We start from the raw sequence: 56,115 nt of genomic DNA, 5'->3' as shown, positions 1-56,115 counted from the left end.
GCGGCACCGGCCGCCCCAGGAGACGTTCGGCGAGCGGGACGACAGGCCGTTCACCGAGGCCCTGCGCCAGCTCGCGGCGTACTTCGCGGGCGGGACGACCCGTTTCGAGCTCCCGCTGCGACTGGACGGCACGCCGTTCCAGCGGCGCGTATGGGCGGGGCTCCTGGAGATCCCGTACGGCGAGACGCTCTCGTACGGCGAACTCGCCGAGCACATCGGCGCGCCCAACGCGTCCCGCGCGGTGGGCCTGGCGAACGGCAAGAACCCCATCGGCATCATCGTCCCCTGCCACCGGGTCGTGGGCTCGACGGGTGGACTCACGGGGTACGGCGGGGGACTGGAGCGCAAGCGGATGCTTCTTGCGCTGGAGCGGGGTTCCGCTACGGGGGCGGGTGATCCGGATCGGCTGTTCTAGGCCGAGGCCCGGTGGCCGGGTGCGGGCTGTCTCGTCCGCACCACCGCTGCGCGGCGGTGTCCGCGAGCTCCCTCCCCCGGGCTCCGGCCGGGGGTGCCCCCAGAGGTGCCCCTACGGGCTGAACCCGCCCACCCGCATCAACGATTCCGACCCTTCAACGGCCGCTTGTAATAAGCCCATGGAAAGGATCCCGCCCCCACCTGCACCCAGCCCTCCGCTTCCATCCGCCGGTGCCGGTTGCCCAGGGCGAACGGGACGCGGCGGTGCTCCCACGGGTGGTCCGACGCCTCCACCACGTGGAAGTACGGGCCGTAGTCGACGACATGCCAGCCCTCCAGACCCGCCTCCGCGAGTGCCGCCATCTCGTCGAAGGCGGTCAGCGGGGTGAGCACCCGCCGCTCCGGTACGCCCGGCCCTCCGGCCGTGGCGCCGGGCGCGGTCGCGGAGCCCTTCGCGGCGAACCGCTGTTGCGCCGCCTGCCGGCTCACCCCGAGGATGCGGCCGATGGTGTCCCAGCTGTGGCCCGCCGCCCGCGCGCCCTGCACCGCCTCGCGCAGCAGCCGGCTGGTCTCCTCGGCGCCGACCCGGGTGGCGGCGACCAGGCGGAGATAGCCCTCGGCGTCGTGTTCCAGCGACTCGGCCAGTCCGTCCGGGGCGCCGAGGACGGCGCCCGCGATCCCCTCACGGACGCGCCTGCTCTCCTCCGGGCCGATCAGCGGTTCGTCGCTCATCGGCCGTCCGCCGCGCGCAGCGGCTCCAGCGCGTCCAGAGTCGCGCGGTCACGCTCCCGCCGCGCGGCCCGGCCCGCCCCGGCGAGCATGCCGATGGCGCAGAGCACGACGAAGACGGCGGCGCCCCAGACGATGTACCGGGCGACATCGGCGCCGTCCGAGAGCCGTGTGCTCATGACGATCAGGGCGATCGCCATGGGGAACATGCCGAAGGCGGCGGCCCGGAGGGCTGAGCTGCGGGCCGTGCCCGGCCGTATGTCGGTGATCATGACGTCAAGATTTCCTTGACATCGATCGCTTGTCAACCCTTCCTTGACATGGTCCGCGCTCAGCCCGCGGCGATCCGTTCCAGCAGCTTCGGCAGCGACGTCCCGATCGGCTCGCGCAGCAGCTCCTGCGCCCGGTCGTCGTACGGCGTCGGCTCCGCGTTGACGATGACCAGCCGCGCGCCGTGATCGGCGGCCAGCCCCGCGAGTGCCGCGGCGGGGTGCACCTGGAGGCTCGTGCCCACGGCGATGAAGATGTCGCACGCCTTGGTCACGGCCACCGCCTCGCCCAGCACTGCCGGGTCCAGCCCCTCGCCGAACATCACCGTCGCCGACTTCAGAATGCCCCCGCACGCCTCGCATGCCGGGTCCGGATCGCCTGCGGCCACCCGCTCCAGCGCCTCCTCCATGCCCGACCGGGCCTTGCATCGCGTGCACCGCACCGACCGCGCGGAGCCGTGCAGTTCGAGGACCTTCCGCTCCGGCATCCCCGCCAACTGGTGCAGCCCGTCGACGTTCTGGGTGATCACGCGCACCGGCGTACCGGACCGCTCCAGCCGCACCACCGCCTCGTGCGCCACGTTCGGCCGCGCCCGCAGTGCGGGCCCCTCGCGCCGCATCCGCCACGCGCGCCGCCGGATCTCGGGATCCGCCATGGAGAACTCGTACGTGACGAGCTTCTCGGCCTCCGGATCGCGCCGCCACAGCCCGTTGGGCCCGCGGTAGTCGGGGATCCCGGAGTCCGTGGAGATCCCGGCCCCGCTCATGACCACCACCAGGGGCCGCCGCGCCCCGGACATCGCCTCGCCGCCGCTCATGGCGCGAGCGTACGCAGCGACACCTCGCGCGGGCGACGGCTTTGAGTGAACCGGTGGACACACCTTCATGGGCGCCATTCTGTGGATGTGTCGATATTCGACCGGCGACGAGAAGGGATCGCCCCCACTGGAGATTTGTCGATATTCAGGCCCATCACCCTTACGGGGTCGTGTTGTATGACATACCTTCCCTCCCTCGGGTGGTGCGGTGCCCGCATACGGGTCAAGGCGCGGGCTTGTCCCGGCGATCCGTTGCTGCGGCTGTGTTCCTGTGCGACTCCAGGTTTCTGAGGGTGATAGGAGCGATATGTCGCTAAAGAGGAGGCGGGTCGGCGCCTTTGTGGCGGGTGGCGGCGCCGTCACATTGGGGGTGATGTTCGCGCTCTGCACGTCGGCGGGCGGTGTGCTGTCCGCGGTCGCGCGAGGCCGTGACGACGGGGTTCCCGGAGAGGTGATCGCCGGGGCGGGGCAGCATGTGCGGAAGGGGCCGACGACCGCCATGCCGGTCGTCGCCACATACGGCCCCGGGGAGCGCGTCCGTATCGAGTGCAGGGCCGTCGGTGAGGACGTCCGGGGGGATCGCTCGTGGTACAGGCTCATCCGGGGCGGTGGCTGGATGAGCGCGCGCTACGTCCACGCGTACGGCTCGGTGCCGGTGTGCGGCGACGGCCGCCACGATTCCCGGCGTCCCGTTCGGGGCCCGAGGGGGCCCAAGGGTGACAAGGGGGACCGGGGACCGGTGGGCCCGGCAGGCCCGAAGGGCCCGAAGGGACCGAAAGGGCCGAAGGGGGATACCGGTCCGGTGGGGCCGAAGGGGCCCAAGGGGGATCCGGGGCGGGTCGGGCCGCAGGGCAGGCCGGGTGCGGCGGGGCCCGCGGGCCTGAAGGGTGGCACGGGTGCTGTCGGTCCGCAGGGTGCGACCGGTCCGGCCGGGGCCATCGGTCCGACGGGCCCCGCGGGCCCGAAGGGCCCCAAAGGCAGCAAGGGTGACAGGGGCGACAAGGGCGACAGGGGTGACGTGGGCGCGACCGGCCTCAGAGGCGACCTCGGCGCCGTAGGGCCGACCGGTCCCGCAGGGCCTTCCGGGCCCAAGGGTGACCCGGGGCGTGTGGGGCCCGCGGGACCGGCGGGAGCGAAGGGCCCCGCAGGCCCGGCCGGCCCCGCCGGGCCCAAGGGCGATGCGGGAGCTGACGGTGTCATCGGCCCCGCCGGGCCGAAAGGTGACAAGGGGGACCCCGGAGGTCCTGTCGGTCCCGCCGGGTCCAAGGGCGACAGGGGCGAGCCCGGCCCGGCCGGGCCCAAAGGCGACAGGGGAGACCCAGGGGGTCCTGTCGGTCCGGCCGGGCCCAAGGGTGACAGGGGCGAGCCCGGTGACACCGGACCCGCCGGGCCCACGGGTCCCAGCGGTCCCGTCGGCCCCGCCGGGTCGTCCGGCTCCACCGGGAGGCCGGGACCGGCCGGACCCGCTGGACCCGCGGGTCCCGCCGGAGCCGCGGGACCGGCCGGACCCGGCGGCCCTCCCGGCCCTCGGGGAGACCGGGGCGACACGGGTGCCACAGGCGGCACGGGCGCTACGGGAGCCACCGGCCCCACGGGCCCGGCAGGGCCGGCCGGGCCCACCGGACCCGCCGGTCCCTCGGGCCGCCAGGGGCCCGTCGGCCCGGCCGGTGCCGCGGGCCCATCGGGCCCGACCGGCCCGATGGGCCCGAAAGGCAACAAGGGGGACCCCGGAGCGAGGGGCCCCGCGGGACCTTCCGGGGCGGCCGGCCCCGCCGGCCCGCGAGGCGTCAGCGGACCCGCGGGCTCACAGGGCCCGGCCGGACCCGTGGGCCCACAGGGCCCCGTAGGTCCCGCCGGTCCCAGAGGCGGGCCCGGCGGCGGCGGTCCGCCGCGCATCGTCCAACAGGAGTTCACCGTCGCCTCCCTCGCCCGTGAGCAGGTGCTGAAGAGCCCGGTGTGCCCCTCCGGCACGCGGATCGTCGGCGGCGGGTACGCCCAGGTCGGCACCTGGGCGGGGGCGTTGGAGAAGGTCGCTGAATACCCCCTCGTGGCGGAGAACCGCTACCTGCTGGGAGTGAACAGCGTCAGCCCCAGCGACGTCACCCTCAGGGTCTTCGGGGTCTGCCAGCCCTCCTGACCGCCGGACACCCCGAGCGGCCCGTCGACCGTCGGCGGGCCGCTCACTCCTTCTCCTCTGTACCTACTGGTATGTACACTCGCCGCATGAGCACCTCGGAACGCCTGATCGAGAGCACCCGTGAGCTCCTTTGGGAGCGCGGATACGTCGGCACCAGCCCCAAGGCCATCCAGCAGCGGGCGGGCGCCGGGCAGGGGAGCATGTACCACCACTTCGCGGGCAAGCCGGATCTGGCGCTCGCCGCGATCCGGCGCACCGCGGAGGAGATGCGGGCCAAGGCGGAGGAACAGTTCTCCGCCCCGGGCACGGCGCTGGAGCGGATCACCGCGTATCTGCTGCGCGAGCGAGATGTCCTCAAGGGCTGCCCCGTCGGCCGGCTGACGCAGGATCCGGAGGTGATGGCCGACGGGACGCTGCGCGGTCCGGTCGACGAGACCTTCGACTGGCTGCGCGGCCGCCTCGCCGGGATCCTCGCCGAGGGCCGCGACCGTGGCGAACTGGACGCGGCGCTGGACCCCGCCGCCACCGCCTCCGCCGTCGTCGCCGTGCTCCAGGGCGGCTACATCCTGGCCCGCGCGGCCCATTCGGTGGAGCCGTTCCAGCAGGCCGTGGGCGGCGTGCTCGGCCTCCTGGCCGGTCACGCCGCCACCCGGTGAGAAACCCGGGCGCCATCGGCCCGGACGCCATCAGCCCCGACGCCGCCAGGAAGACACCGGTCCGCATGCACGCCCAGCAGTACGAGATCACCCTGCCCGCCGACTACGACATGCGCGTCATCCGCGAGCGCGTGGCCGACTTCGGCCACACCCTCGACGACCGGGCCGGGCTCGGCCTGAAGGCGTACGTCATTCGCGAGCGCGGCGTGAACGGCTCTCCCGTCAACCAGTACGCCCCCTTCTATCTCTGGAACGACACCGGCGCGATGAGCGCCTTCCTCGTCGGCGGGGGCGGTTTCCAGGGAATCATCCGCGACTTCGGCCGGCCGGCCGTCCAGCACTGGGCGGGCGTCGCCACGGAGGCGGGCCCGGCCCGTGCCACGACGCCGAAGGCCGCCTCCCGCCGCCTGACCCCTGTCCCCGCCGACGCCGACCCCATGGGCCTCACCGAACTCGTCCGCCGCGAGACCGGCGAACTGCGCGCGCTGGCACGGCGCGACGGCGTGCACACCGCCGCGCTGGCGGTCGACCCCCGGCACTGGCAGCTGATGCGCTTCGTCCTCTGGGAGCGCGGCGTACCCGAGGCCGAGGACGCCACCGAGCGGTACGAAGTGCTGCACCTGTCCGCCCCGCACCTGTCGGGACTCCCCGAGGGCCGCCACTGGTAGCGCCGGAATTTCTCACGACCCGTTCTTGACCCTCAGGTCAAGAACGGCTTAGTCTTCAACGCATGGGCAGACCGAAGCAGTTCGATCCGGACATGGCGATCGACCAGGCCATGGACGTCTTCTGGCGCAAGGGCTACGGGGCGACCACGCCGCAGGACCTCGTCGACGAGACCGGCATCGGCAAGGGCAGCCTCTACCACTCCTTCGGCAGCAAGCACGCCCTGTTCACCCGTGCGTTGGAGCGCTACCGCGACACACAGGCGGCCGCCCTCGTCGAACTGCTCGGCGGGCCCGGCTCCGTGCGGGACCGGCTGCGGGCCGGGCTCGAGGCCCTCATCGAGATCGACCTCGGCGACCCCGGCCGGCGCGGCTGCTTCGGCGTCAACACCGCCACCGAGCTCGGCGGCGTGGACCAGGAGGCCACCGAGCTCGTGCGCCGCATGTTCGAGCGCACCGAGGCGGCCTTCCGTGCGGCGCTCGAAGAGGGGCAGCGCTCCGGCGAGATCGACGGCCGCCTCGACGTCCGGGCCACCGCGAGCCTCCTGCTGGCGACCGTGATCGGTATGCGCGTCATCGCCCGTACCGCCGACGGCCCGGAGCGGCTGCGCCGGGTGATCGACGGAGTGCTCGGCCCCCTCTGAACCACCCCGCCCGGTTCGCCGGGCTCACCCCTGCCTTGTTTCTGTACCTCCAGGTAAAGAAAAGAGCTTCCCATGGACCTCCACCTCACCGGCAAGACCGCCCTCGTCACCGGCGCGAGCCGGGGCATCGGCCTCGCCACCGTCCGCCGGCTCGTCGCCGAGGGCGTGCGGACCGTCGGCGTGGCCCGTACGGTCACGGACGAGCTGGCCGCGAGCGGCGCGGCCGCCGTGACGGCCGACCTCGCCACCGCGGCGGGCGCGGCCCACGCGGTGGAAGCGGCGCGTGCCGAGCTGGGCGGCATCGACCTGCTGGTCAACGGGGTCGGCGGCGGTGACACCTACTCCGTCGAGGGCTTCCTCGCCACCGGCGACGAGGCGTGGGACGCCACCTTCGGCATCAACTTCTTCAGCGCCGTACGCGTCACCCGCGCCGCCCTGCCGGACCTGCTGGAGCGGGGCGGCGCCGTCGTCAACATCTCCTCCATGGGCGCCCGCGTGCCCTCCAGCGGACCGGTCGACTACACCACCGCCAAGGCCGCGCTGAACGCTCTGGGCAAGTCCCTGGCCGAGGAGTTCGGCCCGCGCGGAGTGCGCGTGAACACGGTCTCTCCCGGCCCGGTCCGCACCCCGCTGTGGGAGGCCGAGAACGGCTTCGGCGACCACCTCGCCAAGGCGGCGGGCACGGACCTGCCGGCCTTCCTGGAGCAGGTCCCGCAGATGATCGGCATGACGACGAACCGCATGACCGAACCCGAGGAGGTGGCGTCCCTGGTCGCCTTCCTGCTCTCCGACCATGCCCGCAGCATCATGGGCGCGGAGCTGATGATCGACGGGGGCGCGGTCAAGACGGTCTAGGTGCCCGGGGTTTCCACGGGCAGCAGCCGGTTCAGGTGGTAGTCCACCACCTCGCTCACCGACTCCGGCGTGCGGCGGGCGTGGACGATGTCCATGCCCAGGCCGGTGATGCCCGAGACCAGGAGGTCCGCCTCCCGCGAGGGGTCGATGTCCGGGGCCGCCCTGCCGGCCTCCCGCGCTCCGCGCAGGATCGCCGCGACGAGCTCCTCCAGGGGCTGTCCGCCGTGCAGGAAGACCGCGGCGAGCCCGGGGTCGGTGAGGCTGCGCGCGTAATAGGCGGCGAACACCCGCAAGGACATGCGGCGTTGCTCGTCCAGCGGCAGGAACTCGTCCAGGATCGCCCGCAGCAGCGCACGGGGGTCGTCCGGGCACCGCAGCGCCTCGACACGGGTCCGGGCGCTGCGCTCGTTCTCCTCGTGCAGCATCCGGAGCGCGGAGACGAGGAGGTCGTGCTTGCCGGCGAAGTGGTACTGCACGACCCGCGGTGACACGCCCGCCTCGGCGGCGATCTCCCGCGTGCTCGCCTCGTGGAGCCCGCGCCCGGCCGCGATCCGCCAGACGGCCTCGGCGATCTCGCGGCGCCTGCGGGCGCGCGCGCCGCCCGGCCCGGCGGGAGTCCGGGGCGCCGCCACCGGTGGCCTCTTCCGCTGCCGGTACGCCTTGGCCTGGCAGCCGCGCGAGCAGTACGCGGGCGGGCGGCCTCGGCTCGCCCGGGGCAGCGGGGCGCCGCACACCCGGCAGCCGACGGCCTTCTTTTCGTCACGCATGCATGGAGCGTACTCCTGCTGGAATGTGTGATGAAAAGGGATATTGCCTCATGAATGCATGGAATTCCCTCCCCGATGGTTGATACGGTCGTAACGTAGGTCCACGTGACGGAACGATGCGATCCGGAGGCGGCCATGAATGAGGCCTGGTACCGGCTGGGAATGCTCCTGGTGTTCATAGCGGGATTCTGGGAGGGGGCGGCCGCCCTCTTCTTCCGGCTGTTCACGGCCAAGGAGCCGTCGCTGATGATCGCGGTGAACTACCTGTCCGCCCCCTGGTGTTACGTCGGGGCCGTGGCGGTCGTGCTCGTGACGTTCGCCGTCGTCGCCGTGCTCGACGCCGGGCACAAGAAGGCGCTGGCGCGCGAGGAGAGGCAGCCGCGGGGCGCGGCCTAAGCGCCCCCGGCCCCGCCGCCCTTGTCGCCGTCCTCGCGGTCGCGGGCGCTCTCCGCGACGCGGCGCAGGCGGGGGTGGCGGACCGGTCCCTGTTCCGTGATCGCCTCGCCGATCATCGTGCGCATCGCGTCCCGCAGCCCGTGCAGCGGGTGGTGCCGGGCCGGGCCCGCGCCCGGGTCCTCGCGCAATTCCCGTACGAGGGACCAGCACAGCGCCAGCATCACCAGGACGAAGGGCAGGGCGACCAGGATCGTCGCCGACTGGAGCGACTTCAGGCCGCCCGCCACCAGCAGGACCGCCGCGACCGCGGCCATCAGCACGCCCCACGTCACCACCAGCCAGGTGCGGGGGTGCAGCGCGCCCCGGCTGGAGAGCGAACCCATCACCAGGGACGCGGAATCGGCGCTGGTGATGAAGTACGTCATCACCAGCGCCATCGCGATCCACGAGGTGAGCACGTCCAGCGGCAGGGTGTCCAGCAGCGCGAACAGCGACGCCTCCGCCCCCTCCTTGACCGTCCCGGCCATGTCCGCCGTGCCCGTCATGTCCAGGCGCAGCGCGCTCCCGCCCATCACGCAGAACCACACCACCGTCGCCCCGCTGGGCACCAGCAGGACCCCGATCAGGAACTCCCGGATGGTCCGGCCGTGCGAGATGCGGGCGATGAACGTCCCCACGAAGGGCGCCCAGGACAGCCACCACGCCCAGTAGAAGATCGTCCACGCGCCCAGCCACGCCGAGTCGGTGAACGCCCCCGTGCGCGTCGCGAGGTTCAGCAGGTCGTGCAGATAGCCGCCGGCGGCCGCCGGGATGGTGTTGAGGACGAAGACGGTCGGGCCGAGGACGAACACGAACAGCATCAGACACGCGGCGAGCACGATGTTGAGCGTGCTCAGCCACTTGACGCCCTTGTGCAGGCCGGAGAAGGCCGACAGTACGAAGGCCGCCGACAGCGCGCCGATGATGATCAGTTCGAGGGTGGTGGTGTCCTTGACGCCGGTGGTGATGTTGAGGCCCTTGGACACCTGGAGCGCGCCCAGCCCGAGGCTGGTCGCCGTGCCGAACACGGTCGCGAAGACCGCGAGCAGGTCGATCGCCCGACCGGGCCAGCCCGCCGCCCGCTCCTCGCCGAGCAGCGGGACGAAGGCCGAGCTCAGCCGGTTGCCACGGCCCTTGCGGAAGCCCGCGTAGGCGAGGGCGAGGCCGGACATGCCGTAGATCGCCCACGGGTGCAGGGTCCAGTGGAAGAAGGAGTACTCCAGCGCCGTACGGGCCGCGGCGGGCGAGTTGGCGGTGACGCCGCTGCCGGGGGGCGGGGAGACGAAGTGCAGCAGCGGTTCCCCCACGCCGTAGAACATGAGGCCGATGCCCATGCCCGCGCTGAACATCATGGCGATCCACGCGAGATTGCTGAACTCCGGCTGGTCGTCGTCCCGGCCCAGCCGGATCCGCCCGAAGCGGCTGAACGCGATCACCACGCACAGGGCGAGGAACACGTCGGCCGCGATGACGAACAGCCAGGCGAAATTGGACAGCACCCAGTTCAGCGCGGCCGACGTCACCCGGTCGAAGGAGTGCTTGGCCAGCGCCGCCCACGCCACCACCGCGAGGACGGCGGCGCCGCCGATCACGACGATGGTGCGGTCGGGGGAGTCGTCCGCCGGCGGACCGGAGGCGGCCGGGGAGGAGGGGGCCGGGTCGGGCGACTCGTATGCGTCGGTGCTCATGTCGCCCCACTATGGCCGGGATGCACTGAAATGGGCTGCCTGGCACGCCGTCCACAGGCATGGGCAACACGCAATCCCCCGGGTAGGGTCGCGGCGCGACGGCCCGTGCTCGTTGTGCGGCGCGGGCCCGGACCGGCGAGGGGACGGCGGGATGACAGACGCGACGGCCGCGGGGGCGACGGCGGGGGGCTCGGGCGCGTCCGGCCGCCGGGTGCTGATCGCCGCGGACAAGTTCAAGGGCTCGCTCACGGCGGTCGAGGTCGCCGAGCACGTGGCGGACGGGCTGCGGCGCGCGGTGCCCGGTGTGCGGACGGAGGCACTGCCCGTCGCGGACGGCGGCGACGGCACGGTGGCCGCCGCCGTGGCCGCGGGCTTCGAGCGCCGCACGGAGCGGGTCACCGGGCCCCTGGGGGAGCCCGTCACGGCCGCGTACGCGCTGCGCGGTGACACCGCCGTGGTCGAGATGGCCGAGGCATCGGGCCTGCGGCACCTGCCCGGCGGACGGTACGCCCCGCTCACGGCCGGGACGTACGGCACCGGGGAACTGCTGCGGGCGGCGCTCGACGCGGGCGCCGCCACGATCGTCCTCGGCGTCGGCGGCAGCGCCTCGACGGACGGCGGCGCGGGCATGCTGAGCGCCTTGGGCGCGCGCTTCACGGACGCGCACGGCACGCCGCTGACCTCCGGCGGCGGCCCGCTGGCCGGGCTCGCGCGGGCCGATCTCTCCGGCCTCGACCCACGGCTCGCGCGCACCCGGGTCACCCTGGCCGGCGATGTCGACAATCCCCTGACGGGCCCGAAGGGCGCCGCGGCGGTCTACGGGCCGCAGAAGGGCGCCTCCCCGGACGACGTGGCCGCGCTGGACGCGGCCCTCGCGCGCTACGCCCGCGTCCTGGCCGAGGCCATCGGCCCCCGGGCCGCCGAGTACGCGGAGGCTCCCGGCGCGGGCGCCGCGGGCGGTCTCGGCTACGGCGCGCTCGTCGGGCTGGGCGCCGCCTTCCGCCCCGGCATCGAGGTCATGCTCGACGTCCTGGGCTTCGCCGCGGCACTGGACCGGGCGGACCTCGTGATCACGGGGGAGGGCTCCCTGGACGCGCAGACGCTCCACGGCAAGGCACCGGTGGGGGTAGCGGCGGCGGCGCGACGGCGGGGAGTGCCGGTGGTGGCGGTCTGCGGGGTGCTTTCGCTCTCCGCGGGGGAACTGCTGGGGGCCGGGATCGAGCGGGCCTATCCTCTCGCGGCGCTGGAGCCGGACGCCGCGCGGTGCATGGCCCTGGCGGGGCCGCTGCTGGAGCGGGTGGCGGAGCGGGTCGCGAGGGACTTTCTCTGACCGGCTGTCTTTGGCTGCGCCCGTAGGGGGAGCTCTTGCGCTCCGCGCGGGGCCGCAGGTCGAGCTTCTCGCGCTCCTGCGCGGCTGGGGGCCGGGCTTCTTGCGCTCCGTGCGCGACTGCGGGCCGGGGTTCTTGCGCTCCGCGCCCGGCCGCGGGCCGGTGGGGGCCGGTCGCGCAGTTCCCCGCGCCCCTTTGCGGGGCCTGCGGCCCCTTGGGGCCTGGGGGCGGGAGCCCTTGTGTGGCCGCGGGCCGGTGGGGGCTTGTCGCGCGGTTCCCCGCCTCTTTGCGGGGCCGACAGGTACCCAAAAGCGTGGGGCCCGGGCGGATCGCCCGGGCCCCACAAGATATTCCGCTGCGTGAGCGCGGCGTTACGGCAGCTGCGCCGCCTCGGCCTCACGTGCCTCGCGGCGGTTGTCGCGGAACGTGTTCACGCGCCGCGCCGTCGCGAAGAGCGGGATGACCGCGCCCAGGACGACCTGGAGCGCGCAGCCGGTCTGGAGCAGCAGCTCACCGCCCGGCGCGTCGAAGGCCCAGGCCGCCAGCAGGCCCATGCTCAGCACGATCCAGCTCAGCATGGCGACCGCCAGCCGGCCCCGCGGCTTCGGGTACTCGACGCGGCTCACCATCAGCCACGCCACCCCCACGATCGCCAGCAGCGTCGGGACGAACGGCAGCTCCAGCAGCACGATCGACACGACGGTCAGCGCGCCGAAGGGGCTCGGCATCCCCTGGAAGATGCCGTCCCGCAGCTGGACGCACGAGAAGCGCGCGAGCCGCAGTACCACCGCGAGCAGCACCACGATCGCCGCCACCGCCGACACCCGCTGGTGGGCGTCCTGGGCGACGACGCCCCAGACGACCACGAAGTAGGCGGGCGCCAGCCCGAAGCTGATCAGGTCGGAGAGGTTGTCGAGCTCGGCGCCCATCGCCGAGCTGCGCAGCTTCCGCGCGACGAGCCCGTCGAAGAGGTCGAAGACCGATGCGAGGAGCATCAGTATCACGGCCGTGGCCGCGCTGTGGCGGGCCATGCCGCCGTCCTCGTTGCCCGTGAGGTGCGGCATGAGGACGCCGGTGGTGGTGAAGTACACCGCCATGAAGCCACAGATCGCGTTACCGAGAGTGAGCGTGTCCGCTATCGACAGCCGCGTGGACAGCGGCATGTCGACCTCGTCCTCCGGCTCGGCTTCCGGCACCCAGGCGGCCTGTGTGTCCGGATCAATCACGGTCAAGGCGTGTCACCCCTGCTGTGGTGGGCTGGCCGACCTCGACCCCGGCCTCGATCCCCTCGGGGAGATAGACGTCGACGCGGGAGCCGAACCGGATCAGACCGATCCGCTCGCCCTGCTCCACCTTCGTGTCCTGCGGTACATAAGGAACGATACGCCGTGCGACGGCACCGGCGATCTGCACCATCTCGATGTCACCGAGCTCGGTGTCGAAGTGCCAGACGACGCGCTCGTTGTTCTCGCTCTCCTTGTTGAAAGCGGGAACGAATCCACCGGGGATGTGCTCGACCGACGTCACGGTGCCGGCCAGCGGCGCCCGGTTGACGTGGACGTTCAGCGGGCTCATGAAGATCGCGACGCGGGTGCGCCCGTCCTTCCAGGGCATGACGCTCTGGACCACGCCGTCGGCCGGGGAGATGACCCGGCCCTCGGCGATCTCGCGATCGGGGTCGCGGAAGAACCACAGCATGCCCGCCGCGAGCGCGGTGCTGGGGACGGCCAGCGCCGCCCAGCGGCCGGAACGGCGGGCGCGGGTGAGGCTGACCGCAGCCGTGGCGACGGTCGGGAGGAGCCACGGCGATGCTCCGCGCGCGAGGCGTACACCGACAAGGCTGTCGCGTGGTGCAGAGGAAGAGCTGTGGGGCATGGGTGACCTTCGTAGCGGAGTGGTGCCGCGTAACGATTGGGGGACGGCGGCTTTCCGGGGATGCTATCGGGTACGGCAGGCAACTGGCTAAGCGCCAGGGCCAGTCGATGGCCGAACACCGATGACTCGGTGTGATCTTCTTCTCGGTGAAACCACTCCCAATCGGGACAATCATCCCTGGAGTCGGTACTCCTCGAGTAGCCGACGACCAATGATCATTTTCTGGATCTCGGCCGTACCCTCTCCGATGAGCAGCATCGGCGCCTCGCGGTAGAGGCGTTCGATCTCGTACTCCTTGGAGAAGCCGTAGCCGCCATGGATGCGGAACGCGTCCTCGACCACTTCCTTGCAGAACTCGGAAGCGAGGTACTTGGCCATTCCGGCCTCGAGGTCGTTGCGCTGCCCCGAGTCCTTCTTGCGTGCCGCATTCACCATCATCGCATGCGCCGCTTCGACCTTTGTCCCCATTTCGGCCAGTTTGAATTGAATGGCCTGATGTTGGGCGATGGGTTTTCCGAAGGTCTGCCGCTGCTGCGCGTAGGAGACGCCCAGTTCGAAGGCGCGCTGAGCGACGCCGCAACCACGCGCCGCGACATTCACGCGGCCGACCTCCACGCCGTCCATCATTTGGTAAAAACCCCGGCCGGTGACGCCGCCGAGCACCCGGTTGCCGGGAACGCGCAGCCCATCCATGATCAATTCGGTGGTGTCGACGCCCTTGTAGCCCATTTTGTCGATCTTGCCGGGGATCGTCAGCCCCGGCTTGACCTCGCCGAAGCCGGGCTCCTTCTCGATAAGGAAGGTGGTCATCGACTTGTGCGGCGCGGTGCCCTCGGGATGCCCCTCGTCGGTCCGGCAGAGCACCGCGACCAGCGTGGAGGAGCCGCCGTTGGTCAGCCACATCTTCTGGCCGTTGAGGACGTAGTCCGCGCCGTCCCGGACGCCCTTGGACGTGATGGCCGACACATCCGAGCCCAGCCCCGGCTCGGACATCGAGAACGCGCCCCGGACCTCGCCGGTCGCCATTCTCGGCAGGAAATGGTCCTTCTGTTCCTGGGTGCCGTGCTGCTTCAGCATGTAGGCGACGATGAAGTGTGTATTGACGATGCCCGAGACGCTCATCCAGCCGCGGGCTATCTCCTCGACGCACAGCGCGTATGTGAGAAGCGACTCACCGAGTCCGCCGTACTCCTCCGGGATCATCAGGCCGAACAGTCCGAGTTCCTTGAGGCCCTCGACGATGCGCGTCGGGTACTCGTCACGGTGCTCCAGCTCCGTGGCGACCGGGATGATCTCTTTGTCGACGAATTCACGGACGGTGGCGAGGATTTCCCGCTGGATGTCCGTCAGCCCGTCGGTCTGCGCGAGGCGTCCCATCTCACTTCTCCCGGGTGATCGGCTCGGGGCGGCCGGGCTGCTCTCCGCCGCGCTCCTCGGTGTATATGGCGGTGGGGACCATCACCTTGCGCCGGAAGACGCAGACGACGGTGCCGTCCTGTTTGTAGCCCTTGGTCTCGACATACACGATGCCGCGGTCGCTCCTGGACCTCGACGGCGTCTTGTCGAGCACGGTGGTCTCGCCGTAGATCGTGTCGCCGTGGAAGGTCGGCGCGATGTGCTTCAGCGACTCGACCTCCAGATTGGCGATCGCCTTGCCCGAGACGTCCGGCACCGACATGCCCAGCAGAAGTGAGTAGATGTAATTGCCGACCACGACGTTCTTGCCGAAATCGGTCGTCTTCTCCGCGTAGTTGCTGTCCATGTGCAAAGGGTGGTGATTCATGGTGAGCAGGCAGAAGAGGTGGTCGTCGTATTCGGTGACCGTCTTGCCGGGCCAGTGCTTGTAGACATCGCCGACGGTGAACTCTTCGAAGGTGCGGCCGAACTGCATCGTGCTCATGCCTCCGGGATCTCGAACTTGGAGGTACGGGTCATCCCGGCCGCGCGGCCCTTGCCGGCCACGACCAGCGCCATCTTCCGGCTGGCCTCGTCGATCATCTCGCCGCCGAGCATCGCCGAGCCTTTCATGCCGCCCGCCTCGGAGGTGCAGTAGTCGTAGGCGTCCAGGATCAGCTCGGCGTGGTCGTAGTCCTCCTGCGACGGCGAGAAGATCTCGTTGGCGAGCTCGACCTGATCGGGGTGGAGCACCCACTTGCCGTCGAAGCCCAGCGCCGCCGCCCGGCCCGCCACCTCGCGGTAGCCGTCGGGGTTGCGGATCTGGAGGTAGGGGCCGTCGATGGCCTGGAGGTCGTTCGCGCGGGCCGCCATCAGGATGCGCATCAGGATGTAGTGATAGGCGTCGGCGCCGTAACCGGGCGGCTGGTGGCCGACCACGAGCGACTTCATGTTGATCGAGGCCATGAAGTCCGCAGGGCCGAAGATGATGGTCTCCAGACGCGGCGACGCGGCGGCGATCGCGTCCACGTTGACCAGGCCCTTGGCGTTCTCGATCTGCGCCTCGATGCCGATGCGCCCCACCGCGAAGCCCATCGTCTTCTCGATCTGCGTCAGCAGCAGGTCCAGCGCCACGACCTGCTCGGCGTCCTGCACCTTCGGCAGCATGATGCAGTCGAGGTTGGGGCCCGCGCCCTCCACGACCGTGATGACATCGCGGTACGTCCAGTGCGTCGTCCAGTCGTTGACCCGCACGACCCTGGTCTTGCCCGTCCAGTCGCCGTTGTTGAGCGCGTCGACGACGGTGTGCCGGGCGCCCTCCTTCGCCAGCGGGGCGCAGGCGTCCTCCAGGTCGAGGAAGACCTGGTCGGCGGGGAGGCCCTGGGCCTTCTCCAGGAAGCGCGGGTTGCTGCCCGGGACGGCGAGGCAGGAGCGGCGCGGCCGCAGACGGTTGAGGGGCGTTGTCATGCGGGGACCTCCAGAGGGTCGAGGTGGTTCGCTTTCCGGATCTCGTCGACGATACGGCCGATGATCTCCGTGATGCCGAAATCCTTGGGGGTGAAGACTGCCGCGACACCCGCCGCCCGCAGGGCGGTGGCGTCCGCGGACGGGATGATGCCACCGACGATCACGGGGAGGTCGTCGGCCCCCGCGCTCCGCAGCCGGGTCAGCACGTCGGGCACCAGTTCGGCGTGCGAGCCGGAGAGGATCGACAGGCCGACGCAGTGCACGTCCTCGGCCACGGCCGCCGAGACGATCTGTTCCGGGGTCAGCCGGATGCCCTGGTAGACCACCTCGAAGCCCGCGTCGCGGGCCCGTACGGCGATCTGCTCGGCGCCGTTGGAGTGGCCGTCCAGGCCGGGCTTGCCGACCAGCAGGCGCAGCTTGCCGCTGCCCAGGTCGTCGGCGGTCCTGGCGACCTTCGCGCGCACCGCCGCGAGCGGGGTGCCCGCCTCGGCGGTCACCGCCACGGGGGCGCTGCTCACGCCCGTGGGGGCGCGGAACTCGCCGAACACGTCGCGCAGCGCCCAGGCCCACTCTCCGGTCGTGACGCCGGCGCGCACGCACTCCAGCGTGGCCGCCATCAGGTTGTCCGTGCCGGCGGCCGTCTTCTTCAGGGCCGAGAGGGACTCCTGGGCGCGGGCCTCGTCGCGGTTGTCGCGCCAGGCGTGCAGGGCCGCGACGACGCGGGCCTCGTTGGCCGGGTCGACCGTCATGATCGCGGTGTCGAGGTCGGAGGTGAGCGGGTTGGGCTCGGTGGACTCGAAGCAGTTGACGCCGACGATCTTCTCCTCGCCGGCCTCGATCCGGGCCCGCCGCTCGGCGTGCGAGGACACCAGCTCCGACTTGAGGTAGCCGGACTCGACGGCGGCCATCGCGCCGCCCATCTCCTCGATCCGGCCGATCTCCGTGAGGCACTCGGTGACCAGGGCGTCGACCTTGGCCTCGATGACGTGCGACCCGGCGAAGATGTCCTCGTACTCCAGCAGGTCGCTCTCGTGGGCCAGGACCTGCTGGATGCGCAGCGACCACTGCTGGTCCCAGGGCCGGGGCAGGCCCAGCGCCTCGTTCCAGGCGGGCAGCTGGACGGCGCGGGCGCGGGCGTCCTTGGAGAGGGTGACGGCCAGCATCTCCAGCACGATGCGCTGGACGTTGTTCTCCGGCTGCGCCTCCGTCAGGCCCAGGGAGTTGACCTGGACGCCGTAGCGGAAGCGGCGCTGCTTGGGGTCCTCGATGCCGTAGCGCTCGCGGGTGATCTTCTCCCAGATGCGGCCGAAGGCGCGCATCTTGCACATCTCCTCGATGAAGCGGACGCCCGCGTTCACGAAGAAGGAGATGCGGGCGACGACCTCGCCCTTGCGGTCCTCGGGGACCTGCCCGGAGGCGAACACCGCGTCGAGCACGGCGATCGCGGTGGACATCGCGTAGGAGATCTCCTGGACCGGAGTGGCCCCCGCCTCCTGCAGGTGGTAGCTGCAGATGTTGATCGGGTTCCACTTCGGGATGTTGTTGACCGTGTACGTGATCATGTCGGTGGTCAGCCGCAGGCTGGGCCCCGGCGGGAAGACGTGCGTCCCGCGCGAGAGGTACTCCTTGACGATGTCGTTCTGCGTCGTCCCGGACAGCCTGGTGATGTCGGCGCCCTGCTCCTCCGCGACCACCTGATACATCGCCAGCAGCCACATGGCGGTGGCGTTGATGGTCATGGAGGTGTTCATCCGGTCCAGCGGGATCTCGTGGAACAGCCGCCGCATGTCGCCGAGATGGGCGACCGGCACCCCGACCCGGCCGACCTCACCGCGCGCGAGGATGTGGTCGGAGTCGTAGCCGGTCTGCGTGGGCAGGTCGAAGGCGACCGACAGCCCGGTCTGGCCCTTGGCGAGGTTGCGCCGGTAGAGCTCGTTGGACGCCTCGGCCGTGGAGTGGCCGGCGTACGTCCGCATCAGCCAGGGGCGGTCCTTCTGACGTCCGGTCATCAGACGTTCCTGAAGCGGTTGATCGCGTCGATGTGCTGCTCGCGCAGCTCGTGGTCGCGCACGCCCATGCCCGCCTCGGGGGCCAGCGCGAGCACGCCGACCTTGCCCTGGTGGAGGTTGCGGTGCACGTCGTACGCCGCCTGCCCGGTCTCGGCCAGGGTGTAGGTCTTCGACAGCGTCGGGTGGATCTTGCCCTTGGCCACGAGGCGGTTGGCCTCCCACGCCTCGCGGTAGTTGGCGAAGTGCGAGCCCACGATCGACTTGAGCGACATCCACAGATAGCGGTTGTCGTACTCGTGGCGGTAGCCGGAGGTGGAGGCGCAGGTGACGATCGTGCCGCCCTTGCGGGTGACATAGACGCTGGCGCCGAAGGTCTCGCGGCCCGGGTGCTCGAAGACGATGTCGACGTCCTCGCCGCCGGTCAGCTCACGGATGCGCTTGCCCAGCCGCTTCCACTCGCGGGGGTCCTGGGTCTGCTCGTCCTTCCAGAACCGGTAGCCCTCCTCGGTGCGGTTGATGATCGCCTCGGCGCCCATCCGCCGGCAGATCTCGGCCTTCTGCTCGCTGGAGACCACACAGATCGGGGTGGCGCCGCCGGCCAGCGCGAACTGGGTGGCGTAGGAGCCGAGTCCGCCGCTCGCGCCCCAGATCAGGACGTTGTCGCCCTGCTTCATCCCGGCGCCGTTGCGGGAGACCAGCTGCCGGTAGGCGGTGGAGTTGACCAGGCCGGGGGCCGCGGCCTCCTCCCAGGTCAGGTGCTTCGCCTTGGGCATCAGCTGGTTGGACTTCACCAGCGCGATCTCGGCCAGGCCGCCGAAGTTGGTCTCGAAGCCCCAGATCCGCTGCTCGGGGTCGAGCATGGTGTCGTTGTGGCCGTCCGCGGACTCCAGCTCGACCGACAGGCAGTGCGCGACGACCTCGTCGCCCGGCCGCCAGGCGTTCACCCCGGGGCCGGTGCGCAGCACCACGCCCGCCAGGTCGGAGCCGATGACGTGGTACGGCAGGTCGTGCCGCTGGGCGAGCGGCGACAGCTTGCCGTAGCGCTCCAGGAAGGCGAAGGTCGAGACCGGCTCGAAGATCGAGGTCCAGACGGAGTTGTAGTTCACCGAGCTGGCCATCACGGCCACCAGGGCCTCGCCGGGGCCGAGTTCGGGCACCGGGACGTCCTCGACGTGCAGCGACTTGCGAGGGTCCTTCTCCCGGCTGCTGAGGCCGGCGAACATCTCCGCCTCGTCCTTGTGCACGGTCACCGCGCGGTAGGACTCGGGGAGGGGCAGCGCGGCGAAGTCCTCGGCCGAGCTGTCCGGAGCGAGTATCGCGTCCAAAATGTGGTTCATTTGTTGAGCCTCCGGCGAAGCGCGTCGTGGAACGGGCTTGAGGGAACGTCGGGGGTGGTGCGGAAGGCGGTGCCGTCGGTTCGGCGGGTGCTGCGGCGGCGCTGGTGGCGCGGGGGCCTGTGACGCAGGCGTCCGGGCGCACAGGAGTGCTTGTGGGGACAGCCGGCGCACGACGGTTCACGCCTGCGCGCCGGCCGCCCGGACACCCACAAGGTAGTGGCACCGCGTGCCAGGGGACAAGACACCGAGTGCCAACAATTTCTCTCAGATGTCATCCGGAAGGCACGTATGAGCAAGGAAGGGCGGCCACTCTGCCCGGGTGGCCGCCCTGAATGTCCTGAACTATCGGGTTATGGAGGGTCAGTTCTTCTTGAGCGCCTTCTCGATGGCGCGCATGACCTCGTCGAGCGGCGCGTCGGTGCGGGCCACCGTGACCAGCACCTCGCCCTCGGTCCGCGCCGTGGCGGCCGGGGCGCTCTGAGCGGAGCGGCCCGCTCCGATGCCGGTGCCGAAGGTCTCCCGCACGATGGCGAAGGCGTGGTCGAGCTGGGTCTCCACATCGCCCTCGCCGCCGCCGCGCAGCCAGCGCCGCAGCACGTGGTTGTGCGCGGTGACCACCGCCGAGGCGGCGACCTCGGCGAGCAACGGGTCGTCGTCGCCCACGTGGTGGGCGCTCTCGTCGAAGTGGCCCAGGAGATAGCGGGTGAACAGCCGCTCGTAGCGGGCCACCGAGGCGATCTCGCGCTCCCGCAGGGCCGGCACCTCGCGGGTGAGGCGGTAGCGCTCCACGGAGACCGCGGGGGAGGCCGCGTACATCCGCATGACCTCCTTGATCCCCCGGCAGACGGTGTCCAGCGGGTTCTCGTGGGAGGGGGCGGCGTCGAGCACGCCCGCCGCCCGCACGAGCGTGTCGTCGTGGTCGGGGAAGATCGCCTCTTCCTTGGAGCGGAAGTGGCGGAAGAAGGTCCGCCGCGCCACCCCGGCCGCGGCGGCGATCTCGTCGACGGTCGTCGCCTCGTAACCCTTGGTCGCGAACAACTCCATCGCGGCGGCGGCGAGTTTGCGGCGCATGGTGAGCCGCTGGGCCGCCGCGCGGCGGCTGCCCGCGCTCTCGGCGGCGGTACGCGGCTCTCGGGGTGCGTCGGCGGACGGACGCGGGGTGCGGACGGCCTTGGCGGGCTGGGGCATGTGGGGAACGTAACACGCGTCCGTATGGGCGTGCCGGGGCGGACCGGCAGCCGGTTCGAGCAGTCCGCCCCACCCCACGCCGTCGCACCGCACCGGGCGGTCAGCGCCGGGCGTACTCACGGAAGCCGCGCCCTGTCTTGCGGCCCAGGCACCCCGCCGCGACCAGGTGCTCCAGCAGCGGTGCCGGCGCGAGCCCCGGATCGCGGAACTCGCGGTGCAGGACCTTCTCGATGGCCAGCGACACATCGAGGCCGACCACGTCCAGGAGCTCGAAGGGGCCCATCGGATAGCCGCCGCCCAGCTTCATCGCGGCGTCGATGTCGTCGAGCGTCGCGTAGTGCTCCTGCACCATCTTGATCGCGTTGTTGAGATACGGGAAGAGCAGCGCGTTGACGATGAAGCCCGCACGGTCCCCGCAGTCCACCGGGTGCTTGCGGACGCGGGCGCACACGGCCCGGACGGTGGCGTGCACGTCGTCCCCGGTGAGGACCGTACGCACCACCTCCACCAGCTTCATCGCGGGCGCCGGGTTGAAGAAGTGCATCCCGACGACCTCCCGCGGGCGGCCGGTGGCGCGGGCGCAGGCGATCACGGGCAGCGACGAGGTGGTGGTGGCCAGGATCGCGCCCGGTTTGCAGACCTTGTCCAGTGCCGCGAAAAGCTGCTGCTTGACGGCCAGCTCCTCCGCCACCGCCTCCACGGCCAGGTCCACCTCCGCGAAGGCGTCCAGCGAGCCCGCCGGGGTGATCGCGGCCAGCGCGGTGTCCCGTTCCGCCGGCGTCAGTCTGCCCTTCTCCACCGACCGGGCCAGGGAGCCCGCGATCCGCGCCTTCGCCGCCTCGGCCTTCTCCGCCGTCCGGGCCGCGAGGACCACGGCGTAACCCGCCTTCGCGAAGACCTCCGCGATGCCGCTCGCCATCGTGCCCGAGCCCGCGACGCCCACGGCACGCACCTCGCGCACCTCGGCGCCGCCTTGCGCGACACCGCCCGGCGTCCGTTCGTCCGGCACGACGACCGCAGAGTCCGGCGCCTCGTACGTATAGAACCCGCGGCCGGACTTGCGGCCGGTCAGCCCCGCCTCGGCGAGCTGGCCGAGGATCGGCGCGGGCGCGTGCAGCCGGTCGCGGGAGGCGGCGTACATCGCCTCCAGGACCGTGCGGGCGGTGTCGATGCCGATCAGGTCGAGCAGCGCGAGCGGGCCCATCGGCAGGCCGCAGCCCAGCCGCATCGCGGCGTCGATGTCCTCGCGGGTGGCGTAGCGCGACTCGTACATCGCGGCCGCCTGGTTGAGATAGCCGAACAGCAGCCCGTCGGCCACGAATCCGGGCCGGTCGCCGACCGCGACCGGCTCCTTGCCCAGCTCGCGGGCGAGCTCGGTGACGGCCGTGACGGCCGCGGGCGCGGTGAGCACCGAGGAGACGACCTCCACCAGCTTCATCGCCGGCGCCGGGTTGAAGAAGTGCAGGCCGAGAACCCGCTCGGGGCGGGCCGAGTCGGCGGCGAGCCGGGTCACGGACAGCGCGTTGGTGCCCGTCGCCAGGATGGTGCCGGGGCGCACGATCGCGTCGAGGGCGGTGAAGACCTCGTGCTTGAGGGCGTAGTCCTCCGGCACGACCTCGATCACCAGGTCGGCGCCGGCGGCGGACGCGAGGTCCTGGGAGGTGCGGAAGCGGGCCAGCGCGGCCCGCCGCTCCTCCTCGGTGATCCGCTCGCGCCGCACGGCGCGCGCGGTCGCGGCCTCCAGAGCGCGGACGGCGCGCGCGGCGGCCGCCTCGGAGACGTCGATGCCGACGACCTCGCGGCCGGCCTGGGCCAGCACTTCGGCGATGCCGGTGCCCATGGTGCCGAGACCGATCACGGCGACGGTGCGGAGGGCGGGGCCGGAGTGACCCGGCTGGGAGGGGACAGGCTCAGGGGTGGACATACGGTCCATCGCGAGACTCCAGAAGGTGTTCCCCGTGCGCGGGGATGCGTCGGTTGAGTGCCGGTCGGGTGCGCGGACCGTGGCGGCCCGCGACGGCCGTGGGAATTCCGGGTACGGGTAAGGAGCGCCCACGGAAGGGGAGTTGAGCTCACGGCCGGCCCTGTCCCGGGGCCGGGCCGTACCGATGTGTGCCGAACCGACGAACCGACATCACCTGCGCGGCGGCTGCGTCACCAGGCCGCCCGAGCAGGGGTGCTGCTCTTGCCGGGAGATTAACTCAACGGTAACCAAGAGCACCAGGGGAAGGGCGCGCGACTTACGATGTGGTTCAGGCCACTCGGGGAGGAGAGCGGGCAATGGAAGAGGAATTTCGCGCCCTGCTGAAGCGGGTACGCGCCGAACTGGTCAGCCCCGCCGAGTTCGCGGCCTTCGAGCGCCTCCTCGCGCTCGTCCGCACCTCCCGCGACGGGCGCCGCGATGAACTCGCCGCCATCCTGGTGGCCCCCGAACGCCCGCTGTGGGCACGCGAGATCGCCGCCTTCGCGCTGGGTGCCGAGGGCGACCGGCGGGCCTTCGAGACCCTGGTGCTCCTCCTCAACTACCGCGAGCCCGTGCGGTGCGCCACCGCCGCCTTCGTCCTCGCCCGGCTCGGCGACCCCCGCACGGCCCGCGCGGCCGCCGCCCTCGCGACCAATCCCTTACGCACCGCCTACGCCCTGCACCCCGTCCGTCTGCTCACCGAGCTCCGCGCCCCGGAGTCCGTGCCCGCCCTGCTCGCCACCCTGGAGCGGCTGCTCGCCGCCCGGGACCACTGCTGGCCCATCGCCCGCGCCTGCGTCGAGGGCCTCGGTGTCCTGGGCGACCGCCGCGCGGAGGACGCCCTGGTGGCCGCCCAGGCCCACGACCGCCTCCGCGCGGCCGCGGGGGAGGCGCTCGGGCGCCTGGGGTGAGCGCCGCGCTCCGGCGCCGTGGGCCGCGCCCGGCCGCGAGGATTTGGGCGCCCGTCGCGTTGGTGGTTGGCTGACCTCCGCAGGGACAACGCACGACGTCCGGGAGGACAGCCATGGGCCAGGTCGAGGCCACCACGGAGCGGATCATCGCGGCGGACCCGGAGGAGGTGTTCGACGCGCTCGCCGACTACAGCGGCACCCGCGCCAAGCTGCTGCCCGAGCACTTCAGCGAGTACGAGGTGCGCAAGGGCGGCGACGGCGAGGGCACCCAGGTGCACTGGAAGCTCCAGGCCACCAGCAAGCGCGTGCGCGACTGCCTGCTGGAGGTCACCGAGCCGACCACCGGGCAGCTGGTCGAGAAGGACCTCAACTCCTCGATGGTCACCACCTGGACCGTCACCCCCGCCGGCGAGGGCAAGGCCAGGGCCGTCGTCTCCACCGTGTGGAACGGCGCCGGCGGCATCGGCGGCTTCTTCGAGCGCACCTTCGCCCCCAAGGGTCTCGGCCGCATCTACGACGCCGTGCTCGCCAAGCTGGCCGCCGAGGTGGAGAAGTAGCCGCGGCGCAGCCGTGGCAGCAGGGGCCGCCGATCCCGAACCGGCCCTGGAACAAAGCGAGAACAGTCGGTGGAAGCCCGGACCGTGGGTGGTCCGGGCTTCACCGTTTCGGGTGGTTTCCCCAACCCTCCCACCGTGCCTCGTATGCCTCCGACCGGCGCGAAAGCCGCACAGAGGGCACTCTCCGGTCAATCACCGCGCTTGCTAGCCGTTATTGCCAAATGCGAGAAAAGGGCGGCGATGCAGGCGCGATGAGGGGAGTCGTACGTGGGCGGGACCACATTCGGGACCACCTTGGTGCAGAGCGAGGGACCACCGTCCCCGGCCCTGCGGGACCAGGGCGGGGTCCTCGCGCACGGCGACGGTCCACCGTCCGCCCTCCCCGCGGCCGGCCCGGCCCCCGCGCACCACGTGGCCCGCCTCGGCCCGGCCCGCGTCCGCGTCGTCTTCGTCGGCCTGATGCTCGCGCTCCTCCTCGCCGCGCTCGACCAGACCATCGTCGCCACCGCCCTCCCCAAGATCGTGGGGGAGCTGCACGGCCTGGACCGGATGTCCTGGGCCGTCACCGCTTATCTGCTGAGCTCCACGGCGGTCCTGCCGGTCTACGGCAAGCTCGGCGACCTCTGCGGGCGCAAGGGGGTCTTCCTCTTCGCGATCGTCGTCTTCGTCGCGGGCTCCGCGCTCGCCGGGCACGCCGCCACCATGAACCAGCTCATCGCCTTCCGCGTCCTGCAGGGCGTCGGCGGCGGCGGGCTGCTGATCGGCGTCCAGGCGATCATCGCCGATATCGTCCCGCCCCGGGAGCGCGGCCGTTTCATGGGCGTCATCGGCGCCGCCTTCGGCCTCGCCTCCGTCGCCGGGCCCCTGCTCGGCGGCTTCTTCACCGACCGCGCCTCCTGGCGCTGGTGCTTCTACGTCAACATCCCCTTCGGCCTCCTCACCTTCCTCGTCGTCGCCGTGGGCCTCAAACTCCCGGTGCGCTTCCGCAGGGGCCGCTTCGACGTCCTCGGCGCGCTGCTGCTCATGGCCTTCTCGACCTGCCTGGTGCTGCTGACGACCTGGGGCGGCACGGAATACGAGTGGCGCTCGCGCGTCATCCTCGGGCTCGCGGCGGGCGCCCTCGGCACCGCCCTGCTCTTCGTCGTGGTCGAGCACATCGTCACGGAACCGATCATTCCGCCGCACCTTTTCCGCGACCGGGTCTTCAATGTCTGCGGCATCGTCGGCGCGGCCATGGGCGTCGGCCTCTTCGGCGCCGCGAGCTATCTGCCGACCTTCCTCCAGATGGTCGACGAGGCGGACGCCACCGAGTCCGGGCTGCTGATGCTCCCGATGATGGGCGGGGTGGTGCTGTCCTCCCTCGTCACCGGCCAGCTCATCAGCCGCACCGGCCGCTGCAAGCCCTTCCCCGTCATCGGCGGCGCCGTCTCCGCGGTGGGCATGTACTACCTCTCCCACCTCGACACCCACACCCCGCGGGCGGTCTACAGCCTCTGGATGGGCATCCTCGGCGTCGGCGTCGGGCTCGCCCTGCCCGTGCTCGTCCTCGCCGTGCAGAACTCCGTTCACCCCGCCGACCTCGGCACCGCCACCAGCGCCAACAACTACTTCCGGCAGATCGGCGGTTCGGTCGGCGCCGCCGTCTTCGGCACGCTCTTCGCCCGCCGCCTCGCCGACCGGCTGCACGCGGAACTGCCCCACCGCGCCGGGCTGCCCGCACCCGACTCGATCACCCCGCAGCTGGTGCGCGCCCTGCCCGAGGCGGTCCGCGACGGCTATGTGCGGGCCTACGCCGACGCCATGCCGCGGATCTTCCTCTATCTCGTACCGGTGCTCGTCCTCGGTTTCCTGCTCGCCTTCCTGCTGAAAGAGAAACCCCTGGTGTCCCACAACGCCCCCGAAGCCCCCGTCATCCCCTCCGCGCGCGCCGAACCGTCGGACGGCCCGGCGCACTTCGTCGCGGGCCTCCCCGTCACCGGCACCGTCCAGCACCCCGACGGCACCACGGTGCCGCGCGCCGCGCTCACGCTCATCGACGTCCGCGGCCAGCAGATCGGGCGCGGCGCGAGCGGGGAGGACGGGCGGTACGCGCTGAGCACGCCCGGCACCGGCTCGTACGTCCTCATCGCCGCCGCGGGCGGGCACCAGCCGCAGGCGGTCACCGTCACCATCGGCGAGCGGCCCATCGAGCTGGACGTGGTCCTGGGCGGCGCCGGCCGCCTCGCGGGCACCGTGCTCACCCCCGACGGCAACCCCGTGCGCGACGCGCTGGTGACCCTCACCAATGTGCACGGCGAGGTCGTCTCCACCACCCGCACCGGGCGCGAAGGCGGCTATGTCATCTCGGAGTTGGTCGCGGGGGAGTACACCCTCGCCGCCAGCGCCCCCGCCTTCCGGCCCGCGGCGCTGCCGGTGACGGTCCAGTCCTGCCGCGAGACCCGCCAGGACATCGAGCTGGCCGGCGGCGCGGTGCTGCGCGGCGTCGTCAGGGCGGGCGGCGGCCGGGCCGTGGAGGACGCGCGGGTGACGCTGCTGGACGCCGCGGGCAATGTGGTCGACTCGGCCGCCACCGGAGCGGACGGGGCGTTCCGCTTCGTGGACCTGTCCGCCGGCGAGTACACGGTCATCGCGGCGGGCTATCCCCCGGTGGCCACGGTCCTCCAGGTCGCGGGCGGCGGCCGCACGGAGCGGGACCTCCAGCTGGGCCACGCGGACTGAAGGCAGGGCCGGGGCGCGTTCGATCGCCGGGCGGGCGTGCCCCGCCCGCCCGGCGATCCGACGCGTCGGTTCCGCCGATTCCGCCCACGGGCCGTGTCCGGGCCCCTACGGTAGTAACGGTGGCGCAAACCATAAGGAGCATCCGCCCATGCACCATGGCACGCCCGTCCCCGGACGGATCCCGCTCGCGGTGGTCGTCGTGGGGTCCGCCGGCCTGGTGACCCACTGGAGCACGGGCGCCCGCAGACTGTTCGGCTACGACCGCGACGAGGCCGTCGGCGCCCCGGCCGCCGACCTCATGCCCATCGGCGGCGCCCTGTACGAGGAGCCCGACGACGGCCACCGCGGCACCGGCCTCGACGCCTGGCTCGGCCGCGCGCCGGCCGACGGCGCCGCCGGTTACCCCAGCGCCGGACGGGCCCGCTCACACTCCCCCGAGCGCGGGTCCGTCGAGGTGCTGTGGTGGGCCTATCCGCTCGCCGGGCCCGAGGAGCGGCTGCTGGTCCTCGCCGCCGACGCCGAGCCGCTCGGCTCCACCGCGCAGGACCAGGTGTTCCCCGGCTTCGCCCCGCACACCACGCTGCCCGACGGCGAGGGCCTCGCCGACCGGCTCCCCGACATCCTGCCCGCCATGGGCCCGGCCCTCAGCGGCCGCATCGTCTCCCAGGTCCTCGAACTGGGCTATCCCGTGCTGGAGTTCAGCCACCACCAGCGGATCCCGGTCACCCCCGACTGGGGCACCCCGAAATACGCGGAGCGCGCGGCCCGGCAGGCCGGCCGCGCCGCCACCGCCGCGCCGGCCGCGCATGCCCCGGGCGCCCCGCCGGACCCCGCGGACGCGCCGGACCTCGAATACGCGGCCGTACGGGAGCGGCTGGAGTTCCTCAACGAGGTCAGCGGCGCCATCGGCACCTCGCTCGACCTGGCCCGCACCATCCGCGAGGTCACCAGCGCCGCCGTGCCCCGCTTCACGGACTTCGCGGGCACGCACCTGCGCGCCGCCGTCCTCGCGGGCGAGGGCTTCCCCGACGGCCCGCCCGACGTCACCACCGTCTGGCACCGCGTCTGGGTCGAGCACAACGACGAGCCGGGCCGCTGGGACGACACCGTGCCCGTCGGCGAGGCCATCGCCTTCCCCGAGCACACCCCGTTCTTCCAGTGCATGGTCACCGGCGAGCCCGTGCTCATCCCGCGGATCGGCGAGGAGCTCGCCAACCGCATCTCCGGCCAGTTCGAGAAGCGGGACCTGCGGCCGCTCATCACCGGCAGGTCGATGCTGGTCGTGCCCCTCAAGGCGCGCAACGTGGTGCTCGGCTTCATGGTGCTGATGCGGCGCGACGGCCGCACCCCCTTCGACGACATGGACCGCACGACCGGCGCCGAACTCGCCGCGCGCGCCGGGCTCGTCCTCGACAACGCCCGCATGTACACCTACCAGGAGAACGTCGCCGACACCCTCCAGGACAGCATGCTCCCGCAGCTCGCCCCGCGCATGGCGGGCTGTGACACCGCCACCCGCTATCTGCCGGGCACCCGCCTCGGCCGGGTGGGCGGCGACTGGTTCGACAGCATCAAGCTGCCCGGCTCGCGCACCGCCCTCGTCGTCGGCGACGTCATGGGCCACGGCCTGAACTCCGCCGCCATGATGGGGCAGCTGCGCACCGCCGTACAGACCATGGCCGCCCTCGACCTGCCGCCCGAACAACTGCTGCGCAATCTCGACGACCTCGCCCAGCGGCTCGGCGAGCACTATCTGGCCACCTGTCTCTACGCGGTCTACGACCCGGTCCGCTCGGAGCTGACGATCGCCAACGCCGGGCACATCCCGCCCGTGCTCGTCCGGGCCGCGGACGGCCGCAGCGTGCTGCTCGACCTGCCCACGGGCGCGCCCATAGGCGTCGGCGGGGTGGCCTTCGAGGCCGCGACCGTCCCGGTCGCGCCGGGCGACCGGCTGGTGCTGTGCACGGACGGGCTCGTGGAGGTCCGCGGCCAGGACATCGGCGCGGGGCTCGCCGCGCTCTGCGAATCCGCCGCCCACCCCGCGGCGTCCATGGACGACGCCTGCGACACCATCATCCGCGCCCTCAACACCGGCGACGGCGGCCGCAAGGACGACGTCGCCCTGCTGATGGCCCGGCTCAACGGCATCCCCGCCGAGCACACGGCCGGGTGGGAGCTGGAGTGCACCCCTGCCGAGGTCCGCCGGGCCCGCCGGCTCGTGCGCGGTCAACTCGCCGAGTGGGGGCTCGAAGCGGCGGCCCCGACCGCCGAGATCCTGGTCAGCGAGCTCGTCACCAACGCCGTGCGGCACACCGGATCGCGTCGGCTGGGCCTGCGCCTGGTGCGTACGGACGTGCTGCTCTGCGAGGTCACCGACGAGGACCACGCGCTGCCCACGCTGCTGGGCCCCGGCCTCGGCGAGGAGTCCGGGCGCGGGCTCAGGGTGGTGAGCGGCCTCGCGCGCGAGTGGGGCGCGAGCCACACGGGCCGGGGCAAGTCGGTGTGGTTCGAGCAGTCGCTGGTGAACGCCGGCGGCCCCGGGTCGAACATCAGGTGAAAGTACGGGCACGGTAGCCGCGGGGATCTTGCCCCCGGCCGCCGGTCGGCGGTAGTCAAGATCATGACGAACCGTCATACCGGCTACCCGGGAGCGCATATGGGCACATCACAGCAGTACGCCGAGGCGTGGGAAGGCTTCTGGAGGGAGACCTCCGACGTGCCGGGCGACGCGATCTGGGACGCGGACCCCTCGCTGACGGCGGTCCCGCACCTGGAGTTGCTCGCCCCGCACGCCGACGCCGCCCTGCCGGTCGTCGACCTCGGCTGCGGCAACGGCACCCAGACCCGCTATCTCGCCACCCGCTTCCCGCGCGCCGTCGGCGTGGACATCTCGGCGGCGGCCGTCGAGCACGCGCGCCGCGCGGATGCCGAGGGCGTCGCGGAGTTCGAGCAGCTCGACCTGACGGACACCGAGGCGGTGCGCGCGCTCCACGCGCGGATCGGGGACGCCAACGTCTATATGCGCGCGGTGATCCACCAGAGCCGCCCCGAGGACCGCCCGGCGGTCGCACGGGCGGTCGCGGAGCTGACCGGCGCGCGCGGCCGCGCCTTCGTGGTCGAGCTCACCGAGGCGGCGAAGGACGTGCTGGCGGAGGCCGTCCTCCGCCCTGACGGGCCATCACCCAAGGGCAGCCGCGTCGTGAAACACGGCCTGCGCCCCGCGGAGGTGGTGGACGGAGAGGTCCCCGGACTGCTCCGGGGAGCGGGCCTCGCGATCCTCGCCGAGGGTGCCATCACGCTCGCGATGACGGAGTTCCGGGAGGACGGGTCACGGATCGCGCTGCCGGCGCGGTGGTTCGTGACGAGCCGCGCGGTGTGAGCCGTCGCCCCCGGGAGTCCACTGACCACCGTGAAATCCCGCCCGGCTCGCGGCAGTTCGCCCCGATCGGCATCGTGGGCTGAATCGGCGCGAGCCGGGCAGGCGAAGCGAGACCTTCGTCAGGCGTCCCGGCAGGTCGGGTGACGTCCACTGGGGTTCGGCAACGCCCTGAAGGGGCGCGCGGAGGTGTCGACGCAACGGCTCCGCCGGGTGGGCGCGACCGGCCACGACGGCACCGCGGAGGACAGAGGGCACATCGCGCTTCCGGCGGAGCGCTCAGGCGGGATCCGGACTGTCGCCCGCCAGCAGGAGCTGCGGCACCTGCGTGAACGTCCATCCCGACCCCGACCGCACCAGCACCCACACCAGATCGAAGCGCGCGTCGGGCCAGTTCTTCGGCGGGGAGGGCCGCACCTCCCCGCCCAGCCCTTTGACGATCTCCGTTATGGCGTTGTGCTCCCACGAGACCAGCGTGCAGCCGTGCCGCCCGGCGAGCTCCTTCGCCAGCGCCTTCTCGTCACCCGTGCGGTACGTGACGTTCGTCCGCACCCCCAGCCTCGCCGCCACCGGCGCGACCGTCTCGCTCGGCCGCAGTCCCTTCGCCCCCGGGTGGGGGCCCGCGGCGTAGACGGCGTCCGGGCGCCGCAGGCCCTTGCGCACCTTGCCGTCCTCGGGGGCGAACAGCGTCACCAGCGCGCCCGCCCGCTGCCAGCCGCGCACGAGCAGGGCGTGGTCGTTCTGCTCGCCGTCCTCGGTGATGCCGAAAGGCGGCTTCTTCCCGCTCTCCTTCGGCTTCTCGCCATGCCGGATGATCATGATCATGTCCGCTCCTGACCCGGAACCGGCCGCGCTGGACGGGGAGTCGGACGACGCGGCCGCGGCCTTGCCGCCGCCCTTGCCGCAGGCGGCCGACAGCGACCCGGCCGCGGTCACCAGCCCGCCGAACGTGATCATCCGCAGCAGGGTGCGGCGGGGTGCCACCGGGGCGTTGTCCATGAGCGGGCTCCTTATGGGTGAGGGCGCGTCGGCTCCGTGCGCGCCGCCAGGGTGACCTGTACCCCGGTTTCCCCCGGACAGGTGATGGCCCGCGGGAGCGCGTGCACCGATTCTGGACGAAGGCGGACGGGAGTCCGGCGCGGGGGGTCCCCGCGCGAGAGCGCGGCACGGCCGAGGGAGAAGATCTGGTGTTCCCGTGGAACAGCCGGCGGCGGGCCCGTCGCACCGTGGCCGCGGCCGTCGCGGCCCTGGCGCTCACCACCGCGGTGAGCGCACCCGCGGCGGGCACCGCCGCCCCGGCCGGCTGCCGGGCGCGCACCTCGCTCGGCGCGGTGCGGGGCGCCGAGCGCGGCGGCGTGTGCGCCTATCTCGGCGTGCCGTACGCCGCGCCGCCCACCGGCGCCCGCCGCTTCCGGCCGCCCGAGCCGCCCGCCGCCTGGCAGGGCACCCTCCCGGCCGGCGAGGCGAAACCGCCGTGCCCCCAGGACCTCTCCGACGGCGACGGCAGCGGCGTCGAGGACTGCCTGCACGTCAACGTGTGGTCCTCCCGCGCACCCGGCGCCCACAAGCCCGTCATGGTCTTCCTGCACGGCGGGGAGGACATCTACGAATCCGCGAGCGACGCCCTGGACGACGGCGCCGCCCTCGCGGCGCGCGGTGACGCCGTCGTCGTCTCGGCCGACTACCGCCTGGGCATCCTCGGCTGGACGGAACTCGGCCGCCTGGACCGCTCGTACGCCGGATCCGGCAACAACGGCCTGCGGGACCAGGTCGCCGCGCTCTCCTGGGTGCACGACCACGTCCGCGACTTCGGCGGCGACCCGGGCGACGTCACCGTCTTCGGGCAGTCGGCCGGCGCCGTCTCCGTCGACGCGCTGCTCGCCGGAGACCGGCCGGAGCGCCTCTTCCGCCGCGCCATCGCCGAGAGCGGTCCCGCGAACGCCGTGCACACCGCCCACGCGGCGCGGGCGGCCGCCGAGCGCGTCTTCGGCCTCGGCGGCATCCGCGGCGTCGGCGATCTCAACGCCCTGTCCACCCGGCAGATCCTGGAGCTCCAGCGGAAGGTCCGGGCCGGCCTGCCGGGATTCGCCGGCGCCGTGTTCTTCGCGCCGTACATCGACGGCTCGCTGGTCCCCGGCCCCGTCGTCGACCGGATCACCGCGGGCAGCGCCCGCGACGTCGACGTCATGGCCGGCACCAACACCAACGAGACGGACTTCTGGGCGCTGTTCACCCCCGGCCTCCTGAGCCTCCCGCTCCGCTCCTACCCCTCCTTCCCGCCCGTCCTCGCGGCCCGCGAACAGCGGATGTACGACGTCTACTCCGCGGACCGGCCGGGGCTGAGCGAGGGCCGGGTGGTGAACGCCATGCTCACCGACCAGCTGGAGCGGGTGCCCACGCTCCGGCTCGCCGAGGCCCAGTCCCGCTGGCGCCCCACCTATGTCTACCAATTCGACTGGCATGTCCCGTATGCGACGGGCGTGCCGGACGCCCAGAACCTGGGCGCCATGCATCAGTTGGAGATGCCCTTCGTCTTCGGCAACCTCGACCTCGGGTGGGTGCCGCGCGGCCCCGCGACCGTCAGCGCCCAGCGGCCCGCGCTCACGCGCCTGTCGCACGCGATGACGGACGCCTGGGCGGCGTTCGCCCGCCTCGGCACCCCCGGCTGGCGGCCGTACCGGACCACCGACCGGGCCACGCTGATCTGGAACCTGACGCCCCGCGTCGAACGCGCCCCGCTGGAGAAGGAGCGCGCCCTGTGGGACGACTACTCCTTCCCCTCACAGGACTCGTGAGCCGCTCCGCCCGCTTGACCGGATCGTTCCGCATCGGGTCCCGATCATGTCTTGGGCGAGGGGCCGCGCGGCGCCGAGGATGAGGGCATGAACAGCGCACTCCTCGTCATCGACGTCCAGGAATCCTTCCGGCAGCGGCCGAACTGGGCCGCCGTGTCCAACCCCGGGATCGCCGGCCAGGTCGACCGCCTGGTCGCCGCCACCCGTGCCAAGGGCGACCTCGTCGTCTGGGTGCTCCACCATGAGCCGGGGACCGGCGATGTCTTCGACCCCGCCCTCGGCTTCACCCGCCTCATCGACGGTCTCAAGCCCCTGGACGGGGAGCCCGTCCTCACCAAGACCTCGCACAACGCCTTCACGACGACCAACCTCCAGCAGCTGCTGACCGAACGCGGCATCCGCGAGGTGGCCGTCTGCGGCATCCGTACCGAACAGTGCTGCGAGACCACCGCCCGCGTCGCCTCCGATCTCGGCTACGGCGTCACCTTCGTCACCGACGCCACTGCCACCCACCCCATCGAGCACCGGGAAGCTCCGGAGGGCCGCGGCCTCGATGAGATCCTGGCCGACCCCCTTACCCTGGGCACGGACGCGGTCATCGCCCGTACCGAGTACGCGCTCGCGGGCCGCTTCGCCAGGATCGCCACCGTCGAGGAGCTGACCGGATCGTGACACGGGTCGTCTTCCTGCTCGTCCCGCGGCTGCATCTGCTGGATCTCGCCGGGCCCGCCCAGGTCTTCTCCACGGCGGCCGACCTCGGCCACGGCTACACCCTCGGATACGTGGCCGAGCGGGAAGACGTCCCCACCGCCCAGGGCGTGACGCTGCGCGCCGCCACCGACTGGCCCGGGCTGACCGCCGACGACCTCGTCCTCGTCCCGGGCTGGCGCTCGCGTGGCTTCCGCGAGAACGGGGGTCTGTCGCAAGCCACGCTGGAGCGACTGGCCGCGCATCACGCCGCGGGCGGCACCGTGGCCAGCGTCTGCGCGGGCGCGGACGCCCTCGGCAGGGCGGGCCTCCTCGACGGCCGCCGCTGCACCACCCACCACGATCTCCAGGACGAACTCGCCCGCCGCCACCCCCGGGCCAGGGTCGTCCGCGACGTGCTCTACGTCCTCGACGACCGCGTCGTCACCTCCGCGGGGATCGCGAGCGGCATCGATCTCGCGCTGCACCTCGTGGCCGCACGGCACGGACCCGCCGCGGCCGCCCGTGTCGCCCGCTCCATGGTCGTCTACGCCCGCCGCAACGGCGACGAGCAGCAGGCCGGCGTCATGCTGCGGCACCGCACCCACCTGATCGACGCCGTGCACCAGGCGCAGGACCTCATCGACGCCCGCTTCACCGACCGGCTGGGCCTCGCGGACCTGGCGGCGGCCTGCGGCCTCAGCGAGCGCACCCTCACCCGCCGCTTCACCGCCGCCACCGGCCTCACCCCCCTGCGCTATCAGCAGGAGCTGCGCGTCGAGCGCGCCGAACACCTCATGGCCCAGGGCTCGACCGCGGAGGCGGCGGCCCGCGCGGTCGGCTTCCAGGACGCGCGGATGCTGCGCCGCCTCCGCGCCCGGCCGCCGGTGTCCGGGGCGGCCGCCGAGCCGGTCAGCTGGTGAATCTCACGCTGCGCGCGGCGACGTTGCCGACCGCTGCGCGCGGTGCGAGCGTGCCCAGCCGCCTGACGCAGCGGTTGTCGGAGAAGTAGAAGGCCCGGCTGTTCGTCCCGTTGGTGATCTGACGGACCGTGGTGTGCTCGCCGGAGAGCAGCTCGACGCACTTGCCGGCGGGCGGGTTCTCGGTGCGCCGCTGCACCTTCTCGTGCAGGCAGACCGTGTCCGCCGCGCCGGTGCCCGGCTGGCACCGGTCGTACTCCACGGTCAGCGCGCCGTTCGCGGCCCGCGCGTCCGGGCAGAGCGCGGCGACGAGCAGCAGGACGGGCGCGACGGCGCCCAGGACACGGCGGATACGCATGGGAAAACCCCTCACGAAGCGGTGGACTTGGTGCCCACCAGCTATCCACGCCACGCGGCCCGCGCGCGGGGATTCACTCGTCGGTGGGCGCTGCGCCGCGCCGCCGAACGCCCCTTCGCACAGGCGGCCTTGGCCGGGGCGGGCCGGGACCGGCGCCCGCCTTCCCGGCGGGCCACGGGAGAAATACCCGCTGACACCCGTGCGCCCCCCACCGCCCTGCGATAAGACTGTCGCATGGTGAAGATCCTGATCTCCGCGGACATGGAAGGCGCCACCGGTGTCACCTGGCCCGCCGATGTGCTGCCGGGCACCCCGCAGTGGGAGCGCTGCCGCCATCTGTTCACCTCCGACGTCAACGCCGCGATCCTCGGCTTCTTCGACGGCGGCGCCGACGAGGTGCTCGTCAACGAGGCCCACTGGAGCATGCGCAACCTCCTGCTGGAGAAGCTGGACGAGCGCGCCGAGATGCTCACCGGCAAGCACAAGTCGCTGAGCATGGTCGAGGGCGTGCAGCACGGCGACGTGGACGGGATCGCCTTCGTCGGCTATCACGCGGCCGCGGGCGCCGAGGGCGTCCTCGCGCACACCTATCTGGCCAATTCGCTCACGGGCGTATGGGTGGACGGCACGCGGGCCAGCGAGGGGTTGCTCAACTCTCTGGTCGTCGCGGAATACGGTGTGCCCGTGGTGCTGGTGACGGGCGACGACCGGACCTGTGAGGACGCCAAGGGCTATGCCCCGGCGGCCCGTTCCGTCGCCGTCAAGGACTATGTCTCGCGGTACGCGGCGGTGTGCCGCACTCCCGCGCGCACGGCCGCGCTGATCCGGGCCGCGGCGCGCGAGGCGCTGCCGCTCGCCGTGCGGCACGAACCGGCGCACGCCGGGCCCGTCAGCATGGAGCTGGAATTCGACGCCGAGCACCTCGCCGGGGCCGCCACGTGCGTGCCGGGCGTCGAGCAGAGCGGCGAGCGCCGGGTCGCCTACACCACGCCGACCATGTACGAGGGCATTCGCTGCTTCAAAGCGGTCACGACCGTCGTGTCGGCCGCCGTGGAGGAAGAATATGGCTGACACCCGGGCAGGCACCCGAGCGGAGCGGGTCGACGGACAGGCGCTGGACGAGGCGGTGCGCTTCACCTCGGAGCTGATCCGTATCGACACCACCAACCGCGGCGGCGGGGACTGCCGGGAGCGCCCGGCCGCCGAGTACGTAGCCGAGCGGCTGGGCGAGGCGGGTCTGGAGCCCGTACTGCTGGAGAAGGAACCCGGCCGGACGAATGTCGTCGCCCGGATCGCCGGTGCCGACCCGGGAGCGGACGCCCTGCTCGTCCACGGCCACCTGGACGTGGTGCCCGCGGAACCCGCCGAGTGGTCCGTCCACCCCTTCTCGGGCGAGGTGCGCGACGGCGTGGTGTGGGGCCGTGGCGCGATCGACATGAAGAACACGGACGCGATGGTCCTGGCGGTCGTCCGGGCGTGGGCGCGGGCCGGGGTGCGGCCGCGCCGGGACATCGTGCTGGCCTTCACCGCGGACGAGGAGGACACCGGGATCGTCGGGTCGGAGTTCCTCGCGGGCGAGCACGCCGCCCTGTTCGAGGGCTGCACACAGGCCATCGGGGAGTCCGGCGCCTACACCTTCCACGCCGGGCCGGGGCTGACGCTCTATCCGGTGGCGGCGGGGGAGCGGGGCACGGCCTGGCTCACGCTGACCGCGCGGGGCAGGGCCGGCCACGGCTCCAAGGTGAACACGGAGAACGCGGTCAGCGCGCTCGCCGCCGCCGTCGCCCGCATCGGCGACCATCAGTGGCCGCTGCGGCTCACCCCGACCGTACGGGCGGCGCTGACGGAGATCGCCGCGCTGCACGGCATCGACGCCGCCCTGGACAGCCCCGACTTCGACGTGCAGGGCCTGCTCGGCAAGCTCGGCCCGGCCGCCGCGCTGCTCGCCCCGACGCTGCGCAACAGCGCCAACCCGACGATGCTGCACGCGGGCTACAAGGTCAACGTCATCCCCGGGGCGGCCGTCGGGCATGTGGACGGGCGGACGGTGCCGGGTGGTGAAGAGGAGTTCATCGCCACCATGGACGAGCTCACGGGGCCGGAGGTGAGCTGGGACTTCTACCACCGCTACGACGCCCTGCAAGCCCCCGTCGACGTGCCGCTGTTCGACCGGATGCGGGCGGCCGTCGAGCGCTTCGACCCCGACGGGCACGTGGTGCCGTTCTGCATGTCGGGCGGCACCGACGCCAAGCAGTTCGCCGCTCTGGGCATCGTCGGCTACGGCTTCGCGCCGGTCCGGCTGCCCGCCGGTTTCGACTACCAGGCGCTGTTCCACGGGGTCGACGAGCGGGTACCGGTCGACGGGCTGCACTTCGGGGTCCGGGTGCTCGACCACTTCCTCATGGACCTCTGAGCCACCTGTATTCCTGGGCGCCGTACTTCCCGGCGCCGACCGACGGACAAGGAGATGTGACGGACATGGTGTCCACGGCGCCCTACGGAGCCTGGCAGTCCCCGATCGACGCCGGGCACGCGGCCCACGCCGGAGGCCGGCCCGATGCCGTGGGCACGGTCGGTGACGAGGTCTGGTGGGTGGAGCCGCGCCCGGCGGAGGGCGGCCGCCGCGCCCTGGTGCGGCGGCGGCCCGACGGCACCGAGTCGTCGGTGCTGGCGGAGCCGTGGAACGTGCGCAGCCGGGTCATGGAGTACGGCGGCGGCCCCTGGGCGGCGGTGCCCCGGGACGAGGGCGGACCGCTTGTGGTGTTCACGCACTTCGCCGACCAGCGGCTCTACGCCGTCGAGCCGGACGCGCCGGGCGGCCCGGCGCCCCGGCCGCTGACCCCGCTGTCCCCGGTCGGCGGGGGGCTGCGCTGGGCGGATCCCGTGCTCGTCGTCGAGCGCGGTGAAGTGTGGTGCGTGCTGGAGGAGTTCACGGGCGAGGGTCCCACCGACGTCCGCAGGGTGATCGCCGCCGTGCCGCTGGACGGTTCGGCCGCCGGTGACCGGTCCGCGGTCCGCGAACTCACCGACGACGCGCACCGCTTCGTGACCGGCCCGCGCCTCTCCCCGGACGGCGGGCGGGCGGCCTGGATCGCCTGGGACCACCCGCGGATGCCCTGGGACGGCAGCGAGCTGAAGACCGCCCGGATCGCCGACGGCGGTTTCACCGGGGTGCGTACGCTCCTGGGCGGTCCGCGGGAGTCCGTCGCCCAGGTGGAGTGGGCGGGGGACGGCTCCCTGATCGCCGCGACCGACCGCAGCGGCTGGTGGAATCTGCACCGGGTGGACGCGGACAGCGGGCGGAGTGTCAATCTCTGCGTCCGCGAGGAGGAGTTCGCGGGGCCGCTGTGGCATACGCACCAGCGCTGGTTCGCGCCGCTGGCCGGCGGGCTGATCGCGGTGCTGCACGGCAGGGGCGCCGCGGTGCTCGGCATACTCGACCCGGCGACCGGCGAGGTCGCCGACGCGGCCGGGCCCTGGACGGAGTGGGCGCCGACGCTGGCGGTGAGCGGCACCCGCGTCGTCGGGGTGGCCGCGAGCGACCGCACCTCCTACGAGGTGGTGGAGCTCGACACCCGCACCGGCCGGGCCCGCGCGATCGGCGCCCGCCACACCGACGCCGTGAACCCCGCCTACTACCCCCGGCCGAGGGTCCGCACCTTCACCGGACCGGGCGGCCGGGAGATCCACGCCCACATCTACCCGCCGCACAGCCCCGACCACACCGCGCCCGACGGGGAGCTGCCGCCGTTCGTGGTGTCGGCGCACGGCGGTCCCACCAGCCGCTCGCCGCTCGTGCTCGACCTGGAGATCGCCTATTTCACCTCGCGCGGCATCGGGGTCGCCGAGGTGAACTACGGCGGTTCGACCGGCTACGGCCGGGCCTACCGCGACCGGCTGCGCGAGGCGTGGGGCATGGTCGACGTGGAGGACTGCGCGGCCGTCGCCGAGGCGCTGGCCGAGGAGGGCACGGCCGACCGGGCCCGGCTGGCGATCCGCGGCGGCAGCGCGGGCGGCTGGACGGCGGCGGCGTCGCTCGTCTCCACCGGGCTCTACGCCTGCGGCACCATCGCGTATCCGGTGCTGGACCCGCTGACCTGGGCGGCGGACGGGACGCACGACTTCGAGTCCCGCTACGCGGAGTCGCTGGTGGGCTCGCCGACGGAAGCCCCCGACCGCTGTCGCGAGCGCTCGCCGCTGCACGGCACGGCCCGGATCTCGGCGGCGTTCCTGCTGCTCCAGGGGCTGGAGGACCCCGTCTGCCCGCCCGGGCAGAGCGAGCGGTTCGTGGCGGCGATGGCCGGGCGGGGGGTCCCGCACGCGTACCTCACCTTCGAGGGGGAGGGACACGGCTTCCGGCGCGCCGAGTCGATGGTGCGCGCGCTGCACGCGGAACTGTCCCTCTACGCGCAGGTCTTCGGGGTCGACGCGCCCGGCACGCCCGTGCTGGAACTCAGCAAGTGAGCCGGCGGCGAACTGTCACCAAAGGCGGCTTCTCCCTATGGGCAAGGGGGTGGTGCTGGCGGAACCTGAGTCATCGCGGGCGCCACCGCCCCCGACCGGCGCTCTTCGGACCGGAACCGTCATGTAAGGTAAGCCTTACCTTACTTTGTGTGGGAATCGGGGAACCGTCGTGCAGCAGGCAGAACTCTCCGGCCGCGTAGCGCTGGTGACCGGCGCGGGCCAGGGCATAGGCGAGGCCGTGACGCGCGCCCTCGTGGCACAGGGAGCACGCGTCGCGGCCCTCGACCGCACCCCGGACGGCATCCGGCGCCTCGAAGCCGAGTTCGGCGCCGCCACCGTCACCGCCCACACCGCTGACGTCTCCGACAGCGCCGCCGTCGAAGCCGTCGTCGACGAGGCCGAGCGCACCATGGGTCCGCTCGCGATCCTCGTCAACGTCGCCGGCGTGCTCCGTGCCTCCCCCGTCGTCGGCATCACCGACGAGATCTGGGAGCGGACCTTCGCCGTCAACTCCACCGGCGTCTTCGTCGCCTCACGGGCCGTCGCCCGCCGGATGGCCGGACGCCGCGCCGGATGCATCGTCACGGTCGGCTCCAACGCCGCGGGCGTGCCGCGCACCGGCATGGCCGCGTACGCCGCCTCCAAGGCCGCCGCCACCATGTTCACCAAGTGCCTCGGCCTGGAGCTGGCCCGCAGCGGCGTCCGCTGCAACGTCGTCTCGCCCGGCTCCACCGACACCGCCATGCAGCGCGATCTGTGGACCGACGACGCGTCATCCCGGCGCGTCGTCGAGGGCGACCCCGAGAGCTACCGCGTCGGCATCCCGCTCGGCCGCGTCGCCGAGCCCGCCGACATCGCCGAGGCCGTCACCTTCCTGGTCTCCGACCGCGCCCGGCACATCACCATGCACGACCTCTACGTCGACGGCGGTGCCACGCTGGGAGTCTGACGGTACGTCATGTCGGACAGTGCCCGGGGCCGCCGTGTCCACCGGCCCTCCTTCACGCCATGCCCGGTGCGACCCACCGGAGGAACGGAGCCACAGGTGACCATGGTCCACCATGGCGCCGACCGGACGAGCGGGCCCGGCGCCCGCCCCGTCGGCCGCCTCACCGCGACACCCGGCGACCCCGGGCGTGGCACCGTCGGGGCCGGTGACGCCGTCGGCGCCGCGACCTCGCTCCTCGACGCCTACGCACCCGGCCGTACCCGCTTCTTCGCCTCCCCGGCCCGCACCCTGCTGGCCCACGGCGAACGCGCCAAGGTGCCGCACGGTGAGGCGCCCCTCGCCCGGCGCGTCACCGAGACCCTCGACGCCCAGCGGCTCGCCGGTCACGAGGCGCCCGTCGTCGGCACCGTGCCCTTCGACCCCGCCGCGCCCGCCGAACTCGCCGTGCCCGAGGCCGTCCGCTGGGCGCCCCCGCTCGCCGACGACCCGCTGATCGCCCTGCCCGCCGCCGCGCCGGCCGCCGCCCGCTGGGACATCAGACCCGTGCCCGAACCCGCCGTCTACGGCGCCGCCGTCGCCGAGGCCGTACGCCGCATGCGGCGCGGCGGCCTCGCCAAGGTCGTCCTCGCCCGCACCCTGGAGCTGCGCTCCGACCGCGAACTCGACCTCCCCGCCCTCCTCCAGCGGCTCGCCCGCCGCGACCTGGGCGGCTACACCTTCGCCGTGCCCTGTGGCCCCGGCCGCACCCTGCTCGGTGCCAGCCCCGAACTCCTCGTCGCCCGGCGCGGCACCACCGTCACCGCCAACCCGCTCGCCGGCTCCACCCCCCGCGGCCCCGACCTCGCCGAGGACGTCCGGCGGGCCGCGGCCCTCCTCCGGTCGGAGAAGGACCTGCACGAGCACTCCGTCGTCGTCGACGCCGTCCGCGACGCGCTCACCCCCTACTGCCGCACCCTTGACGTGCCCCGGCGCCCCACGCTCCTACGCACCGCCGCCATGTGGCACCTCTCCACGGCCATCGGCGGCGAACTCGCCGCACCCGCCGTCTCCGCACTGGAGCTGGCCTCGGCCCTGCACCCCACACCGGCCGTCTGCGGCACCCCCACCCCCACCGCCCGCGAGGTCATCGCCGAGCTGGAGCCCTTCGACCGGGGCCACTTCACCGGCATGGTCGGCTGGGGCGACGCGAAGGGCGACGGCGAATGGGTCGTCACCATCCGCTGCGCCGAGGCCGAGGAGCGCACCCTGCGGCTCTACGCGGGCGCGGGCGTCGTCGACCGCTCGTCCCCGGAGGCCGAGACCGCGGAGTGCGGTGCGAAGTTCCGTACGTTCCTCGACGCGGTCGGCGCGAATTACGAGGAGGTCGTCCGATGAGTGCCTGGCCGGTCGCGGGCGCTGCTTCCGGCTGCTGGGCCGACTGTGCCGGGTGCTACCGCGCTTGCGGCCGGGTGCCGTGCGAGCGCGTGTTCGCTCATCCCGGCCGGGCCGCGATCGTCGACCCCGCCGACGCCACGCGCGGCACACAACGCCGGGAGTGGGCCTACGGCGAGCTGGACGGGCGCGCCGTCGGCTTCCTTGCCGAGGGCATCCGCAAGGGCGACCGCGTCGCCTTCCAACTGCCCAGCGCCGCCGAGCACGTCTTCGCCCGCCCCGCCGCCGTCGTCCCCGTGCCCGGCGCCTGCCTCGGCGAGCGCGCTCGCGCCTGCGTCGTCCCGCGGGCGGGCGCCGTGCCGCTGAAGTCCCTCGCCGTCGAGAAGTTCGTGCGCGAGCGTGGTCCCGCGGCGTACAAGATCCCCGGCCGGGCCGAGTCCGTCGAGCGGTTACCGCGGACCGGCATCGGCGAGGCCGGCGAGAAGGACCTCCGCGCGGCGGTCCCCGCCTCCCTCGCCGCCGTGGGCTGAGCCGCGCCGCTCCCCGATCTCCCGTACCCGAAAGGCCCCTTCATGGCACTGCCCGCCATCGCCCCCTACCCCATGCCGTCCGCCGACGCGCTGCCCGCGAACAAGGCCGGCTGGACCGTGGACCCGGACCGCGCCGTCCTGCTCGTGCACGATCTGCAGAACTACTTCCTCGGTGCCTTCACCGAGGGCGCCTCGCCCGTCACCGAGCTCCTCGCCAACATCGCCACGCTGAAGCGGGAGTGCGCCCGGCTCGGCGTGCCCGTCGTCTACTCCGCCCAGCCCGGCGGCCAGACCCCCGCCGAGCGCGGCCTCCAGCAGGACTTCTGGGGACCGGGCCTGCCGGACGACGAGCGGGCGAGGGCGATCCCCGCCGTGGTCGCGCCCACCGGGGACGACACCGTCCTGACGAAGTGGAAGTACAGCGCCTTCGTCCGCTCCGACCTCGCCGAGCGGATGGCCGCGCAGGGCCGCGACCAGCTGGTCGTCGTCGGCGTCTACGCGCACATCGGCGTGCTGATGACCGCCGCCGACGCCTGGATGCGCGACATCGAGCCCTTCGTCGTCGCCGACGCCGTCGCCGACTTCTCCGCCGAGGACCACGCCATGGCGCTGCGCTGGGCGGCCGCCAAGTGCGCCGTCGTCACCACCACCGACCGGCTCTTCGAAGGAGCGTGACCCCCATGGCACTCACCCCCGGCCGGAACCGGGCCGACATCGCCGGCCTCCTCGGCGAGGCGCCCGCCGACCTCCCCGACGACGAGAACCCCGTCGACCACGGACTCGACTCCGCCCGCGTCATGGCTCTCGCCGGGCGTCGGCGCCCGGCGCCCGGCACCGGGACCGCCTTCGGCGCACCGGCCGAGAAGCCGGCGATCGAGCACCGGGCGTCCCTGCCGGGGGTCCAGGGATGAACCTCCGCACCCTGGACCGGGTGTCGCCCGCCGACGCGCGGTACGAGCCACCGTCGGCGGACCGGCCGCGGTCCCTGCCGCTGACGGCGGCACAGGCGGCCCTCTGGCCCACCGCGCCCACGGACACGGCGGGGCACCTGGCCGCGAACACCGCGGGCTATCTGGAGATCCACGGCCCGCTGGACCCGGCCCTGTTCGCACGGGCCCTGCACCACACGGTGTCCGAGGCGGAGCCGCTGCGCGTCCGCGTGCTGCGCACGGCGGGCGGCGTCCGCCAGGTGGTGCTCCCGCTGGAACCACTGGGTGCCGACGCGCTGGGCGGGACCTCCGCCGAGCGGCCGGGCCGCCCGCTCCCGGCCTCCGGTACGGCGACCCGCGCGCCGAAGGCGTCCGGCCGTACCGTCGCCGCCGTCGGCCCGGCGGCCGGGGCCGCCAGGACGGCATGCGCCGCGTCCGGCCCGCGAGGCGCGGGCCACGCCTGTCTGCGCCTCCCCTTCCGCATCGCCGATCTCCGTGGCCGGCGCGACCCCGAAGCCGATGCGCGGGCGTGGATGCTCGGTGATCTCGAAGAACCGCTCGACCTCGCCGGCGGGCCGCTGTTCCGGCACGCGCTGCTGCGGGTCGGGGAGCGGCGGTGGCTGTGGTACCAGCGCGCGCACCACGCCGTACTCGACGGCTACGGCCATCTGCTCGTCGCCCGCCGCCTCGCCGAGGTCTACTCCGCCCTCGCCACCGGCACCGAGCCCGGCCCCACCCCCTTCGGGCCGCTGGCCGCGCTGGTGGCGGAGGACGCCGCGTACCGCGCCTCCGGGCTCCGCGACCGCGACCGCGCCCACTGGATCCGTGAGTTCGCCGACCGGCCGCCGGCCCCGACGCTCGCCGGGCGCACGGCCCCGCCGTCGCCCGCCCCGCTGCGCCACACCGGCCACCTCGCGCCCGAAGCCACTGACCGGCTCCGCCGGCTCGCCGCCTCCGTGCGCGCCACGTGGAAGGACGCCGCCTTCGCCGCCCAGGCGCTCCATCTCGCACGCGCCACCCGCGGCGAGACCGTCGTGCTGGGCCTGCCGGTGATGGGCCGTACGGGCTCCGCCGCCCTGCGCGTCCCCGGCGCGGCCGTGAACGTGCTCCCGCTGCGGCTGACCGTCACCCCCGACACCACGTTCGCCGAGCTCACGCACCAGGTCGTCACCGGCATCCGCGCCGCACGCCGCCACCAGCGCCTGCGCCACGAGGACATCCGCCGCGACCTCGGCCTGACCGGGCGGGCCCTCGCCGGGCCGCGCGTCAACATCGTGCCCCTGAGCGACGGTCCGGCCTTCGCCGGGGCCCGCTCCGAACCGCACACCCTCGCCTCCGGGCCCGTGGACGACCTCACCGTCCACCTCCACGACCGCGCCGACGGCACCGGCCTGCGCATCGACTTCGAGGCCAACCCCGCGCTCTACGACCGGGTCGGGCTCGCCGCCCACCACGCCCGCTTCCTCGACCTGCTCACCCGCCTCGCCGACAGCGACCCGCACCGTCCGCTCGCGGACCTCGAACCGGCCCTGGCCGTCGAACTCGACCGGATCCAGAGGGAGTCCGGGGGAGGCGGCCGGGAAGTTCGAGGACGCTGAGTTCGAGGACGCTTTCCCGGGCTTCGTCCGGGGGATCCTCGGGGGTGCCCTCGCCGCAAGCGGCATCGAAGCCGAGGTGTGGGGGACGGAGCCTCGGCTCCGGGGCGGGCGACGGGTGCGGCGGCCGGGGGCTCGCACCGCGTCTGATGCGGCCGGGCAGGGCGGGAAGGGGGAAAGCGCCGCGAGCGTCACCGACCCGCACCCGGAGAACGCACCCGCCCCCGACACCGCGGAGCCGCCCGCCCGCTGAGGAAGAATCAGGACCGCCCGGACAAGGAGCCCCATGACCGCCACCCCGAGAATCCTGGGCCAGGATCCCGACCCCGCCCCCTGGACCCCCGGCAGCCCGCCCAGCACATGGCTGTTGCGGATCACCAACCAGCCGCCACCCCCCTGCACCCGCATCCTCGACCCCCAGGAGCAGGCCCGCGCCGCCGCCTTCGCCAGGGAGCACCTGCGCACCCGCTATGTCGCCAGCCATCTCGCCCTGCGCCGGCTGCTCGGCGCGTACCTCGGTGCGGATCCGGCCGCCGTCGAGCTGACGCGCGAGCCGTGTCCCGGCTGTGGAGGCCCGCACGGCCGCCCCGCCGCGCTGGGCGCGCCCTTCCACTTCAATCTGTCGCACGCCGGTGACCTGGCCTTCATCGCCTTCGCGGACACTCCGGTCGGGGCGGACGTGGAGCAGATGCAAACGGCCGGGTTCGCGGCCGAGGTGGCCCGGATGCTCCACCCCGAGGAGCGCGCCGAGCTCGCGGCGCTGACGGCGGCCGAACTCCCGACGGCGTTCGCGCGCTGCTGGACGCGCAAGGAGGCGTACCTCAAGGGGCTGGGCACGGGCCTCTCCGAGAGCCCGGCCACGACCTACGTCGGCACGGCCCCGGCCCCGTCGCCACCACCGGGCTGGACGCTGACGGACATCGCGGTCGACCCCGGTTACGCGGCGGCGATCGCGGTGGCGGCACCCGTCTAGGCTGATCGGCGCAAACGGCACCGAACCAGGCGGAGACCCCACGTGAGCAAGCAGACCGACCCCGCACGAGAAGTCGTCGCCGCCGCGTCCGGCAGCGCGGCGACGCTGGAGTCGGTCCTCGGCCCCCTCGGGCCCAAGGACTGGGTCGCCCTCGATCTCGGTGTGCGGACGGTGGCTTGGTACGCGTACGGCGGGCTGCCGTCCGTCGCCTGGGTGCGGGCCGGTGAGCGGCCCGCGAACGAAGCGGCGCTCGTGGTGGCCCTGTGCCACCCTGACGGGCGGGTCCGCCAGGCCGCCCTCGCGGCCGCCGGGTCCGTACCCGCTCTGCTGCCCCTCGTCGTGGTGCGCTGCGCGGACTGGGTGGCGCCGGTCCGTGAGGGTGCGCGGGCATTGCTGCGCGCGGCCCTGGACGCGGCGGCACCGCGGGCCGTGGCCGATGTGACGGCTGTGGCGCTGCGGGTGGCCGGGCGGCAGCACGGAGCGTACGCCCGTGACCTGCTCACCGAGTTCCTGCGGTCCGCCGGCCGGGAGTTGACCGACGCTCTGACGACCGGCCCGGACCGGGCCACCCGCCGGCTCGGGTACCGGATCGCGGTCGGCCAGGGGCGGTTCTCCGCGGCCGGGCTCGCCGGGATCGCGGCCACGTACGAGGACGTCGTGGTGCAGGACCTCTGCGCCGACGCCGCGCTCGCCCGGGCCGCCGAGGACGGGCGGTACGCGGAGATCGTCGGCCCGCTGCTGGCGTCCCGGCACCCGCGGGTGCGGGCCGCCGGGGTGACCGCGCTCAACCGGACCGGAGACGTCGAGGAGGCCACGGCCTTCCTCACCGACCGCTCGGGCACGGTGCGCGCCTGCGCGCGGTGGGTGCTGCGCCAGCACGGCGTCGATCCGCTGCCGCGCTACCGCGCGATATGCGCGGGCCCGTACGCGGCGGTGTCGTCCGGCGCCGTCACCGGCCTGGGGGAGAGCGGCGCCAAGGCGGACGCCGGTCTGTTGCGTCGGCTGCTGGCGCACCCGACCGGGGCGATACGGGCCCGCGCGGTCGCCGGGCTGCGGGTGCTGGGAGCGGTGGAACCGGAGCGGCTGTCCCCGCTCCTGATGGATCCGTCGGCGGCCGTGGTGCGCGAGGCGTCCGTCGCCCTCGTGCCCGACGCCACACGGCTGTCCGAGCTCCTGCTGTGGGAGCACCTGGCGCCCGGTCGGCCACGGCACGTACGGACCGCCGCCTACCGCCTGCTGTCCGCGCACCGCGGCACGGTCCGACTGCGCTGCCATCTGACGCTGCTGGACGACGAGGACCCGCGCCTGCGGGCCCAGGCCCGCGCCGCCGCGCGGCGCTGGGCCCCCGTGCACGGCACCTCGGGGGCCGTGGCTCCCTCCTTTTCCGAGCGCGCGCACCTCGACGCGCTGATCGACCGGTCCGCGCCCTTCCTGGACGGCGCGACCACGGCGCGGCTGCGCTGGTACCTGAAGAGCGGGAGCCGCTAGGGCACTCGGCGCGTCGCCACGTCGAAGAGCGTCGTCACCTCGTGCGCGTAGACCGCGAGGTCCAGCTCCGGCTGGGTCTCGAGCAGGATCGGGAGGCTGTCGAGCGTGCACTGGGCCAGGGAGGCCATCACCTGGGGGTCGAAGGCGCGGAACTCGCCGCGGGTCTGGCCGTCGCGGAGGATCGCCTCGATGGGGGCCAGCGCGCGGGCGCGTCCGGCTGCCGCGAAGGGGAAGCCGCCGTTGGTGAAGATCGCCATGAGGGCGCTCATCTGGACGCGGTGCGTGTCGGTGAACTCGACGTGGGCCCGCAGGAGGGCGAGGAGTCTGCCCCGGGCCGTCGTCCGCTGCCGCACCCGCGCCGCGACCAGCTGCCCGAGCCGGGCGATGACGTCCGAGACCAGCTCCTCGATCAACTGCTGCTTGTTCTTGAAGTGGTGATGGACCGCCAGGGTGCCGGACGCCTCGGCCCGTTCGGCGATCCGCGCGAAGGAGGCTCCCAGGAGCCCGTAGTCGGCGATGGTCTCGGCGGCGGCCTGGACGATCAGCGCCCGCTGTGCGGCGGAGCCGGTCCTCGCCGCGGCCTCGTCCACCTCGGTATGCCTCATGGGCAAAGCCTTCCAGGCGCGGGGGAGCAGGGCAATGCCTTCCGCTTCCGCCGCCGGCCTGCCCGTGCGGGATCGGACACCCCGGTCCGGTCCATGATCAAATCTGGGGCGTAGCCCGTACCCGCAGTCCCAGGGGGACCGATCATGAGCAACACCGGTCGTACGGCGTCCATCGGGCGCCGCAGTCTGCTGACCGGAGGCGTCGCCGCCGGCGGTGCCGCCCTCGCCGCGGCCGTGCCCACGCGCGCGGGCTGCCCCGCCGCCCGGGATACCCGCGCCCGCGGCGGTGACGGTCACGCCCGGGGACCCCCGCTACGCCGACCTCGTCCGCGGCATCAACCAGCGGTGGGTCGGCGCGCCCGAGTACGTCCGCCTGGTCACCTCCACGGAACAGGTCGTGAGTGCCGTCCAGGAAGCCGTGTCGGCCGGGAAGCGGATCGCGGTCCGCAGCGGTGGGCACTGCTACGAGGACTTCGTCTTCAACAAGGACGTGCGGGCCGTCATCGACATGTCCGCGATGACGGAGGTCTACTTCGACCCCGCCCGCCGGGCGGAACCGGCGGTGTGCCCGTCCCCGACGACGTCAACGACGGCTGCTACGTCAACTACCCGGACACCGATCTGGGCGACCCGGCCTGGAACACCTCCACGACGTCGTGGGCGCGCCTGTACTACAAGGACAACTACCCGCGCCTGCAGCGCGTCAAGGCGGCCTGGGACCCGAAGAACGTCTTCCGGCACACCCAGTCCGTACGCCTGCCGTAGCGGCGGCCGGCGCCGCTCAGCTTCCGAGGAGGTCCCAGCGGTTGCCGTACAGATCCTGGAAGACGGCCACCGTGCCGTACGGCTCCTGGCGGGGCGCCTCCTCGAAGGTGACACCGGCCGCGCGCATCCGGTCGTGGTCCCGCGCGAAGTCGTCGGTGTGGAGGAACAGGCTCACGCGCCCGCCCGTCTGGTCACCGATCCGCGCCTCCTGCTCCGGGGTGACGGCCCGGGCGAGGAGCACGGCGGTCTCCTTCGCGCCGGGCGGGGCCACGACCACCCACCGTTTGTGCTCGTCCAGGCGCGTGTCCTCGAGGAGTTCGAAGCCGACGGAGTCGACGTAGAAGCCGATGGCCTCGTCGTAGTCACGCACGACGAGGGTCACGAGCCCGAGACGGTTCATCCGGCCATCATCACTGCCGCACCATCCCACCCCGCCGGGAGGGGGTGGCCCAGGCGCTCAGGCCCAGCTTTCCCGTCGTGCCGAGGTCGATCGTCTCGGGGAGGTTCTGCCGGGCGGCGCCGGGTTCGGGGGCGAGGGAGAGGTACGCGCCGGTGACGGGGGCCTCGGTCAGGCTGTCCACCGTGTTCCGCCACGCCAGCCGGGCCACCGCCGTCTGCCCCGGCGGCACGGTCACCTCCACGGGGCCGGCGTCGAAGTCGTCCTGGCCGAGGATGGACGCCGCGCCGCGTTCGAGTTCCACCTCCACCGGCTTCCCGTCGCCGTCGAGGACCTGGATGTCCGGATAGCCCTTGACGACCTTCTCTTCCTTGCCGCAGTTGGCCAGCTCGACCGTCAGCGCCCGCAGCCCCATCGCCGCGTTGGTGTCACCGGCCCGTGCGAGCAGCCCCGAGGCCGGGCAGTCGAGCACGTCGGGCGCGCCGGACATCGCGTCGGGGGAGGGCTGCTGGCCGGGGCGGCGGAGCTGTTCCGGCTCTTCCATCTGCGACACCGGGGCGCACGCCGCCAGGAGGCCCGCCGCGAGGAGTCCGGTGAGCCGGACGAGGTGCTTACGGGGTACGCGTGTCGCTTCGTGTGTTGCCGGTTTCATCCGGACATCGTGTCATCCGTCTCCAGCCAGGAGCCCGTCGGTGTCGGTCCGGGGAGGGCGCGGGGGCTGAGCAGGGCGCGCTGCGCGTAGCGGAAGGCGTCGGCCGGCGCGGGGAAGGCGTGGTGTTCGTGCGAGCGCAGCCTGCGCAGGACGCCCAGCGCGTCGAGGTGGGGGCGGTGGTTCGGGCGGATGCCGCTGAGGAGGATGTGGGCGCGGCGCCGGTGGTGGTTGTCGATGGCTTCCCCGAGGGCGAGCACACCGGTGGCGTCGATGAGGGTGACGCGGGCCATGTGCAGGATGGTCACCTCGGCCTGGGACCGGCTGATGGGCTTCAGCAGGCGCTCGGCGGTCGTGAAGAGGAGCGGCCCGTCGATGCGGTAGACGGCGACGGACGTGTCGTCGGGCGCGGACGGCGGAGCCTCGCCCTCCCGGTCCTGCCGGGGGAGCATGCGGTGCACCGCGGCGGACCTGGTGACCGCGTGCAGCGCGAGGCCCGCGGTGATCACGGCACCGACGGTGATGCCGGTGACGAGGTCGAAGAGCACGGTGGTCGTCGCGGTGACGGCGGCCACCGCCAACTGCCCGTGGCCGGAGCCGCGCAGGGCCCGCAGCGCCGTGAGGTCGACCATGCGCACGGCGGTGGCGACGAGGACACCGGCGATCGCGGCCAGGGGGACGGCGGACACCAGCGGACCCGCGGTGAGGGCGACGAGCGCGATGGCCGCCGCGTTGACGAGGGCGGCCAGCCGGGAGACGGCGCCGGCGCGGATGTTGATGCCGGTGCGGCAGACGGTGCCCGTCGCGGCCATCCCGCCGAACACCGGCGTGATCACGTTCGCGGCCGCCAGGCCGAGGAGCACGCGGTCGCCGTCATGGCGCTCGGCGTCGGTGAGCGAGTCCGCGGCGGCCGCCGTCATCAGGGATTCGAGCGCGGCCAGCGCCACGACGGTGCACACCGAGGGCAGCAACTGCGGGACGAGCGCGGGTGAGACGAAGTCGAGAGAGGGCGCCGGAAGCCCCGGGGGCAGCGGCCCGACGGTGGCGAGCGGCAGGTGCAGGAAGTGGGAGAGGACGGTCGCGAGACCCACGGCCAGCAGCGGGACGGGCAGGGCGGGACGCAGCCGGCCCCCCGCCAGGCACAGGGCGAGCACGCCGACCGTCATCGCCGCCGCGGCCCCGTGCCGGTCGGGCGCGAGGTCGCCGAGGGCCCGCACCGCGGGTACGACGACCCCCTCGCCCTCCCCGCCCCGGCTGCCGGTCGCGGCGGGGAGCTGCTGGCAGACGAGCACGCCGGCGCTGCCGGTGACGAAGCCCGTGACGACGGGGGCGGGCACCAGGCGCACGTAGCGGCTCAGCCCGAGGCGGGCGGCGGCCAGGAGCACGAGACCGGCCAGCAGGCCCGTCGTCAGCACCCCCGGGGCGCCGTGGGCCCGCGCGACCGGCAGCAGGGCCACGGCCAGGAGCCCGGTCGGCCCGGTGATCTGGAGTCTCGATCCGCCGAGCAGCGCCGCCAGCCCCCCGGCCACCACGGCGCTGACCAGCCCGGCCCGCGCGCCCAGCCCGGAGGCGACGCCGAGGCCGAGGGAGAGGGGCAGCGCGGCCACGGCCACGGTCAGCCCCGCCACGGCATCCTCGCGCGGTGACGTACGCATTCCGGCGAGGTCGTCGTGCGGCGGCAGAAGTCCGCGGATCCGGGCCCTCGCACGCGACAGATACCGAATGGTCTGCGTGTGCGGCATGACGTCTCCTGTGTTTATCATCTGGAATTTTTCTCGCGCTGCCATAATCTGGGGCCAGTGGGTCGGGCGAGGCGGGTCGTCGGGTATCACAGCAGGTGGATCGGCTGCCGGGACGGGTTTTTGCCTTCTGATCGCTTGGTGTTGTCCGTTGCACGCTGGCATTTCCGGCGGCGTCGCCGCAAGAGGGAAACCGCGTTCGGGCAACTCCCTGGAAGGTGCATCGGAAAGGGAGTGCCGGTGAATTCCCGGCGACCGCTTCCGGGAATTTCCCGCGGGCGCGCGCGATGTCGGCGCGCCGCCCCGCGCGCGGCCCGCGCCCTCGCACACTCCCATTCGTCGGTAGCCGAATAGTTCGGTAACCGATGTAATCTGGAAGGGGCGGACGAGGCGAGGAGGCGGCGCGCGTGACCGACGACCTGATGCGCGAGCGCGGCCACGGCCGCCGCGTGCCCGGCATCCTGACGCGCGAGCGCGCGCGGCCGGAGCGGATACGCACGAGCCCCGGCGCCTGGCGCCCCGCCGTCGCGACCGTGTGCCTCGGCGCCTTCATGGGCCAGCTCGACGCCAGCATCGTCACCCTCGCCTACGGCAGCCTCCGCGCGGAGTTCCACGCGTCGCTCGCCGCCGTCACCTGGGTGTCCCTCGCCTACCTCCTCACGCTCGTCGCCCTCCTGCTGCCCGTGGGCAGGCTCTCCGACGCCCACGGCCGCAAGCTGCTCTACCTCCACGGCTTCGTCGTCTTCACCGCCGGCTCCGCGGCCTGCGCGCTGGCACCGGACCTCACCGCGCTGATCGCCCTGCGCGTCGTGCAGGCGGCGGGCGCGGCGATGATGCAGGCCAACAGCGTCGCCCTGGTGAGAACCTGCGCGCCCCCGGGCCGGCTGCGCCTCGCCCTGGGCGTGCAGGCCGCGGCCCAGGCGCTCGGGCTCGCGCTGGGGCCCCTGACGGGCGGCGTGCTGGTCTCCACCCTCGGCTGGCGGTGGATCTTCGCACTCAATGTCCCCGTCGGACTGGCCGCCCTGCTCGCCGGTCACTATCTGCTGCCGCGCACCCGTACCCGCCACCGCTCCCGCGGCTTCGACTGGCCCGGGCTCGCGCTCCTGGCCCTCGCCACGACCGGCCTCCTGCTGGCACTCTCGCTCCTGCCCCGCCCGGCCGTGTCCGTCCGGTGGACCGTCGCGCTGTTCGTCCTCGCGGCGGGCGCGGCCGGCGGCTTCGCCGTCCGCCAGCGCCGGGCCGCGTGCCCCCTGCTCAGCCCCGGCCTGCTGCGCGTGCGGGCCGTACCGCTCGGGCTGACCGGGGCCCTGTGCGCCTACCTGGTGCTCTTCGGGCCCCTCGTGCTCGTGCCCCTCGCGCTCACCGCGCGCGGGTACTCCGACCTGAGCGCGGGACTGGTGCTCAGCTCGCTCCCGGCGGGCTTCGCGCTCGCCGCGGCCACCGCCGACAGGGTCCTGCCGTACACCTGGGGCGAGCGGGCCCGCTGCACGCTGGGCGCCGCCCTGGCCACGGGCGCGCTCGCCCTCATGCTCGTCCTGCCCTGGGACGCCACCTCACTGGCACCGCTCCTGGCCCTCCTCGGCCTGGGGCTCGGCGTCCACGTCCCGGCCAACAACACCCTCGTCATGGCCGCGATACCCGCGCGCTCCTCCGGCACCGGCGGCGGTCTGGTCAACATGGCCCGCGGCTTGGGCACCGCGCTCGGCGTCGCCCTCGTCTCCCTCGCCCTCCAGCTCCCCGCCGGCGCGCACTGGCCGGACGGCCCGCAGCGCGCCGTCCTCACCCTCCTCCTGGTGTCCGCGGCCACGCTCGCCGTCGCACGGCGGCAGCCGGGGCAAGCACCGGCGCGGCGGGCCGCACCACCGGCCGATTAAGGTGAGTTCATGTCCCCGCAGTCCAGGAACCGGCCGCCGACGGCCGGGCCCACCGCCGCGAGCGCACCGGACGCCCGGCTCCTGACCGAGGCCGTCACCCGGCTCCGCCGGGCCCTGCGCGCCTCGATCCGCACCGACTACCCATGGGAGACCCTGCCCATGGCCCAGGTCGAGCTGCTCCAGGTCCTGGCCGAGCACTCACCCGTCAGGGTCGGCGACCTCGCGGCGCGGCAGCGCCTGGCCGTCAGCACCGTCAGCGGCCTGATCGGCCAGATGATCACCGCCGGACTGGTGGCCCGGGCCGTCGACCCCCAGGACCGCCGCGCCTCCGCGGTCACCCTCACCGACGCCGGACGCGGACAACTCGCCGCGTGGGCACGGGCCCACGAACGCCGCCTCGGCGACGCCCTCGACTCCCTGGACGAGGAGGACCGGGCCGCCGTCCGCACGGCCCTGCCCGCCCTGCTCCGCATCGCCGACCTCCTGGATCCCAACAGCCCCTCCTGATGGGGAAGACGGCCGACAGCGGGACCCAGCTCGGCGGCGGGACAACGAAATTGGGGCTGGTGGCCCGGGCCACCCGGTGTCAGACTGCCGTAATGATCAAGCGATCGACGGACGCCACGCGCCGGGCCTGGACCCTGCTCGGCGGGGATCCGGCGCTCACCGCCGCCGTCGAGTACGGCGGACCCGACGCCCGGACGCTGCCGTCCGCCCTGCCCGTCGCGGAGTTCGCGCGGGCGACGGTCGCGGTGTGCGCGCTCGCCGCGGCCGAGTGGACGGCCGTACGGCGCGGCGGGGGCACCCTGCCGAGAGCCGTCGTGGACGACGGCGCCGTGGCCACCGCCTTCGTCAGCGAGCGCCACCTGAGGATCGACGGGCGCGCGGGCGGGACCTTCGCGCCGCTGTCCCGGTTCTGGCGCACCGCGGACGGCTGGGTGCGCACCCACGCCAACTACCCCCACCACCGCGCCCGGCTCCTCACCGCGCTCGGTGTCACCGACACCGGCGATGACGACGCGCTCGTCACCCGCGTCGCCGCCGTGCTCGCCGATCGGCGCGCGGAGGAGGTGCAGGAGACGGCGTACGCGGCCGGCGCGCTCGCCGTCGCCGTGCGCACCCCCGCCGACTGGGCCCGGCACCCCCAGGGTGCCGCCGTCGGCCGGCGTCCCCTGCTCTCCCTGGACCGGATCGCGGCGGGGCCCGTTCGCAGACCGGACCGCGGCCCGGCCGCGGAGGGCCTGCGCGTACTCGACCTCACCCGCGTCATCGCCGGACCCGTCGCCACCCGGACGCTCGCGCTGCTCGGCGCGGACGTGCTGCGCGTCGACACACCGGGCCTGCCCGAGAGCCAGGACGCCCACAACGACACGGGCTTCGGCAAGCGCTCCGCCCTGCTCGACCTCGCACGGCCCGCCGACCGGGCGACCTTCGAGGAACTGCTCGCGGCCGCGGACGTCGTCGTGACCGGCTACCGCCCCGGCGCCCTCGACCGCCACGGCCTGTCCGCCGAGGCGCTCGCCGAGCGGCGGCCGGGCCTGGTGATCGGGCAGTTGAGCGCGTGGGGGAGCTACGGGCCATGGGGTGACCGGCGCGGGTTCGACAGCCTGGTCCAGGCGGCCTGCGGCATCGCGGCCACCGAGGCCGCGCCGGACGGCACACCGGGCACGCTGCCCGCGCAGGCGCTGGACCACGGCACGGGATACCTGCTGGCGGCGGCCGTGCTGCGCGCGCTCACCGACCAGTGCGCGGGCGGCGGCACCCACCTCGCGCGGCTCGCCCTCGCGCAGACCGCCGCCTGGCTGACCGGTGGCGCGGTGGGCCCACGGGACGCGGGCGAGCCCGGCGGCACCTACGAGCCGGGGGAGTGGCTGCGGGAGGCGGACAGCCCATTGGGGCGCGTGCGGTACGCGGGCTCACCGGTGCGGTTCGACGGCGGACCGGCCGACTGGCCGCGCCCGCCCGGCCGCTGGGGAACGGACGCGCCGAAGTGGAACTGAGCGATCCCATGACGCCGCGGCAACCGGCCCGCAGGGCCCCGGGTCCGACGCGTCAGGACCCGTCGCCGGGTCGGTCCGATGTCCGTACCGGCCCTTACGATGACCCCGTGTCCGATCCCGATCACCACGGCCTCGATCAGCACCACGCCTCCTACCTCGCCCGCGGCCCGCACGTCGCCCTGCGCCCCCTGACCCACGACGACGCGGCCGAGTTCACCGCCCTCGCCCGTGCCAGCGCGCGACTCCACCACCCCTGGCTGGCGATGCCCACGGCCTACGCCGCGTTCACGGCGTACGTCGACCGCATCGCCGAGCGGCAGTCCGTCTCCCTCCTGGTCTGCCTGCCCGCCTCCGGCGGGGCCATAGCGGGATTCGTCAACATCAACAACATCGTGCGCGGCGGCTTCCAGAGCGGGGCGCTCGGCTATGGCGCCTTCGCGCCCAGCGCCGGGCGCGGCCACCTCAGCGAGGGCCTCGGGCTCGTACTCCGCCACGCCTTCGGCCCGTTGGGCCTGCACCGGCTGGAGGCGAACATCCAGCCCGGCAACACCGCCTCCCTGAAGCTGGTCCAGCGGCACGGATTCCGCCGGGAGGGGTTCTCGCCGGGATTCCTCTTCATCGACGGGGCGTGGCGCGACCACGAGCGCTGGGCCATCACCGCCGAAATGATCCCGGACCACCAGGGCTGAGAGAACGAGGTTGCCGTGCCCACGACCATCAGACGAGCCGTGCTGTCGCTTCCCGTCGCCCCGCTGGGCCCGGAGAACCCGCTGCCCGCGCTGCTGTCCCCCCTCAAGCCCCACCACCTCGACGCCGCGCGGCGCGC

At 73.4% G+C, this 56,115-nt stretch carries 52 protein-coding genes and 1 pseudogene (2 of these 53 only partly in view); 33 read left to right on the top strand and 20 right to left on the bottom strand.

Annotated features, from left to right (window positions below; genetic code table 11):
* Nucleotides 1-415: the 3' portion of a methylated-DNA--[protein]-cysteine S-methyltransferase gene (locus ACH427_RS03010; protein WP_398867596.1), read on the top strand. Its footprint begins 95 nt before the window's first position; the window shows 415 of its 510 coding nt (coding positions 96-510); its start codon lies off the left edge, out of view; it ends in the stop codon at nt 413-415.
* 137 nt (nt 416-552) lie between these two features.
* Here the strand turns inward: ACH427_RS03010 and ACH427_RS03005 are convergent, their stop codons facing one another.
* The 3 genes from ACH427_RS03005 to ACH427_RS02995 are packed head-to-tail and all read right to left on the bottom strand — an operon-like array spanning nt 553 to nt 2,230.
* On the bottom strand, nt 553-1,146 hold the full coding sequence (locus ACH427_RS03005) for a hypothetical protein (protein WP_398867595.1): 594 nt from the start codon (nt 1,144-1,146) through the stop codon (nt 553-555).
* Nucleotides 1,143-1,415, bottom strand: coding sequence for a hypothetical protein (locus ACH427_RS03000; RefSeq protein ID WP_398867594.1), 273 nt, complete (start codon nt 1,413-1,415; stop codon nt 1,143-1,145). The genes ACH427_RS03005 and ACH427_RS03000 overlap by 4 nt, the downstream gene beginning before the upstream one ends.
* A gap of 59 nt (nt 1,416-1,474) precedes the next feature.
* Nucleotides 1,475-2,230: an SIR2 family NAD-dependent protein deacylase gene (locus tag ACH427_RS02995; RefSeq protein ID WP_398867593.1), complete on the bottom strand. Its 756-nt coding sequence runs from the start codon at nt 2,228-2,230 to the stop codon at nt 1,475-1,477.
* 1,825 nt (nt 2,231-4,055) lie between these two features.
* On the opposite strand from ACH427_RS02995, the gene ACH427_RS02990 reads away from it, so the two are divergent.
* The 5 genes from ACH427_RS02990 (at nt 4,056) to ACH427_RS02970 (ending at nt 7,187) form a co-directional block, all read left to right on the top strand.
* A complete protein-coding gene (locus ACH427_RS02990) occupies nt 4,056-4,367 on the top strand; it encodes a hypothetical protein (RefSeq protein ID WP_398867592.1) in 312 nt (103 codons plus the stop codon).
* Between the two features lie 86 nt (nt 4,368-4,453).
* Nucleotides 4,454-5,023 (top strand): TetR/AcrR family transcriptional regulator, encoded by a 570-nt coding sequence (locus ACH427_RS02985; protein WP_398867591.1) that lies wholly within the window; start codon nt 4,454-4,456, stop codon nt 5,021-5,023.
* 65 nt (nt 5,024-5,088) lie between these two features.
* Nucleotides 5,089-5,691: a DUF4865 family protein gene (locus ACH427_RS02980; RefSeq protein WP_398867947.1), complete on the top strand. Its 603-nt coding sequence runs from the start codon at nt 5,089-5,091 to the stop codon at nt 5,689-5,691.
* 62 nt (nt 5,692-5,753) lie between these two features.
* On the top strand, nt 5,754-6,332 hold the full coding sequence (locus ACH427_RS02975; protein WP_398867590.1) for a TetR/AcrR family transcriptional regulator: 579 nt from the start codon (nt 5,754-5,756) through the stop codon (nt 6,330-6,332).
* A gap of 72 nt (nt 6,333-6,404) precedes the next feature.
* Nucleotides 6,405-7,187, top strand: coding sequence for an oxidoreductase (locus tag ACH427_RS02970; RefSeq protein WP_398867589.1), 783 nt, complete (start codon nt 6,405-6,407; stop codon nt 7,185-7,187).
* Here ACH427_RS02970 and ACH427_RS02965 read toward each other — a convergent pair.
* Nucleotides 7,184-7,954: a TetR/AcrR family transcriptional regulator gene (locus ACH427_RS02965; RefSeq protein ID WP_398867588.1), complete on the bottom strand. Its 771-nt coding sequence runs from the start codon at nt 7,952-7,954 to the stop codon at nt 7,184-7,186. The genes ACH427_RS02970 and ACH427_RS02965 overlap by 4 nt on opposite strands.
* Nucleotides 7,955-8,089: 135 nt before the next feature.
* Here ACH427_RS02965 and ACH427_RS02960 point away from each other — a divergent pair, with 135 nt between their 5' ends.
* Nucleotides 8,090-8,350, top strand: a complete 261-nt coding sequence (locus ACH427_RS02960; protein WP_398867587.1) for a hypothetical protein — start codon at nt 8,090-8,092, stop codon at nt 8,348-8,350.
* Here the strand turns inward: ACH427_RS02960 and ACH427_RS02955 are convergent.
* A complete protein-coding gene (locus ACH427_RS02955) occupies nt 8,347-10,077 on the bottom strand; it encodes a BCCT family transporter (protein ID WP_398867586.1) in 1,731 nt (576 codons plus the stop codon). The two genes, ACH427_RS02960 and ACH427_RS02955, sit on opposite strands and share 4 nt — an antisense overlap.
* Nucleotides 10,078-10,228: 151 nt before the next feature.
* Here ACH427_RS02955 and ACH427_RS02950 point away from each other — a divergent pair, with 151 nt between their 5' ends.
* On the top strand, nt 10,229-11,407 hold the full coding sequence (locus tag ACH427_RS02950) for a glycerate kinase (protein ID WP_398867585.1): 1,179 nt from the start codon (nt 10,229-10,231) through the stop codon (nt 11,405-11,407).
* A gap of 369 nt (nt 11,408-11,776) precedes the next feature.
* Here ACH427_RS02950 and pssA read toward each other — a convergent pair whose 3' ends face one another.
* The 9 genes from pssA to ACH427_RS02905 all read right to left on the bottom strand — a co-directional run bounded on the left by pssA (nt 11,777) and on the right by ACH427_RS02905 (nt 22,609).
* On the bottom strand, nt 11,777-12,637 hold the full coding sequence (gene pssA / locus ACH427_RS02945; RefSeq protein WP_398867584.1) for a CDP-diacylglycerol--serine O-phosphatidyltransferase: 861 nt from the start codon (nt 12,635-12,637) through the stop codon (nt 11,777-11,779).
* Entirely contained in the window at nt 12,624-13,280 is a 657-nt protein-coding gene (locus tag ACH427_RS02940) for a phosphatidylserine decarboxylase (protein ID WP_398867583.1), read from the bottom strand. The genes pssA and ACH427_RS02940 overlap by 14 nt, the downstream gene beginning before the upstream one ends.
* Nucleotides 13,281-13,451: 171 nt before the next feature.
* Nucleotides 13,452-14,657 (bottom strand): acyl-CoA dehydrogenase family protein, encoded by a 1,206-nt coding sequence (locus ACH427_RS02935; RefSeq protein ID WP_398867582.1) that lies wholly within the window; start codon nt 14,655-14,657, stop codon nt 13,452-13,454.
* Between the two features lies 1 nt (nt 14,658).
* Entirely contained in the window at nt 14,659-15,171 is a 513-nt protein-coding gene (locus ACH427_RS02930) for a MaoC family dehydratase (protein ID WP_398867946.1), read from the bottom strand.
* Nucleotides 15,172-15,176: 5 nt separating this feature from the next.
* Nucleotides 15,177-16,142, bottom strand: a complete 966-nt coding sequence (locus ACH427_RS02925; protein ID WP_398867581.1) for an HpcH/HpaI aldolase/citrate lyase family protein — start codon at nt 16,140-16,142, stop codon at nt 15,177-15,179.
* Nucleotides 16,139-18,151, bottom strand: a complete 2,013-nt coding sequence (locus ACH427_RS02920) for a protein meaA (RefSeq protein ID WP_398867580.1) — start codon at nt 18,149-18,151, stop codon at nt 16,139-16,141. Before ACH427_RS02920 ends, ACH427_RS02925 begins: the two co-directional genes overlap by 4 nt.
* Nucleotides 18,151-19,488: a crotonyl-CoA carboxylase/reductase gene (gene ccrA, locus ACH427_RS02915; protein WP_398867579.1), complete on the bottom strand. Its 1,338-nt coding sequence runs from the start codon at nt 19,486-19,488 to the stop codon at nt 18,151-18,153. Before ccrA ends, ACH427_RS02920 begins: the two co-directional genes overlap by 1 nt.
* A 360-nt stretch (nt 19,489-19,848) precedes the next feature.
* Nucleotides 19,849-20,676 carry a TetR family transcriptional regulator gene (locus ACH427_RS02910; protein ID WP_398867578.1) on the bottom strand — a complete coding sequence of 276 codons (828 nt, stop codon included), beginning with the start codon at nt 20,674-20,676 and terminating at the stop codon, nt 19,849-19,851.
* 100 nt (nt 20,677-20,776) lie between these two features.
* A complete protein-coding gene (locus tag ACH427_RS02905; RefSeq protein WP_398867577.1) occupies nt 20,777-22,609 on the bottom strand; it encodes a 3-hydroxyacyl-CoA dehydrogenase family protein in 1,833 nt (610 codons plus the stop codon).
* A 347-nt stretch (nt 22,610-22,956) separates the two neighbouring features.
* On the opposite strand from ACH427_RS02905, the gene ACH427_RS02900 reads away from it, so the two are divergent.
* The 5 genes from ACH427_RS02900 (at nt 22,957) to ACH427_RS02880 (ending at nt 30,204) form a co-directional block, all read left to right on the top strand.
* Nucleotides 22,957-23,550, top strand: coding sequence for a HEAT repeat domain-containing protein (locus ACH427_RS02900; protein ID WP_398867576.1), 594 nt, complete (start codon nt 22,957-22,959; stop codon nt 23,548-23,550).
* 113 nt (nt 23,551-23,663) lie between these two features.
* Entirely contained in the window at nt 23,664-24,107 is a 444-nt protein-coding gene (locus tag ACH427_RS02895) for an SRPBCC family protein (RefSeq protein WP_398867575.1), read from the top strand.
* A 267-nt stretch (nt 24,108-24,374) separates the two neighbouring features.
* Nucleotides 24,375-26,825 (top strand): MFS transporter, encoded by a 2,451-nt coding sequence (locus ACH427_RS02890; RefSeq protein ID WP_398867574.1) that lies wholly within the window; start codon nt 24,375-24,377, stop codon nt 26,823-26,825.
* A 148-nt stretch (nt 26,826-26,973) separates the two neighbouring features.
* The gene (locus ACH427_RS02885) at nt 26,974-29,382 is read left to right on the top strand and encodes a SpoIIE family protein phosphatase (RefSeq protein WP_398867573.1); all 2,409 of its coding nucleotides are present in this window, start codon (nt 26,974-26,976) and stop codon (nt 29,380-29,382) included.
* Between the two features lie 99 nt (nt 29,383-29,481).
* On the top strand, nt 29,482-30,204 hold the full coding sequence (locus tag ACH427_RS02880) for a class I SAM-dependent methyltransferase (protein WP_398867945.1): 723 nt from the start codon (nt 29,482-29,484) through the stop codon (nt 30,202-30,204).
* Nucleotides 30,205-30,480: 276 nt separating this feature from the next.
* Here the strand turns inward: ACH427_RS02880 and ACH427_RS02875 are convergent, their stop codons facing one another.
* Nucleotides 30,481-31,200 (bottom strand): hypothetical protein, encoded by a 720-nt coding sequence (locus ACH427_RS02875; RefSeq protein ID WP_398867572.1) that lies wholly within the window; start codon nt 31,198-31,200, stop codon nt 30,481-30,483.
* A 188-nt stretch (nt 31,201-31,388) separates the two neighbouring features.
* Here ACH427_RS02875 and ACH427_RS02870 point away from each other — a divergent pair, with 188 nt between their 5' ends.
* The 3 genes from ACH427_RS02870 to ACH427_RS02860 all read left to right on the top strand — a co-directional run bounded on the left by ACH427_RS02870 (nt 31,389) and on the right by ACH427_RS02860 (nt 34,606).
* Nucleotides 31,389-32,996 (top strand): carboxylesterase/lipase family protein, encoded by a 1,608-nt coding sequence (locus tag ACH427_RS02870; RefSeq protein WP_398867571.1) that lies wholly within the window; start codon nt 31,389-31,391, stop codon nt 32,994-32,996.
* A gap of 87 nt (nt 32,997-33,083) precedes the next feature.
* Nucleotides 33,084-33,668 carry a cysteine hydrolase family protein gene (locus ACH427_RS02865; protein WP_398867570.1) on the top strand — a complete coding sequence of 195 codons (585 nt, stop codon included), beginning with the start codon at nt 33,084-33,086 and terminating at the stop codon, nt 33,666-33,668.
* Entirely contained in the window at nt 33,665-34,606 is a 942-nt protein-coding gene (locus ACH427_RS02860; protein WP_398867569.1) for a GlxA family transcriptional regulator, read from the top strand. The genes ACH427_RS02865 and ACH427_RS02860 overlap by 4 nt, the downstream gene beginning before the upstream one ends.
* Here ACH427_RS02860 and ACH427_RS02855 read toward each other — a convergent pair.
* Nucleotides 34,596-34,961: a hypothetical protein gene (locus ACH427_RS02855; RefSeq protein WP_398867568.1), complete on the bottom strand. Its 366-nt coding sequence runs from the start codon at nt 34,959-34,961 to the stop codon at nt 34,596-34,598. The genes ACH427_RS02860 and ACH427_RS02855 overlap by 11 nt on opposite strands.
* Before the next feature lie 237 nt (nt 34,962-35,198).
* Here ACH427_RS02855 and ACH427_RS02850 point away from each other — a divergent pair, with 237 nt between their 5' ends.
* From ACH427_RS02850 to ACH427_RS02800, 11 genes are all read left to right on the top strand, one after another.
* Nucleotides 35,199-36,032: a M55 family metallopeptidase gene (locus ACH427_RS02850; protein WP_398867944.1), complete on the top strand. Its 834-nt coding sequence runs from the start codon at nt 35,199-35,201 to the stop codon at nt 36,030-36,032.
* On the top strand, nt 36,025-37,374 hold the full coding sequence (locus tag ACH427_RS02845) for a M20/M25/M40 family metallo-hydrolase (protein WP_398867567.1): 1,350 nt from the start codon (nt 36,025-36,027) through the stop codon (nt 37,372-37,374). Before ACH427_RS02850 ends, ACH427_RS02845 begins: the two co-directional genes overlap by 8 nt.
* A gap of 65 nt (nt 37,375-37,439) precedes the next feature.
* Entirely contained in the window at nt 37,440-39,425 is a 1,986-nt protein-coding gene (locus ACH427_RS02840; protein WP_398867566.1) for a prolyl oligopeptidase family serine peptidase, read from the top strand.
* Between the two features lie 169 nt (nt 39,426-39,594).
* The gene (locus ACH427_RS02835) at nt 39,595-40,374 is read left to right on the top strand and encodes a 2,3-dihydro-2,3-dihydroxybenzoate dehydrogenase (protein WP_398867565.1); all 780 of its coding nucleotides are present in this window, start codon (nt 39,595-39,597) and stop codon (nt 40,372-40,374) included.
* A gap of 102 nt (nt 40,375-40,476) precedes the next feature.
* Nucleotides 40,477-41,748 carry an isochorismate synthase DhbC gene (gene dhbC, locus ACH427_RS02830; RefSeq protein ID WP_398867942.1) on the top strand — a complete coding sequence of 424 codons (1,272 nt, stop codon included), beginning with the start codon at nt 40,477-40,479 and terminating at the stop codon, nt 41,746-41,748.
* Between the two features lie 89 nt (nt 41,749-41,837).
* Nucleotides 41,838-42,275, top strand: coding sequence for a hypothetical protein (locus ACH427_RS02825; protein ID WP_398867564.1), 438 nt, complete (start codon nt 41,838-41,840; stop codon nt 42,273-42,275).
* A gap of 42 nt (nt 42,276-42,317) precedes the next feature.
* Nucleotides 42,318-42,950, top strand: coding sequence for an isochorismatase family protein (locus ACH427_RS02820; RefSeq protein WP_398867563.1), 633 nt, complete (start codon nt 42,318-42,320; stop codon nt 42,948-42,950).
* A 5-nt stretch (nt 42,951-42,955) separates the two neighbouring features.
* Nucleotides 42,956-43,186, top strand: a complete 231-nt coding sequence (locus tag ACH427_RS02815; RefSeq protein ID WP_398867562.1) for an isochorismatase — start codon at nt 42,956-42,958, stop codon at nt 43,184-43,186.
* Nucleotides 43,183-44,802 (top strand): condensation domain-containing protein, encoded by a 1,620-nt coding sequence (locus ACH427_RS02810; protein WP_398867561.1) that lies wholly within the window; start codon nt 43,183-43,185, stop codon nt 44,800-44,802. Before ACH427_RS02815 ends, ACH427_RS02810 begins: the two co-directional genes overlap by 4 nt.
* A 283-nt stretch (nt 44,803-45,085) precedes the next feature.
* Entirely contained in the window at nt 45,086-45,772 is a 687-nt protein-coding gene (locus ACH427_RS02805) for a 4'-phosphopantetheinyl transferase family protein (RefSeq protein ID WP_398867560.1), read from the top strand.
* A gap of 42 nt (nt 45,773-45,814) precedes the next feature.
* Entirely contained in the window at nt 45,815-47,260 is a 1,446-nt protein-coding gene (locus ACH427_RS02800) for a hypothetical protein (RefSeq protein WP_398867559.1), read from the top strand.
* Here ACH427_RS02800 and ACH427_RS02795 read toward each other — a convergent pair.
* Nucleotides 47,257-47,865, bottom strand: a complete 609-nt coding sequence (locus tag ACH427_RS02795; RefSeq protein ID WP_398867558.1) for a TetR family transcriptional regulator — start codon at nt 47,863-47,865, stop codon at nt 47,257-47,259. The genes ACH427_RS02800 and ACH427_RS02795 overlap by 4 nt on opposite strands.
* A gap of 555 nt (nt 47,866-48,420) precedes the next feature.
* Between ACH427_RS02795 and ACH427_RS02790 the strand changes: the two are divergent.
* Nucleotides 48,421-48,630: pseudogene (locus ACH427_RS02790) on the top strand (BBE domain-containing protein); the annotation flags it as partial.
* A 16-nt stretch (nt 48,631-48,646) separates the two neighbouring features.
* Here ACH427_RS02790 and ACH427_RS02785 read toward each other — a convergent pair.
* From ACH427_RS02785 to ACH427_RS02775, 3 genes are read right to left on the bottom strand one after another with little or no spacing between them, the layout of a single operon-like run.
* Nucleotides 48,647-49,030: a VOC family protein gene (locus ACH427_RS02785; RefSeq protein ID WP_398867557.1), complete on the bottom strand. Its 384-nt coding sequence runs from the start codon at nt 49,028-49,030 to the stop codon at nt 48,647-48,649.
* Nucleotides 49,031-49,040: 10 nt separating this feature from the next.
* Nucleotides 49,041-49,679, bottom strand: a complete 639-nt coding sequence (locus ACH427_RS02780; protein WP_398867556.1) for a DUF4232 domain-containing protein — start codon at nt 49,677-49,679, stop codon at nt 49,041-49,043.
* On the bottom strand, nt 49,676-51,418 hold the full coding sequence (locus ACH427_RS02775) for a SulP family inorganic anion transporter (protein ID WP_398867555.1): 1,743 nt from the start codon (nt 51,416-51,418) through the stop codon (nt 49,676-49,678). Before ACH427_RS02775 ends, ACH427_RS02780 begins: the two co-directional genes overlap by 4 nt.
* 419 nt (nt 51,419-51,837) lie before the next feature.
* On the opposite strand from ACH427_RS02775, the gene ACH427_RS02770 reads away from it, so the two are divergent.
* The 5 genes from ACH427_RS02770 to ACH427_RS02750 all read left to right on the top strand — a co-directional run.
* On the top strand, nt 51,838-53,289 hold the full coding sequence (locus ACH427_RS02770; RefSeq protein WP_398867941.1) for an MFS transporter: 1,452 nt from the start codon (nt 51,838-51,840) through the stop codon (nt 53,287-53,289).
* Between the two features lie 9 nt (nt 53,290-53,298).
* Nucleotides 53,299-53,796 (top strand): MarR family winged helix-turn-helix transcriptional regulator, encoded by a 498-nt coding sequence (locus tag ACH427_RS02765; RefSeq protein ID WP_398867554.1) that lies wholly within the window; start codon nt 53,299-53,301, stop codon nt 53,794-53,796.
* A gap of 92 nt (nt 53,797-53,888) precedes the next feature.
* Nucleotides 53,889-55,289, top strand: coding sequence for a CoA transferase (locus ACH427_RS02760; RefSeq protein ID WP_398867553.1), 1,401 nt, complete (start codon nt 53,889-53,891; stop codon nt 55,287-55,289).
* A gap of 107 nt (nt 55,290-55,396) precedes the next feature.
* The gene (locus ACH427_RS02755) at nt 55,397-55,978 is read left to right on the top strand and encodes a GNAT family N-acetyltransferase (RefSeq protein ID WP_398867552.1); all 582 of its coding nucleotides are present in this window, start codon (nt 55,397-55,399) and stop codon (nt 55,976-55,978) included.
* A 15-nt stretch (nt 55,979-55,993) separates the two neighbouring features.
* Nucleotides 55,994-56,115: the beginning of a DUF5107 domain-containing protein gene (locus ACH427_RS02750; protein ID WP_398867551.1), read on the top strand. 1,906 nt of this gene lie beyond the right edge of the window; the window shows 122 of its 2,028 coding nt (coding positions 1-122); the start codon lies at nt 55,994-55,996; its stop codon lies beyond the right edge, outside the window.

It is taken from the genome of Streptomyces sp. NPDC020379 (genome assembly GCF_044387105.1).
Lineage (GTDB): Bacteria > Actinomycetota > Actinomycetes > Streptomycetales > Streptomycetaceae > Streptomyces.
The sequence above is the reverse complement of the archived record's forward strand: the minus strand, read 5'-3'. Positions and strand labels throughout refer to the sequence as shown.

Bases quoted from the DNA above. Each gene is read 5' to 3' on its own strand.
- ACH427_RS02995 (WP_398867593.1), bottom strand. From the start codon at position 2,230: ATGAGCGGCGGCGAGGCGATGTCCGGGGCGCGGCGGCCCCTGGTGGTG.
- ACH427_RS02805 (WP_398867560.1), top strand. From the start codon at position 45,086: ATGACCGCCACCCCGAGAATCCTGGGCCAGGATCCCGACCCCGCCCCC.
- ccrA (WP_398867579.1), bottom strand. From the start codon at position 19,488: ATGAACCACATTTTGGACGCGATACTCGCTCCGGACAGCTCGGCCGAG.
- ACH427_RS02920 (WP_398867580.1), bottom strand. From the start codon at position 18,151: ATGACCGGACGTCAGAAGGACCGCCCCTGGCTGATGCGGACGTACGCC.
- ACH427_RS02875 (WP_398867572.1), bottom strand. From the start codon at position 31,200: ATGGACAACGCCCCGGTGGCACCCCGCCGCACCCTGCTGCGGATGATC.
- ACH427_RS02865 (WP_398867570.1), top strand. From the start codon at position 33,084: ATGAACAGCGCACTCCTCGTCATCGACGTCCAGGAATCCTTCCGGCAG.
- ACH427_RS02935 (WP_398867582.1), bottom strand. From the start codon at position 14,657: ATGGGACGCCTCGCGCAGACCGACGGGCTGACGGACATCCAGCGGGAA.
- ACH427_RS02765 (WP_398867554.1), top strand. From the start codon at position 53,299: ATGTCCCCGCAGTCCAGGAACCGGCCGCCGACGGCCGGGCCCACCGCC.
- ACH427_RS02885 (WP_398867573.1), top strand. From the start codon at position 26,974: ATGCACCATGGCACGCCCGTCCCCGGACGGATCCCGCTCGCGGTGGTC.
- ACH427_RS02780 (WP_398867556.1), bottom strand. From the start codon at position 49,679: ATGAAACCGGCAACACACGAAGCGACACGCGTACCCCGTAAGCACCTC.
- ACH427_RS02855 (WP_398867568.1), bottom strand. From the start codon at position 34,961: ATGCGTATCCGCCGTGTCCTGGGCGCCGTCGCGCCCGTCCTGCTGCTC.
- ACH427_RS02950 (WP_398867585.1), top strand. From the start codon at position 10,229: ATGACAGACGCGACGGCCGCGGGGGCGACGGCGGGGGGCTCGGGCGCG.
- ACH427_RS02815 (WP_398867562.1), top strand. From the start codon at position 42,956: ATGGCACTCACCCCCGGCCGGAACCGGGCCGACATCGCCGGCCTCCTC.
- ACH427_RS02930 (WP_398867946.1), bottom strand. From the start codon at position 15,171: ATGCAGTTCGGCCGCACCTTCGAAGAGTTCACCGTCGGCGATGTCTAC.
- ACH427_RS02900 (WP_398867576.1), top strand. From the start codon at position 22,957: ATGGAAGAGGAATTTCGCGCCCTGCTGAAGCGGGTACGCGCCGAACTG.
- ACH427_RS02975 (WP_398867590.1), top strand. From the start codon at position 5,754: ATGGGCAGACCGAAGCAGTTCGATCCGGACATGGCGATCGACCAGGCC.
- ACH427_RS02795 (WP_398867558.1), bottom strand. From the start codon at position 47,865: ATGAGGCATACCGAGGTGGACGAGGCCGCGGCGAGGACCGGCTCCGCC.
- ACH427_RS02955 (WP_398867586.1), bottom strand. From the start codon at position 10,077: ATGAGCACCGACGCATACGAGTCGCCCGACCCGGCCCCCTCCTCCCCG.
- ACH427_RS02880 (WP_398867945.1), top strand. From the start codon at position 29,482: ATGGGCACATCACAGCAGTACGCCGAGGCGTGGGAAGGCTTCTGGAGG.
- ACH427_RS02985 (WP_398867591.1), top strand. From the start codon at position 4,454: ATGAGCACCTCGGAACGCCTGATCGAGAGCACCCGTGAGCTCCTTTGG.
- ACH427_RS03005 (WP_398867595.1), bottom strand. From the start codon at position 1,146: ATGAGCGACGAACCGCTGATCGGCCCGGAGGAGAGCAGGCGCGTCCGT.
- ACH427_RS02965 (WP_398867588.1), bottom strand. From the start codon at position 7,954: ATGCGTGACGAAAAGAAGGCCGTCGGCTGCCGGGTGTGCGGCGCCCCG.
- ACH427_RS02770 (WP_398867941.1), top strand. From the start codon at position 51,838: ATGCGCGAGCGCGGCCACGGCCGCCGCGTGCCCGGCATCCTGACGCGC.
- ACH427_RS02810 (WP_398867561.1), top strand. From the start codon at position 43,183: ATGAACCTCCGCACCCTGGACCGGGTGTCGCCCGCCGACGCGCGGTAC.
- ACH427_RS02840 (WP_398867566.1), top strand. From the start codon at position 37,440: ATGGTGTCCACGGCGCCCTACGGAGCCTGGCAGTCCCCGATCGACGCC.
- dhbC (WP_398867942.1), top strand. From the start codon at position 40,477: ATGGTCCACCATGGCGCCGACCGGACGAGCGGGCCCGGCGCCCGCCCC.
- ACH427_RS02820 (WP_398867563.1), top strand. From the start codon at position 42,318: ATGGCACTGCCCGCCATCGCCCCCTACCCCATGCCGTCCGCCGACGCG.
- ACH427_RS02960 (WP_398867587.1), top strand. From the start codon at position 8,090: ATGAATGAGGCCTGGTACCGGCTGGGAATGCTCCTGGTGTTCATAGCG.
- ACH427_RS02970 (WP_398867589.1), top strand. From the start codon at position 6,405: ATGGACCTCCACCTCACCGGCAAGACCGCCCTCGTCACCGGCGCGAGC.
- ACH427_RS02905 (WP_398867577.1), bottom strand. From the start codon at position 22,609: ATGGACCGTATGTCCACCCCTGAGCCTGTCCCCTCCCAGCCGGGTCAC.
- ACH427_RS02940 (WP_398867583.1), bottom strand. From the start codon at position 13,280: ATGCCCCACAGCTCTTCCTCTGCACCACGCGACAGCCTTGTCGGTGTA.
- ACH427_RS02910 (WP_398867578.1), bottom strand. From the start codon at position 20,676: ATGCCCCAGCCCGCCAAGGCCGTCCGCACCCCGCGTCCGTCCGCCGAC.
- ACH427_RS03000 (WP_398867594.1), bottom strand. From the start codon at position 1,415: ATGATCACCGACATACGGCCGGGCACGGCCCGCAGCTCAGCCCTCCGG.
- ACH427_RS02895 (WP_398867575.1), top strand. From the start codon at position 23,664: ATGGGCCAGGTCGAGGCCACCACGGAGCGGATCATCGCGGCGGACCCG.
- ACH427_RS02760 (WP_398867553.1), top strand. From the start codon at position 53,889: ATGATCAAGCGATCGACGGACGCCACGCGCCGGGCCTGGACCCTGCTC.
- ACH427_RS02775 (WP_398867555.1), bottom strand. From the start codon at position 51,418: ATGCCGCACACGCAGACCATTCGGTATCTGTCGCGTGCGAGGGCCCGG.
- ACH427_RS02980 (WP_398867947.1), top strand. From the start codon at position 5,089: ATGCACGCCCAGCAGTACGAGATCACCCTGCCCGCCGACTACGACATG.
- ACH427_RS02845 (WP_398867567.1), top strand. From the start codon at position 36,025: ATGGCTGACACCCGGGCAGGCACCCGAGCGGAGCGGGTCGACGGACAG.
- ACH427_RS02925 (WP_398867581.1), bottom strand. From the start codon at position 16,142: ATGACAACGCCCCTCAACCGTCTGCGGCCGCGCCGCTCCTGCCTCGCC.
- ACH427_RS02785 (WP_398867557.1), bottom strand. From the start codon at position 49,030: ATGAACCGTCTCGGGCTCGTGACCCTCGTCGTGCGTGACTACGACGAG.